The organism is Marinomonas algarum, from assembly GCF_020532605.1.
In the GTDB taxonomy this organism is placed as follows: domain Bacteria; phylum Pseudomonadota; class Gammaproteobacteria; order Pseudomonadales; family Marinomonadaceae; genus Marinomonas; species Marinomonas algarum.
This window is the reverse complement of sequence record NZ_JAJATW010000001.1, coordinates 230,685-288,355: the sequence shown is the minus strand read 5'-3', so window position 1 is coordinate 288,355 and position 57,671 is coordinate 230,685. Positions and strand designations below refer to the sequence as shown.

53 protein-coding genes and 1 tRNA gene (2 of these 54 cut by a window edge) are annotated in these 57,671 nt (G+C 44.0%); 39 read left to right on the top strand and 15 right to left on the bottom strand.

Annotation, left to right across the window (positions count from 1 at the left end; genetic code table 11):
- From zapE to LG368_RS01390, 5 genes are all read left to right on the top strand, one after another.
- Positions 1 to 950, top strand: the 3' portion of a protein-coding gene (gene zapE / locus LG368_RS01410; RefSeq protein ID WP_226752930.1) for a cell division protein ZapE. 151 nt of this gene lie to the left of the window's left edge; only the last 950 of its 1,101 coding nucleotides appear in the window; its start codon lies off the left edge, out of view; it ends in the stop codon at positions 948 to 950.
- A gap of 151 nt (positions 951 to 1,101) precedes the next feature.
- Complete coding sequence (gene rplM / locus LG368_RS01405; protein ID WP_226752929.1) at positions 1,102 to 1,530, top strand: 50S ribosomal protein L13; 429 nt, start codon at positions 1,102 to 1,104, stop codon at positions 1,528 to 1,530.
- 14 nt (positions 1,531 to 1,544) lie between these two features.
- Positions 1,545 to 1,937, top strand: a complete 393-nt coding sequence (rpsI, locus tag LG368_RS01400; protein WP_226752928.1) for a 30S ribosomal protein S9 — start codon at positions 1,545 to 1,547, stop codon at positions 1,935 to 1,937.
- A gap of 292 nt (positions 1,938 to 2,229) precedes the next feature.
- Positions 2,230 to 2,862, top strand: a complete 633-nt coding sequence (locus LG368_RS01395; protein ID WP_226752927.1) for a glutathione S-transferase N-terminal domain-containing protein — start codon at positions 2,230 to 2,232, stop codon at positions 2,860 to 2,862.
- A 92-nt stretch (positions 2,863 to 2,954) separates the two neighbouring features.
- Entirely contained in the window at positions 2,955 to 3,329 is a 375-nt protein-coding gene (locus LG368_RS01390; RefSeq protein WP_226752926.1) for a ClpXP protease specificity-enhancing factor, read from the top strand.
- An 88-nt stretch (positions 3,330 to 3,417) separates the two neighbouring features.
- On the opposite strand, the gene LG368_RS01385 is transcribed toward LG368_RS01390, so the two are convergent.
- From LG368_RS01385 to LG368_RS01375, 3 genes are read right to left on the bottom strand one after another with little or no spacing between them, the layout of a single operon-like run.
- Positions 3,418 to 4,011, bottom strand: coding sequence for an SIS domain-containing protein (locus LG368_RS01385; protein WP_226752925.1), 594 nt, complete (start codon positions 4,009 to 4,011; stop codon positions 3,418 to 3,420).
- Positions 4,012 to 4,016: 5 nt separating this feature from the next.
- Entirely contained in the window at positions 4,017 to 4,400 is a 384-nt protein-coding gene (locus tag LG368_RS01380) for a YraN family protein (RefSeq protein WP_226752924.1), read from the bottom strand.
- Complete coding sequence (locus LG368_RS01375; protein WP_226752923.1) at positions 4,351 to 6,210, bottom strand: penicillin-binding protein activator; 1,860 nt, start codon at positions 6,208 to 6,210, stop codon at positions 4,351 to 4,353. Before LG368_RS01375 ends, LG368_RS01380 begins: the two co-directional genes overlap by 50 nt.
- Before the next feature lie 32 nt (positions 6,211 to 6,242).
- Here LG368_RS01375 and rsmI point away from each other — a divergent pair, with 32 nt between their 5' ends.
- Complete coding sequence (gene rsmI, locus LG368_RS01370) at positions 6,243 to 7,103, top strand: 16S rRNA (cytidine(1402)-2'-O)-methyltransferase (protein ID WP_226752922.1); 861 nt, start codon at positions 6,243 to 6,245, stop codon at positions 7,101 to 7,103.
- 104 nt (positions 7,104 to 7,207) lie between these two features.
- Here rsmI and aroA read toward each other — a convergent pair whose 3' ends face one another.
- Complete coding sequence (gene aroA / locus LG368_RS01365; protein ID WP_226752921.1) at positions 7,208 to 8,485, bottom strand: 3-phosphoshikimate 1-carboxyvinyltransferase; 1,278 nt, start codon at positions 8,483 to 8,485, stop codon at positions 7,208 to 7,210.
- A 381-nt stretch (positions 8,486 to 8,866) separates the two neighbouring features.
- Between aroA and LG368_RS01360 the strand changes: the two genes are divergently transcribed.
- From LG368_RS01360 to LG368_RS01350, 3 genes are read left to right on the top strand one after another with little or no spacing between them, the layout of a single operon-like run.
- A complete protein-coding gene (locus LG368_RS01360; RefSeq protein ID WP_226752920.1) occupies positions 8,867 to 9,376 on the top strand; it encodes a putative pterin-binding protein in 510 nt (169 codons plus the stop codon).
- 19 nt (positions 9,377 to 9,395) lie between these two features.
- Entirely contained in the window at positions 9,396 to 11,807 is a 2,412-nt protein-coding gene (locus LG368_RS01355; RefSeq protein ID WP_226752919.1) for an ATP-binding protein, read from the top strand.
- A 6-nt stretch (positions 11,808 to 11,813) separates the two neighbouring features.
- On the top strand, positions 11,814 to 12,863 hold the full coding sequence (locus tag LG368_RS01350) for an HD domain-containing phosphohydrolase (RefSeq protein WP_226752918.1): 1,050 nt from the start codon (positions 11,814 to 11,816) through the stop codon (positions 12,861 to 12,863).
- 93 nt (positions 12,864 to 12,956) lie between these two features.
- Here LG368_RS01350 and LG368_RS01345 read toward each other — a convergent pair whose 3' ends face one another.
- A complete protein-coding gene (locus tag LG368_RS01345; protein WP_226752917.1) occupies positions 12,957 to 13,472 on the bottom strand; it encodes a YchJ family protein in 516 nt (171 codons plus the stop codon).
- Positions 13,473 to 13,611: 139 nt separating this feature from the next.
- Here LG368_RS01345 and sbcB point away from each other — a divergent pair, with 139 nt between their 5' ends.
- From sbcB to pyrC, 4 genes are all read left to right on the top strand, one after another.
- Complete coding sequence (gene sbcB / locus LG368_RS01340) at positions 13,612 to 15,066, top strand: exodeoxyribonuclease I (protein ID WP_226752916.1); 1,455 nt, start codon at positions 13,612 to 13,614, stop codon at positions 15,064 to 15,066.
- Between the two features lie 11 nt (positions 15,067 to 15,077).
- Positions 15,078 to 16,118, top strand: a complete 1,041-nt coding sequence (locus tag LG368_RS01335; protein ID WP_226752915.1) for an AI-2E family transporter — start codon at positions 15,078 to 15,080, stop codon at positions 16,116 to 16,118.
- Positions 16,119 to 16,300: 182 nt separating this feature from the next.
- A complete protein-coding gene (locus LG368_RS01330) occupies positions 16,301 to 18,157 on the top strand; it encodes a DEAD/DEAH box helicase (RefSeq protein ID WP_226752914.1) in 1,857 nt (618 codons plus the stop codon).
- 157 nt (positions 18,158 to 18,314) lie between these two features.
- Positions 18,315 to 19,346: a dihydroorotase gene (pyrC, locus tag LG368_RS01325; protein ID WP_226752913.1), complete on the top strand. Its 1,032-nt coding sequence runs from the start codon at positions 18,315 to 18,317 to the stop codon at positions 19,344 to 19,346.
- A 153-nt stretch (positions 19,347 to 19,499) separates the two neighbouring features.
- On the opposite strand, the gene LG368_RS01320 is transcribed toward pyrC, so the two are convergent.
- Positions 19,500 to 19,584: transfer RNA gene (locus tag LG368_RS01320), tRNA-Leu, on the bottom strand.
- A gap of 182 nt (positions 19,585 to 19,766) precedes the next feature.
- Here LG368_RS01320 and LG368_RS01315 point away from each other — a divergent pair.
- The 4 genes from LG368_RS01315 (at position 19,767) to LG368_RS01300 (ending at position 24,302) form a co-directional block, all read left to right on the top strand.
- Entirely contained in the window at positions 19,767 to 20,498 is a 732-nt protein-coding gene (locus LG368_RS01315) for a DUF599 domain-containing protein (protein ID WP_226752912.1), read from the top strand.
- Positions 20,488 to 21,192, top strand: coding sequence for an O-methyltransferase (locus tag LG368_RS01310; protein WP_226752911.1), 705 nt, complete (start codon positions 20,488 to 20,490; stop codon positions 21,190 to 21,192). Before LG368_RS01315 ends, LG368_RS01310 begins: the two co-directional genes overlap by 11 nt.
- 160 nt (positions 21,193 to 21,352) lie before the next feature.
- Positions 21,353 to 23,281 (top strand): molecular chaperone HtpG, encoded by a 1,929-nt coding sequence (gene htpG, locus LG368_RS01305; protein WP_226752910.1) that lies wholly within the window; start codon positions 21,353 to 21,355, stop codon positions 23,279 to 23,281.
- Between the two features lie 169 nt (positions 23,282 to 23,450).
- Positions 23,451 to 24,302: a DNA ligase gene (locus LG368_RS01300; protein WP_226752909.1), complete on the top strand. Its 852-nt coding sequence runs from the start codon at positions 23,451 to 23,453 to the stop codon at positions 24,300 to 24,302.
- A gap of 150 nt (positions 24,303 to 24,452) precedes the next feature.
- On the opposite strand, the gene LG368_RS01295 is transcribed toward LG368_RS01300, so the two are convergent.
- Positions 24,453 to 24,767, bottom strand: coding sequence for an ArsR/SmtB family transcription factor (locus tag LG368_RS01295; protein WP_226752908.1), 315 nt, complete (start codon positions 24,765 to 24,767; stop codon positions 24,453 to 24,455).
- Between the two features lie 176 nt (positions 24,768 to 24,943).
- Entirely contained in the window at positions 24,944 to 25,759 is an 816-nt protein-coding gene (gene xthA, locus LG368_RS01290) for an exodeoxyribonuclease III (RefSeq protein WP_226752907.1), read from the bottom strand.
- Positions 25,760 to 25,967: 208 nt separating this feature from the next.
- Between xthA and gorA the strand changes: the two genes are divergently transcribed.
- The 11 genes from gorA (at position 25,968) to LG368_RS01235 (ending at position 41,304) form a co-directional block, all read left to right on the top strand.
- Positions 25,968 to 27,344 carry a glutathione-disulfide reductase gene (gene gorA / locus LG368_RS01285; RefSeq protein WP_226752906.1) on the top strand — a complete coding sequence of 459 codons (1,377 nt, stop codon included), beginning with the start codon at positions 25,968 to 25,970 and terminating at the stop codon, positions 27,342 to 27,344.
- A gap of 80 nt (positions 27,345 to 27,424) precedes the next feature.
- Positions 27,425 to 28,897, top strand: a complete 1,473-nt coding sequence (locus LG368_RS01280) for an aminoacyl-histidine dipeptidase (RefSeq protein WP_226752905.1) — start codon at positions 27,425 to 27,427, stop codon at positions 28,895 to 28,897.
- Between the two features lie 545 nt (positions 28,898 to 29,442).
- The gene (locus tag LG368_RS15565; protein WP_226752904.1) at positions 29,443 to 30,393 is read left to right on the top strand and encodes a DUF5655 domain-containing protein; all 951 of its coding nucleotides are present in this window, start codon (positions 29,443 to 29,445) and stop codon (positions 30,391 to 30,393) included.
- Positions 30,394 to 30,857: 464 nt separating this feature from the next.
- A complete protein-coding gene (locus tag LG368_RS01270; protein WP_226752903.1) occupies positions 30,858 to 31,700 on the top strand; it encodes a 2Fe-2S iron-sulfur cluster-binding protein in 843 nt (280 codons plus the stop codon).
- A 40-nt stretch (positions 31,701 to 31,740) separates the two neighbouring features.
- Entirely contained in the window at positions 31,741 to 33,015 is a 1,275-nt protein-coding gene (sbcD, locus tag LG368_RS01265; RefSeq protein ID WP_226752902.1) for an exonuclease subunit SbcD, read from the top strand.
- A complete protein-coding gene (locus tag LG368_RS01260) occupies positions 33,012 to 36,743 on the top strand; it encodes an AAA family ATPase (RefSeq protein ID WP_226752901.1) in 3,732 nt (1,243 codons plus the stop codon). The genes sbcD and LG368_RS01260 overlap by 4 nt, the downstream gene beginning before the upstream one ends.
- Before the next feature lie 232 nt (positions 36,744 to 36,975).
- Entirely contained in the window at positions 36,976 to 37,701 is a 726-nt protein-coding gene (gene minC / locus LG368_RS01255) for a septum site-determining protein MinC (protein ID WP_226752900.1), read from the top strand.
- A 58-nt stretch (positions 37,702 to 37,759) separates the two neighbouring features.
- Positions 37,760 to 38,569, top strand: a complete 810-nt coding sequence (gene minD, locus LG368_RS01250) for a septum site-determining protein MinD (RefSeq protein WP_226752899.1) — start codon at positions 37,760 to 37,762, stop codon at positions 38,567 to 38,569.
- Between the two features lies 1 nt (position 38,570).
- Positions 38,571 to 38,828 carry a cell division topological specificity factor MinE gene (minE, locus tag LG368_RS01245; RefSeq protein ID WP_226752898.1) on the top strand — a complete coding sequence of 86 codons (258 nt, stop codon included), beginning with the start codon at positions 38,571 to 38,573 and terminating at the stop codon, positions 38,826 to 38,828.
- A gap of 160 nt (positions 38,829 to 38,988) precedes the next feature.
- On the top strand, positions 38,989 to 40,176 hold the full coding sequence (locus tag LG368_RS01240) for a cytochrome-c peroxidase (RefSeq protein ID WP_226752897.1): 1,188 nt from the start codon (positions 38,989 to 38,991) through the stop codon (positions 40,174 to 40,176).
- A gap of 75 nt (positions 40,177 to 40,251) precedes the next feature.
- Positions 40,252 to 41,304 carry an aldo/keto reductase gene (locus tag LG368_RS01235; RefSeq protein WP_226752896.1) on the top strand — a complete coding sequence of 351 codons (1,053 nt, stop codon included), beginning with the start codon at positions 40,252 to 40,254 and terminating at the stop codon, positions 41,302 to 41,304.
- 127 nt (positions 41,305 to 41,431) lie between these two features.
- Here the strand turns inward: LG368_RS01235 and fusA are convergent, their stop codons facing one another.
- From fusA to LG368_RS01215, 4 genes are all read right to left on the bottom strand, one after another.
- A complete protein-coding gene (fusA, locus tag LG368_RS01230) occupies positions 41,432 to 43,522 on the bottom strand; it encodes an elongation factor G (protein ID WP_226752895.1) in 2,091 nt (696 codons plus the stop codon).
- 360 nt (positions 43,523 to 43,882) lie between these two features.
- Positions 43,883 to 44,551 carry a TIGR04211 family SH3 domain-containing protein gene (locus LG368_RS01225; RefSeq protein ID WP_226752894.1) on the bottom strand — a complete coding sequence of 223 codons (669 nt, stop codon included), beginning with the start codon at positions 44,549 to 44,551 and terminating at the stop codon, positions 43,883 to 43,885.
- A gap of 120 nt (positions 44,552 to 44,671) precedes the next feature.
- A complete protein-coding gene (locus LG368_RS01220) occupies positions 44,672 to 45,148 on the bottom strand; it encodes a DUF934 domain-containing protein (RefSeq protein WP_226752893.1) in 477 nt (158 codons plus the stop codon).
- Positions 45,132 to 46,793, bottom strand: a complete 1,662-nt coding sequence (locus LG368_RS01215; RefSeq protein WP_226752892.1) for a nitrite/sulfite reductase — start codon at positions 46,791 to 46,793, stop codon at positions 45,132 to 45,134. The genes LG368_RS01220 and LG368_RS01215 overlap by 17 nt, the downstream gene beginning before the upstream one ends.
- Positions 46,794 to 47,050: 257 nt before the next feature.
- On the opposite strand from LG368_RS01215, the gene nfuA reads away from it, so the two are divergent.
- Positions 47,051 to 47,632, top strand: coding sequence for a Fe-S biogenesis protein NfuA (gene nfuA, locus LG368_RS01210; protein ID WP_226752891.1), 582 nt, complete (start codon positions 47,051 to 47,053; stop codon positions 47,630 to 47,632).
- Between the two features lie 100 nt (positions 47,633 to 47,732).
- On the opposite strand, the gene LG368_RS01205 is transcribed toward nfuA, so the two are convergent.
- Positions 47,733 to 48,530, bottom strand: a complete 798-nt coding sequence (locus LG368_RS01205) for a response regulator (protein WP_226752890.1) — start codon at positions 48,528 to 48,530, stop codon at positions 47,733 to 47,735.
- Between the two features lie 142 nt (positions 48,531 to 48,672).
- On the opposite strand from LG368_RS01205, the gene LG368_RS01200 reads away from it, so the two are divergent.
- The 4 genes from LG368_RS01200 (at position 48,673) to LG368_RS01185 (ending at position 51,524) form a co-directional block, all read left to right on the top strand.
- Entirely contained in the window at positions 48,673 to 48,951 is a 279-nt protein-coding gene (locus LG368_RS01200; protein WP_226752889.1) for a peptidylprolyl isomerase, read from the top strand.
- Between the two features lie 20 nt (positions 48,952 to 48,971).
- Entirely contained in the window at positions 48,972 to 49,397 is a 426-nt protein-coding gene (locus LG368_RS01195) for a protein tyrosine phosphatase family protein (protein ID WP_226752888.1), read from the top strand.
- Positions 49,398 to 49,523: 126 nt separating this feature from the next.
- Positions 49,524 to 50,135: a helix-turn-helix domain-containing protein gene (locus LG368_RS01190; protein ID WP_226752887.1), complete on the top strand. Its 612-nt coding sequence runs from the start codon at positions 49,524 to 49,526 to the stop codon at positions 50,133 to 50,135.
- A 42-nt stretch (positions 50,136 to 50,177) separates the two neighbouring features.
- Positions 50,178 to 51,524 (top strand): class II 3-deoxy-7-phosphoheptulonate synthase, encoded by a 1,347-nt coding sequence (locus LG368_RS01185; protein ID WP_226752886.1) that lies wholly within the window; start codon positions 50,178 to 50,180, stop codon positions 51,522 to 51,524.
- 159 nt (positions 51,525 to 51,683) lie between these two features.
- Here LG368_RS01185 and LG368_RS01180 read toward each other — a convergent pair whose 3' ends face one another.
- Together LG368_RS01180 and LG368_RS01175 are read right to left on the bottom strand one after the other, a co-directional pair.
- The gene (locus LG368_RS01180) at positions 51,684 to 52,385 is read right to left on the bottom strand and encodes a GIY-YIG nuclease family protein (protein WP_226752885.1); all 702 of its coding nucleotides are present in this window, start codon (positions 52,383 to 52,385) and stop codon (positions 51,684 to 51,686) included.
- A 93-nt stretch (positions 52,386 to 52,478) separates the two neighbouring features.
- On the bottom strand, positions 52,479 to 53,105 hold the full coding sequence (locus tag LG368_RS01175; protein ID WP_226752884.1) for an O-methyltransferase: 627 nt from the start codon (positions 53,103 to 53,105) through the stop codon (positions 52,479 to 52,481).
- Between the two features lie 232 nt (positions 53,106 to 53,337).
- Here LG368_RS01175 and thrS point away from each other — a divergent pair, with 232 nt between their 5' ends.
- From thrS to pheT, 6 genes are all read left to right on the top strand, one after another.
- Complete coding sequence (thrS, locus tag LG368_RS01170; RefSeq protein ID WP_226752883.1) at positions 53,338 to 55,275, top strand: threonine--tRNA ligase; 1,938 nt, start codon at positions 53,338 to 53,340, stop codon at positions 55,273 to 55,275.
- Between the two features lie 8 nt (positions 55,276 to 55,283).
- Entirely contained in the window at positions 55,284 to 55,817 is a 534-nt protein-coding gene (gene infC, locus LG368_RS01165; protein WP_226752882.1) for a translation initiation factor IF-3, read from the top strand.
- 48 nt (positions 55,818 to 55,865) lie between these two features.
- A complete protein-coding gene (gene rpmI, locus LG368_RS01160; protein WP_226752881.1) occupies positions 55,866 to 56,060 on the top strand; it encodes a 50S ribosomal protein L35 in 195 nt (64 codons plus the stop codon).
- A gap of 46 nt (positions 56,061 to 56,106) precedes the next feature.
- A complete protein-coding gene (rplT, locus tag LG368_RS01155) occupies positions 56,107 to 56,463 on the top strand; it encodes a 50S ribosomal protein L20 (RefSeq protein ID WP_226752880.1) in 357 nt (118 codons plus the stop codon).
- A gap of 131 nt (positions 56,464 to 56,594) precedes the next feature.
- Entirely contained in the window at positions 56,595 to 57,590 is a 996-nt protein-coding gene (pheS, locus tag LG368_RS01150) for a phenylalanine--tRNA ligase subunit alpha (RefSeq protein WP_226752879.1), read from the top strand.
- A gap of 22 nt (positions 57,591 to 57,612) precedes the next feature.
- Positions 57,613 to 57,671 carry the start of a phenylalanine--tRNA ligase subunit beta gene (pheT, locus tag LG368_RS01145; RefSeq protein WP_226752878.1) on the top strand. The gene runs 2,326 nt beyond the window's last position, so 59 of the gene's 2,385 nt are visible here — the first part of the coding sequence; the start codon lies at positions 57,613 to 57,615; its stop codon lies off the right edge, out of view.

Below are 57,671 nucleotides of genomic sequence, written 5' to 3'. Positions count from 1 at the left end.
GTTTCGCTAAAAAGAAAGCCCCAGTGGTTGAACGGGGTTTGTATTTTTGGGGTGGGGTAGGTCGTGGAAAGACCTATCTTATGGATACTTTTTTCGATTGTTTGCCGACAGAGCGAAAAATGCGCTTGCACTTTCACCGCTTTATGCAAATGGTGCATCAGGAAATGCGTAAGCTTGAGCATGTAAAAAATCCATTAGAAGTAGTCGGTAAGCAGATCTCAGACAAAGCGCAGGTGCTGTGTTTTGATGAGTTTTTTGTTACTGATATTACCGATGCGATGATCCTTGCGGGGCTGTTGGAGGTTTTGTTTGAAAACGGTACGACTCTCGTTGCAACATCAAACATTGAGCCAGATGGATTGTATAAGAATGGTTTGCAGCGTGCGCGCTTTTTGCCAGCGATTGATTTGGTTAATAAGCATACCAAAGTGATGAACGTCGATGGTGGCGTAGATTATCGTTTACGTACATTGAAGCAGGCCAAGCTCTATCACTTTCCATTAAATGCCGAAGCGGATCAAGCGCTTGAAGAGCGTTTTAGAAGTTTGATTACGGATGCCTCTGCTGTTGTCGAAGGGGGCGTTGCTGAGATCGAAGGGCGTGGTATTCCGCTTATTCGCAGTTGTGATGGCTTGGCATGGTTTGATATTAAAGCGTTGTGTGATGGGCCTCGAAGCCAGGTTGATTACATTGAACTGGCTCGATTGTACACGACAGTTATCATTTCAAATTTACCACAAATGGACGCTTCAACAGACGACCTGGCGAGACGTTTCATTAATTTAGTGGATGAATTCTATGATCGTCACGTCAAGGTGATATTTTCTGCAGAGGTGGCGATTCCAGAGATTTATAAAGGAACGCGGTTGGCGTTTGAATACGATCGTACTGTTAGTCGTCTGCTTGAAATGCAGTCGGAAGAATATTTATCGTTAGAGCATCGCCCATAAGCACTTTCATCTTTTCTATTGAGCTTTGTTAATGTATACTTCGCTCGCCTTTTTAAAGGTAAGTGCACGTTGTTTTTCGTGAAAGCGTTTAAACAACCAATAATAATAGGTATAGCGTGTCATTGAGCACGCGTATTGAAAGGGTTTTTTGATGAAAACTTTTACAGCTAAACCTGCTGAAGTTCGCCGCGACTGGTTCGTGGTTGATGCTGAAGGCAAAACATTAGGCCGCTTGGCTACTGAAATTGCTCGCCGTCTACGTGGCAAGCATAAAGCGGAATACACTCCACACGTTGATACTGGCGATTACATCGTTGTTGTTAATGCGGAGAAAGTTCACGTTACCGGTAACAAAGCCGCAGCGAAACAATACTACCGTCACACTGGTTACCCAGGTGGATTGCGTTCTATGAATTTCGAGAAGCTGATTGATCACGCTCCAGAGCGCGTTCTTGAAATCGCCGTTAAAGGTATGTTGCCAAAAGGTCCTTTGGGCCGTGCAATGCACAAGAAAATGAAAGTGTACGCTGGTACTGAGCATCCACATGCTGCTCAACAGCCTCAAGAACTTAACATTTAATACGGAAGATCATTATGTCAGCTACTCAATACTACGGTACAGGTCGTCGTAAAACGTCTACCGCTCGTGTGTTCCTTAAAGCCGGTACTGGTAACCTAGTTATCAATAACCGTACTCTTTCTCAGTACTTCGGTCGCGAAACAGCGCAAATGGTTGTTCGTCAGCCACTTGAACTTGTTGATTCAACTGAAAAATTTGACGTTTACATCACTGTTAAAGGTGGTGGTATCTCTGGTCAAGCTGGTGCGATCCGTCACGGTATCACACGTGCATTGATGCAATATGACGAGACTCTACGTCGTACTCTACGTTCTGCAGGTTACGTAACTCGTGACTCTCGTGAAGTAGAGCGTAAGAAAGTGGGTCTACGCAAAGCACGTCGTCGTCCTCAGTTCTCTAAGCGTTAATTTTCGCTTTGGAATGCTTAAAACGCTTGGTGAGTTCGCCAAGCGTTTTTTTTGCTTCAGACAAAGCTTAATTTTGTGCCTGATGTGCAAATAACATTGTGTGTAACAAAATAGCTTTTCTGCGAAAAAACAGACAGAAATAATGCTAGAATAGATTTTTAACGAAAGTCAGCGTGTATTTTTGTTTTTTCGTTTTTGGCGCGGCATCTTGTCCTTTTTTGCTTCGTCACTGTTTTATAATATATTCCCGTAGAAAATGGGAATCTTGAAGTTTTCAATAAAGGGGTTAGACATGGGTGTTATTGCTAAGCGCTCCTCAATGACGTTCTTTTCTGATGGGGAAGATCATTATAGCCATCGAGTTCGTATTGTATTGGCTGAGAAAGCCGTCACAGTTGATATCATAGATGTAGACCCGTTTAATAAACCAGACGAGTTGGCCGACGTAAATCCATACAATGAATTGCCTGCATTGGTAGATCGTGATTTGGTCTTATATGAGCCTAATGTCATGATGGAATATCTGGATGAGCGTTTTCCGCATCCACCGCTGTTGCCTGTTTATCCAGTTGCTCGCGCTGAAAGTCGCTTGTTTATGTATCGTATTCAACGTGATTGGGCGAAATTAGTCGACTTGATTTTATCGACAAAAGACAAAGAAGTGATTGCTCAAGCGCAAAAAGAGTTGCGTGAAGGTTTGCTGAATGTTGCGCCTATCTTTGAAGAAAAGCCTTATTTCATGAGCGATGAGTTCACTATTGTGGATTGTTGTTTAGCGCCAATTCTATGGCGTTTACCGGCTTTGGGTGTTGACCTTCCTAAAGATCAGGCGAAAGCTTTATACAAGTATATGGATCTTGTTTTCGCGCGTGAGTCATTTCAAGAGAGTCTTTCAGAAGCAGAACAAGAGATGCGTCTCGACTAAGTAAGCGAGACTAACACTGTTAAATAGCAAAAGGAGCTCTGTGCTCCTTTTTTTATTATGTTTTAAGAATATTGGTTTTGTTAGGAGGCGATATGCTGCCAAAAAGATCCTATTTACTGAATGCCGCTTACTCATGGGTTGCGGATAATGATATGACACCGTATTTATTGGTGAATGCGGAAGAGAAAGACGTTGTTGTTCCTACAGAATTTGTTAAAGACGGTCAGATCGTTCTTAACGTTAGCATGTCAGCTGTGCGTCATTTGATAATGGACAAAGAGGCAGTGTCGTTTGAGGCTCGGTTTAGTGGTAAGCCTATGCAGGTTTATGTTCCGATTCGTGCGGCATTGGCTCTGTACGCAAAAGAAAATGGCGACGGTTTTGTGTTTCCAGATGAAGAGTTTGATATGGAGCCGACACCACCGCCAGAGCCTAAAAAGGGCTTTCAATTAAAAGTGGTCAAATAAATCTGCTTTATTGAAGCTTCTATGATGAAAGTGCGGTGTCACTATAAAAAGAGCCAACATTGTTTGGCTCTTTTTTTGTCTTATTGATCTAATCTTCGCAACCAAACAGTTGGCGTTCTAGTAGGTCAATTAAAATGTGTATGACACTGAGTTGACACTCGTGTACACGTGCTGTGCCTAATAAGTTAATTTTGATTTCTGTATCGTCTTGCGACGTTAGAGAAGAGACATTTTTTGCCTCTGGGCTAGTAAGTGCCACGATACTCATTTTGCGTTCATGAGCCGCTTGAATGGCTTGAATAATCGGGGACGTGTTGCCGCGGTTGGCGACAACAAAGAGGATATCACCTGGGTTACCCAGCGCGGTAATTTGCTTTGAAAACACATCGTGATAGCTATCGTTATGGGTGATTGCAAGAATAGCAGACCCATCACCGCTTAAGTTGATGGCGGGAAGTCCTGGGCGTTCTCTGTCCATTCTATCCAACATGAGTGTGCTGAAGTACTGTGACAGATGAGATCCTGTACTGTTGCCGATGCAAACAATTTTGCCGCCTGAAGCAATGCTGTTAAAAATGACTTTTGCGGCGTGTTCAATATAGGGCGGTAAGCTTTCGAGTGCCTGCTGTTGTGCTTCGAAACTTTGTGCAAACTGGGTATAAATTGCTTCTTGAAAATCCATAGTGATTAAAATACTGCTTTAAGCCATGTTAAATGTTGTAGGTCTACTTTTTCGTCAAAGAGTATCGCATCAAAGCGACACGCACAGTGTTCTTGCCGGTTCTTCTGTAGCCAAAGTGAGGCACTTTTTCGAACTTTTCTGAGTTTCGAGGCGCTCAAGCTTTCTGCGGCAGAGCCATGTATCTTATTGGCACGGTAGCGTACCTCAATAAACACATAAGTGTCTTGATCTAAAAAAATCAGATCAATTTCACCCATCCGACAAAAGAAATTTCGTTCAATAAAGCAAAGGCCTTTTTCGAGTAAGAAATCTTCGGCCATTTGTTCTGCTTTTATACCATCACTCTTTGATTTCTTGTTTTGACTCAAAGAATTTTTCGCTGTCTGCATACACCAAAGTTCCTTTTTGGTAGGTCATTATTTCAGGGCGTTTATGAAATATCCCTTGATCATCCAAGGTGATGATCCCTGTGTTTGCTGCTATTTTTGTGTTTGGCAATAACGTAAAAAGAGTATGTTTGTTTGCCAGTAAAAACGCATCCGCGCCGAGCGCTTGCAGTCTACGAAGAATATTAGAATTACTGTTCCTCGGCAGATCTTTAAGTGTGGTGTTGTCTTGCAATAAGGCGGGCACTTCAGTGAATAAAATACGCTCTATATCGCCTGATTTGGTTGATGACTCAGGTTCGCTGTCGTTCAGAGTGCTGCTTGCCAGCATAGGTATTTTATCTGCAAAGTAAAAATCAAGTAGGGGTCTTATTTGCTTTGCATCATTGAGTTTTCCGATGTAATACACGTAGTCTAGGTCTTTGCGAGAGCGTGCCGTACTGTCAACATTTGAGCCTATCCAGCGCTCGATAGATCGTTTTCGAGCGTAACTTTCGTCAACCAGTAACAGTGACTGTATTGCTTGTTGTCTGCCTCTTGGGGTGTTGGCATAAGACTGACTGAATACAATAGAAAGGTTTTCTGCGGCCGCTGCGGTGTTAAATTCATCACTCTGTTTCAGCGCCCATGTATCTTGCGTACTTAACACCGCTGCAGTTGTTGCGCCTTCTTGTTTTGCAAAAGTAATGAGTTCATGTATTTCATCTTCTGCTGACAATGAGAAGTGGTAAAGGTTTGGGTTTTGTTTATTGAAATCCAGTTGGTTTAACGCAATAACAGGGTGAGGCAATATCATCTGACTAACACGCGCAACATTACTTTTCTGTAGTGGGCCAACAATGACGTCTGGATTGATGGCATTAGCGGCAGACAGCGCATCCGTGATATTTGCATACTCTTCTGTATTCACAACAGTCACTTTGGGTCTTACATCGGATTTGTTGTAATAAGACACTAAAAAGCCATCTACAATGGCTTGTGAAGCACGCTCTAGTGGTCCGCTCATTGGTAACAACAAGACAATGTTTTCAGGTGGTTTCTCTTGCACCGTTGCCATAATGACAAAGTCTTGGGGAGGGGTGACAGCAGCGGGATGGTCGGGATGGTTTGCTTGCCAGGTGTGAAACAGAGTCAGTTGCTGTTCGATCGAAAGCGACTGGTCTCGTAGGATGGTGCTGATGTCTAACCAACCCTTTAAGGTTGAATCCTGCTGTTGATATAACACCTTCATTTCATTTTGAGTAAGGTTTTGGATAGCAAGCCAGAGTCTTGTTTGGTTTTCAGCGCCCTCATTGAGAGGGAGTTGATCGGCTAACGCCATGCGTAAATGAACGGCTGTCAGCCAATCATTGACGTGCTCAAGTACCGCAGCTTGAGTGGCCTTAAGGCGATTCTGATTGTCTGGATGGCGAGCAGTAGGCAGTGTTTCTGCTTGCTGTAGATAATCTAATGCTTCGGTTAATTTATTTTGTCTGGACTCGGCAAGGGCGGCTAAGAGGTAACCATCAAACTGCCTCGTTGAAGCGGTAGGTAAAATGGATGCTTCTAATAACGCGATCGCTTGTTGAAATTCATTAGTGTCATACAAATCAAGGGCGTTTTGGTATGCCTGGTTAACTTTTTTATTGGCCTCAGTGGTCTTAATAGGGTGATAGACACTAGGTGGTAAAGTACGCTCAGAGATGTTCTCTTCCGCGTTTGTTGTTTGTCCGTTAGTGCCCGTTGCTTCTCTGTTTAAATTGACAGAATTACAAGCACTGAGCAGAAAAGAGCAGAGCGTTAATGATATGATGCGGTAATAAATTCGGCTCATAAACGTATAAAATGGTAAATAAAAGAGGCAACATGGTACCACATAGTTCTGATGATGTGAGAGGGGCGTTGTACATAGTTGCAACCCCAATAGGTAATCTTGATGACTTTAGTAAGAGAGCGGAACAAACCCTACGAGATGTGGATTACATCGCAGCAGAAGATACGCGTCATACTCGCCGATTATTGAATCACTTTGGGATTGAAGCGAAGCTGTTTTCATTGCATGACCATAATGAAAAAGATAAGGCAGATTACGTTGCTAGCCTACTTGACGAAGGAAAAAGTGTGGCCCTAGTATCCGATGCTGGAACGCCATTGATTTCAGATCCAGGTTATCATGTGGTGCATGCTTTGCGACAAAAGGGTCATAACGTGATGCCGGTGCCAGGGGCTTGTGCACTTATCTCCGCTTTGTGTGCCTCTGGGTTGCCTACGGATCAATTCTTTTTCGCGGGTTTTGTGCCGGCTAAGTCAAAAGGGCGATGCGATCTGTTTGAGTCCTGGAAAAAACAAGCGGGTACGGTGGTATTTTATGAATCCACCCATCGTGTTTATGATTCGATTGCGGATGTGCAGAAAGTCTATGGTGATGACGCTCAGCTGGTGTTGGCCCGAGAAGTGACCAAAACATTTGAAACCTTTCTTTCAGGAACCGCGTCCGAAATACTCTCGATGTTTGATAAAGACGCGAATCAAATGCGAGGGGAATTTGTTGTTATGTTGAGTTTCACTGAAGAAAGTGGCGATGAGTCAGAGCAAGAAGCCAAGCGTATTTTGAGCATATTGTTAGAAGATTTGCCTGTTAAGCAAGCGGCGGCGATGGCGTCAAAATTGACGGGTGAGAAGAAAAACAGTCTTTATAAAATGGCCTTGGCGATGCAGGCTCAATAAGCCAGCAAGGACTGGGTTTTAGAGATTTCGTTCAGTGAGTGATAAAAAGCTTCGATTTCAATCAAGAAATCGAAGCTTTTTTGTTTTAGGCGAAGTAGCTTGATTTAACGGACAACGCTGTTAAACAAGTCGAAATACGTTGGGAACGTCTTAGAGGTGCAACCAGGGTCATTAATAGTGACGGCCGTATTAGAAAACGCGACCAGCGAAAAGCACATGGCGATACGATGGTCGTTGTAGGTGTCTATAGCGGCATGTTGCAGTGTGGTCGCTGGTGTGACCTTGATAAAGTCTTCGCCTTCAATAACGTCAACTCCTAGCTTTTTAAGCTCAGTTGCCATGGCATACAAGCGATCTGTTTCTTTCACGCGCCAGTTGTAGATATTTCGAATTGTGGTCGGTCCTTGCGCAAAGAGTGCAGTGGTCGCAATGGTCATGGCAGCGTCTGGAATGTGGTTCATATCTAAATCTACGCCATTGAGTTGACCACGTTCCGCTTCTATCCAGGTTGGGCCATAAGTAATTTTTGCTCCCATTTGCGCTAATACGTCCGCAAATTTCACATCGCCTTGAACGCTATCAGAACCCACACCGTGCACCTTGATTTTTCCACCTGCAATGGCGGCAGCGGCTAAAAAGTACGATGCGGATGAGGCGTCACCTTCGACCATGATTTCGCCGGGACTCTGGTAAGTCTGTTGGCCTTTTACCACGAAGGCTTGATAGTCCTGGTTGTCTACCTCAACGCCGAACTGCTTCATTGTATGCAGGGTAATATCGATGTAGGGTTTTGAAACCAGTTCACCTTCTACTTTAATGGTCAAATCGCCTTGCGCCATGGGGGCGCTCATCAAAATAGCGGTGAGAAACTGACTTGAAATATTGCCTTTGATGGAGACTTCACCACCTGATAAACCATTAGACTTAATGCGAAGGGGCGGGTAGTTGGTTTCGCCCTCATAACAAATATTAACGCCTAATGAGCTCAACGCATCGACCAGATCGCCAATGGGGCGTTCGTGCATGCGTGGCTCACCATGCAAATAGTACTCTCCTTGGCCAAGGCAAAGTGCGGCAGTAAGAGGGCGCATGGCTGTGCCTGCATTGCCTAAAAAGAGATCGCCATGATCTGCTTGAATTGGGCCGCCTAAACCTTCTATGACACAGGTCGTACCCTGATCTTCTAGCTGATAATTCACGCCCAGTTTGGTTAAGCTTTCAAGCATGCGCTTAATGTCATCGCTGTCTAAAAGATTTGTGATTTTTGTGGTGCCTTTGGCAAGCGTAGCCAGCAGTAAAATGCGGTTGGACAGGCTTTTTGAGCCAGGAATCTGAATGTCGCCGTTGGCCTTCGTAAATGGCCCAATCGTTAATGAATGCATGGTTGTTTCCGTCACAGTTTATTGTGTTTGTTCTTAAAAAGCAGAGTGCTGTAAGTCATTGATGAGAGTTTAATTATGTAAAAAAATCAATAGGCGTCTATGAACCTGTGTGTGAGTGGTCGCCTTGCTCTTAAGTATTTTCAGTGAAAGAGGTTGGTCTTGAATAGACACAGTATACCGACGATGGTGAAGTATGTCAGTGAGGAAGTGGTTGATATTGCGAGGGGAGTCGATGTGTCTTTATGTAACAGGTTTTGTCACTTTAAAATGAAATGTAGTGTTTCGTAAGAGATGTGTTGTTTCGTAATAGAGTGACGAACAAGTGGAATATTTTGATTATAATCCGTTGCCAACAAAAAATGTCAAAACAAGGTCGATTAGATGAAAAAAAGTTATGTCTTAGGATGGTTAGTGTCAGGGATGTTAGCAACGTGTCAGGTTCAAGCTGAAACGCTCGCAAAGCCTGAAGGTAGAGTCATTCTTACCGTAACGGGAAATATTGAGCACACCAATACTGCTGAAAAAACCGCGCAGTTTGATCGAGCTATGTTAATGAAATTGGACGTTGTTGATCTAAAAACACCAACGCCTTGGAGTGAAGGGATCGATGAATATCGTGGGCCATTACTGCGCTCTTTGTTGGAAGCGGTAGGGGCAAGCTCTAATACTTTGTCAGTGACAGCCTTAAACGATTACAGTGCCGTTGTGCCCGTAGAAGACAGTAAAAAATACAACGTGATGTTGGCTATGGATGTGAACGGTAAGCCAATGACCGTCAGAAAAAAAGGCCCTCTGTTTTTATTATATCCTTTTAGTGAGGATGCAAGCTTAAACAATGAAGTGATTCATAATCGATCTGTCTGGCAGATAAAATCCATTCGAGTCGAATGATTAATACATAGGATTATTCTTGAACGTTTTTTTACAACGCTTTAGCGACAGAAAAAACTCGGCTTTCATTGCCTTAGTCGTTGCCGCCTGTATTTTTATGGGCGCTTCAGCGCTTATTTTTGCTCAAGTTGTTGAGCATCAAAAAAGTATGATGTCTGCAGCAGAAGAGGACGCCCTATGGGCGTCTTATCAACTTGATAGAGAAGCGCTGAAATTAAAAAATGCGTTGCAGTTACTCCAAGACGGTTTTACATCGCAGCGGCTCGATGAGGCGATGGTGCGATTTGATATTTTGTACAGTCGGATTCACATCATCGAAACGGGCCAGCTTAGAGATTTGTTCGATAAGATGCCTCAATTTGAAGGAGCACTGATTACTCTACAAAACACCATGTCGAATATGGATGAAGATCTGTTTTCTGAAAAGGGTGTAAAAAACATCCCCACTCTTATCGCAGGCAGTGCGCTTGTGCAAAAGCAAACAGAACTGTTGGTATTGGAAAGTCTTGCTTCGCGCTCTGCAGAAAAGGTATCGGACAGGGAAGACTCTCTAGGGTTATTTTTGTACCTAGGTTTTTTGATTGCCTGTTTGACCTTTACCATGGTGTTCATTATTGCCATGTTGTTTCGTCAGTTAGGTATGGCAAAAGCGTCCTATAAGCAGTCACAGAAATTAGCGGGCGAGCTTGAAGATGCGGTGCAATCGGCGGAGCAAGCGTTAAAAGTAAAATCGGAATTTTTGGCCACCATGAGCCATGAAATCCGTACGCCAATGAATGCGGTTGTTGGTTTCAGCTACCTGTTATTGGATGGCGAGCTTGAGCCAAAAGTGCGCGAAAAAGTGCAGCGAATTCAACGTTCTGCAGACAATCTATTATCTATTATTAACAGCATACTCGATTTTTCAAAACTTGAATCGGGTAATATGGAGTTAGACAGCCAGCCTTTTAGCCTAGACGAGTTGCTGGAGTATCTTTATCAAAGTAACGAAGTGGCGGCTCACAAAAAGGGCTTAGAGCTGATTGTCTGCCGTGATTTTTCTCTGTCAGATAATTGTGTCGGAGATGCGGCTAAGTTAAAGCAGGTGTTGACGAACCTGTTGAGCAATGCCATCAAGTTTACCCCTCAAGGGCGTGTCCAAGTTACGGTGTCACTTTCAGACCCATCTTGTTTGGTGTTTGAGGTGGAAGACACGGGCATCGGTATTGCGGAAGGGGTTGATGTGTTTGATATGTTTAAGCAAGCAGACAGCAGCACAACCCGTTTATACGGTGGGACAGGGTTAGGGTTGAGCATCAGCCGAAAATTGGTCGAACTAATGGGGGGGAGCATTTCTTTCGCCAGCCATGACAAGCAAGGTTGCCTCTTTACGGTGCAGCTACCTTATTGCACGGAAGGCGAGCAGAATAAGCCATTGTTGCCTGTTTTTGCGGTTTTAGATCAAGACAGACAAGGTCAATATCAGCTGAAAAGGCTAAATGTAAAGGCTGAGCAAAAGGGGCAAGCAGACTTGCTAGAAACAACGCTTCCTGTTTTGGTCAGTAAGGACTGGGTAGAAAGTGAGAAAGCGCTATTACAGCAGCACAATCATTACCTTGCTTCTCGTGTCGTTTTTCTAAGCAGTCAGGCGCCATTAGAGTTGAGCCAGTTTCCTGCAATGGGTCTACTCACGCCGAGTGCGTTGCATGACAAGATGGCTGACATGAAATTGATGGAGCAAGACCGCGCTCCATCTGATACGACGGATTGTGTGCATTCACCCTGTGTGTTCAAGGATATGACCATTCTGTTAGCAGAAGACAATAAGATTAACGCCAGCATTGCAACGGCCATTATGCAAAAAATGGGCGCAACCGTAGTGTGGGTTGAAAATGGTTTAAAAGCCTACGAAGAGGCCCGTTACAACAAGTATGACCTGATTGTAATGGACATAAGAATGCCTGCTATGGATGGCTATCAAGCGAGCCAAAAGATCATGGCGGCACTTGACGAAGAAAAACCGCCGATTATTGTCTTAACAGCGGATGTTTTTAATATCCAAAAAGAAGATTTCTCCCAGTTCGGTATTGATGATTACTTGTTAAAACCAGTGGACCCACATCTGTTAATGGACAAAGTCGAAACCTTGATCATCAATGATAGGCTGATCAAGTCGACAAATCGTCAATCTGAATATCAAGGGAAGCTTGAACGACGTAGCTTGGTGGCGGTGTTGCAGCAGCTATCGATATTGGAAGATCATTTGCATCAAGGCGCAATCGAATCAGAAAGCGTGCTTCGCTCTATTATTGATCAATGTGGTGCATGCAGTGGTGTAGAAACACTCAAAACAGCAATCGATGATGTCGTTTCTTACGACTACCAAGATGCAATCTTAAAGGTGCAAGGTTTTAAACGATGCCTGTACCGCGACACTATTGGAGTAGGTTAGGTGATTATGATGACAGAGCGAATGAGCGCACCGGCGGTTAAAAGCAAGCGTGTATTAATTGTAGATGACGTGCCTGCAAATATTGATATATTGAAAGATATTCTTTCGGCTAAATACCAAGTGCAGATTGCGAAAAGCGGGAAGCTGGCATTAAATATTATTAATCGATCGCTGCCGGATATTATTCTGCTTGATATTATGATGCCTGATATGAATGGTTTTGAAGTATGCGAACAGCTAAAAGCCAATCCAGTCACTGCCGACATTCCTGTTATCTTCTTGACTGCAATGACAGACGTGCACAGCGAACAGCGAGGTTTTGAGCTAGGGGGTGTTGACTTTATCACCAAGCCAATTACACCTTTGACGACCCTTGCCAGAGTGGCAACACATTTAAAGTTGGCAGAAGAAAGCTTGCGAAAAAAACGTGTGATTGAGCAAACAACACGAGAACTAGACAATTCACTTGAATCTGCAATTGGTATGCTCGGTGAGATAAGCCAAATCCATGATACAGACACAGGTGTCCATATGTGGCGAATGGCGGATTATTGTGCGGCTTTGGCGCGATCTATCGGTTGGAGCGAGGATAACGTAGAGTTGCTTAAGCTTGCGGCGCCACTGCATGATGCAGGTAAAATTGGGATTCCTCATTCAATCCTGAAATCGCCTAATAAGTTAACGGATGAAGAATGGGAGCTGATGCGCCAGCATACGGTGATAGGGCATCAAATTTTGATTAAAAGTGATGCGCCTTTGTTTAAACTCGCTGCTGAAGTCGCGTTAGGGCATCATGAAAAATGGGATGGTTCAGGTTATCCGTATGGCTTATCCGGTGAGGATATTCCTCAATCTGCGCGCATTGTGAGTTTGGCGGATGTATTCGACGCATTAACGATGGAAAGGTCCTACAAAAGAAGTTGGACAATCGACGAATCGTTAAAGCACATACAACAATCAGCGGGGCAGCATTTTGATCCTGAGCTCGTCGCTAGTTTTTTAAGCATTGCTGATGAACTGCGAGAAATAGAGGCGAAATGGCGTGCGGTGAGTTAATAGATTTGTGCTAAGTCTAAAAAAAACAGACACCTCTATGAGTAAAGGTGTCCTTTGTATGTGTTAGGGCATGTTTAAAGTGCTTCAATACGCCTACTTTGTTGCGCAGCATTTTTTATATTTCTTGCCTGATCCGCAAGGGCAAGGGTCGTTACGACCGACTTTATCAACGGCAGTATGTGAAGGTGTTGTTTTGTGACTGACCTCATGTTCGCCTGACACGTAGAACCATTGGCCGTCTTTTTTTTCAAACAGTGACATTTCTTTCAGGCTGCCGGTGTAATGGCCTTCTTTAAAGTGTGCGGCGAAGCGGACTTTCCCCGTGTTATCTTGTTCTAATCCCTTCTCTGTATAAAGAATATCCAATCCTGTCCAAAGAGTAGGTGGGTTTGTTTCAGCGTCTTCTTCTTGGCTGTCAGATGGGGGGGGCGCGGTATCAATCTCTTGAGTCGCCTCAATATAATCAAAATACCCCAGTGCGAACGCGCTGTATCGTGATCGCATCAGGGCTTCTGCTGTAGGGGCCGTTCCAGGTTGTTGGTGAAAAACACCACAACAATCGTCGTATGGCTGGTGTTTTCCGCATGGACAAGATTTTGAGGGTGTCACAGTTTACTCCTAGCGTCCGCTAATCAATTTAAAGCTAAAAAGGCGATGTTCACTGCTATTTAGGGTGAATGCATTTTAACAAATCCCGTCTAAGGTGCGTATAATACTCATCAAATTTATTGGCTAATAGGAATTATTTGTGAGTTCAGCAGGCACAACGTCGTTTTTTTGGTTTGATTTTGAGACAACGGGTGTGGATCCCGCTCGGGATCGTCCTATGCAATTTGCAGGTATCCGAACCGATCTTGATTTTAACCGCATCGGCGAGCCTGTGATGTTCTACTGCCGTCTGGCGGAAGATGTCTTGCCGCATCCTGAAGCCTGTTTGTTGACAGGAATAAGTCCGCAAGATGCCAACCGCGAAGGGCTTTGCGAAGCGGAGTTTATGCAAGCGATTGAAGCGGAATTGGCTGTACCGGGAACCTGTGCATTGGGGTATAACTCCATACGCTTCGATGACGAAGTGGTGCGTTATGGCTTTTATCGAAACTTCATTGACCCTTATGCACGCGAATGGCAAAACAACTGTTCTCGGTGGGATATTATCGATTTAGTGCGCATGACTTATGCGATTCGCCCCGAAGGCATTATTTGGCCTGAAGGTGAAGATGGTAAGGTGTCGATGAAGCTAGAGGCACTGACAAAGGCGAATAATATTGCTCATGAGCAAGCGCACGATGCCTTGTCGGATGTGTATGGCACTATTGAGATTGCCAAGTTAATCCGAGAAAAACAGCCAAAACTTTTCGATTATTATTTTAAAATGCGACAAAAACATGAGTTGCAACAGTTTATCGATCTTGCTCGTACGAAGCCCTTTTTGCATATTTCTGGCATGTTCGGACAGGCGAAAAAATACGCGGCGTTTGTTGCACCTCTTGCGCCTCACCCGATCAACAAAAATGGTGTGGTGGTGTTTGATTTAATGTCAGACGCACAGCCATTGGTGGATCTAGGTGTTGAAGAGATTCGTCGTCGTGTGTTTTCTCGTCAAGAAGCACTCGGTGAGATTGAACGACTTCCTTTAAAAGTGATTCATTATAATAAGTCGCCTGCAGTAGCGCCGGGTACCTTTTTAAAAGATAAAGAGGTGGTAAAGCGTTTAGAGTTGGACGGTGAGGTCTGTCGTAGAAATTTAGCCATATTAAAACAATGCGCAGGTTTAGTGGCTAAAATCACTGACGTATTTGCACAAGAAGAAAGGCCCATTGATAAAGACCCTGATGTGATGTTGTATTCAGGTGGATTTTTCTCTCGTGATGATAAAGCGCGAATGGAAACGATCAGATCAACGGCTCCGGAGCAGTTGTCCGAATTGGCCTTATCTTTTGATGACAGACGCATGCCTGAAATGTTGATGCGGTATATTGGGCGTAATTACCCTGATCAATTGAGCGAGCAGCAGGGTGAAGAGTGGGAAGAATACCGTCAATTGCGTTTGCTTGATAAAGAGGGCGGTGGCTCTATTCATATGGAGGCGTATTTTGAGCGTCTTAATCGTCTCGCTCAAACACCTGATTTGCCGCACCATAAAATGGTTATGTTACAAGATTTATCGGATTATGCTCAAAGCATTTACCCAGTTGCCTTATAAGGAATTAGTCAGTGAGTGAACATAACAAAGGTACCTACTGGTTGGTCGGATTTGCGGCTTTCATTGTGATTATTGCAGGGTTAAAAGCCGCGTCACAAATTGTTATTCCTTTTATGTTATCGGTTTTTATTGCCATTATTTGCGCGCCGGCGATGTCGAGTTTACGCAGTAGAGGGGTGCCAACTTGGTTGTCTATTTTGCTGGTGGTCATGGTCATCATTACCGGTATTGGCTCTTTAGCGGTGTTGGTGGGGGCGTCACTGGATAATTTTTCCAGTCAGCTTCCGAGTTACCGTGTTCGGTTTGCCGAAGAAATGTCAGGATTGGTGACGACCTTAAATGGTTTTGGTCTGCACATATCGTATGAACAGATAAGAGGCTATGTTGACCCGTCTGCCCTGATGCAAATGGTTGCCAATGCTCTGCGTGGTTTAGGCAGTGCGCTGACAAATCTTGTTTTGGTGGTGATGATTGTGATTTTTATTTTGTTTGAGACCGTTGAGTTGCCTAAGAAACTTTCCTTGGCCTTAACGGATGCCTCAAAATCTATGGACAAAATGGAATCCTTTATCGAATCCGTCAACCGCTATCTGGTGATCAAAACCTTGGTCAGTATTTTGACCGGTGTGTCTATTACGTTGGCTATGTGGTTGTTAGGTGTGGACTTCCCTTTGCTTTGGGGCGTATGTGCTTTTCTATTAAATTTTGTGCCTAATATCGGTTCCATCATCGCCGCTGTGCCTGCCGTATTATTGGCGTTTGTTCAGCTCGGTGGTTTATCAGCAGGGCTCACAGCTGGGGCTTTTTTGATGGTCAACTTGGTCGTAGGGAATGTGATTGAGCCGCGTTATATGGGCAAAGGCTTAGGGTTATCCACTTTAGTGGTTTTCTTGTCCTTATTGTTATGGGGATGGGTGTTTGGTCCTGTCGGTATGTTGTTGTCGATACCATTGACTATTATTATGAAACTGGCGTTTGAAGCGAACCCTAAGATGCATTGGTTGGCGATTATTATCGATTCAAACTCAAAGGACGGCGGTAAAGAATCCTAAAAATTTGCGGCTACGTCGATACTAACCATTTGGTTTAATCTATTTAGCCTTGCTACTAGCTTAATTTTCTTTTTTTGTATATACTTCGCCATCAGTTTTCCTCAAAGAATTTCTAGAGAATTTTATTAAGGCATGTAAATGATTACAGGCCTTATCCTCACCAAAAAAAGGTACTAATTTACATGTCTGACGCTGATACTCAGCCTACATTTGATTCGTTGGGCCTAATCGCCCCTGTTCTTAAAGCGGTTGCTGACCTCGGTTACGAGCAACCATCTGCTATCCAAGCGCAAAGTATTCCATATTTATTAGAAGGTCGTGACCTTTTGGGGCAAGCGCAGACGGGTACTGGTAAGACAGCGGCGTTTGCGCTTCCGTTGTTGTCTCGCATTGATGTTACAGATAAAACGACACAATTACTTGTGCTGGCTCCAACCCGAGAACTTGCTATTCAAGTTTCAGAAGCTTTCCAAAGTTATGCTCGCAACATTCCTGATTTCCATGTATTGCCTATTTATGGCGGTATGTCTTACGACACTCAGCTTCGTCAACTAAGACGCGGTGTTCAAGTTGTTGTGGGTACGCCAGGCCGTGTGATGGACCATATTCGCCGTAAAACATTGAAGCTTGATACTCTAAAAGCCTTAGTGCTTGATGAAGCGGATGAAATGTTGCGTATGGGGTTCATCGACGATGTGGAGTGGATTCTTGAACAAACACCACCTACTCGTCAAATCGCTCTGTTTTCTGCGACCATGCCTGGGGTAATTCGTCAAGTGGCTAACCGTCATTTGAATAACCCAAAAGAAGTGAAAATTGTTACAAAAACTTCGACAGCAATGACAATCACTCAAAAATACTGGCCAGTCAGTGGTTTGCATAAGCTTGATGCATTGACACGTATTCTTGAGATGAACGAGCATGATGGCATGATCATCTTCGTGCGTACAAAAGCGGCAACAGTGGAATTGGCTGAAAAGCTAACAGCTCGTGGCCACGCTTGTGAAGCATTGAATGGTGATATTAGCCAAAACTTACGTGAACGTACGGTAGAGCGTATCAAGAAAGGTCAAATTGACATTCTTGTTGCAACCGATGTTGTTGCTCGTGGTTTGGACGTTGAGCGTGTTAGTCACGTTGTCAACTATGATATTCCATATGATACAGAGTCTTACGTTCACCGTATCGGTCGTACTGGCCGTGCTGGTCGTACGGGTACCGCTATTTTGTTTGTTGCGCATCGTGAACGCCGTATGCTGCAAGCCATTGAGCGTGCGACGCGTCAACCAATCGAGAGTATGACGTTACCAACGGCATCCGATATCAATGCTCATCGTGTTGAGCGTTTTAAACAACGTATTACCGATGCGATGGACAATGAGAACCTTGATTTCTTCCTAGAGCTTGTTCAAAGCTACCAGAAAGACAATGAAGTGGACCCATTGAAAATGGCCGCGGCTTTAGCGCACATGGCACAAGGGAAAACGCCATTGTTATTGTCTGAAATGGAAGTGCGTCAAGAGCGTAGAGAACGTCGCGATGACCGTGATGGTTCACGTGGCGAGCGCGGTGATCGTGCACCTCGTGAACGTAAAGTTCGCCCTGTTACCGCAGACGCAATGCCTTTGAAAGATGATCCAGACACAGCAATGACGCGTTACGTTGTGCAAGTGGGTTACAGCGATGGTGTTAAACCAGGTAACATTGTAGGCGCTATCGCCAATGAAGCGGATATTGAAAGCCGTTACATTGGTCACATCGAAATTTACGAAGATTTTGCTACCGTGGACCTGCCTTCTAACTTGAGTGGTGGTGCGCTGGGTAAACTGAGTAAAACACGTATTTGTGGTCAGCGTACAGACATTGCTAAACTGGAAAATGCCGACGAGTTGAACAAGCGTGCTGCAGCACCGTCAACACGCAAACGTGCAGGTGGCGATCGTCGCCCATCAAATTTTGGTGATCGCAAGCGTTCTTCTGGTAATCGCGATAATAATCGTGGTGACCGCCGTCCAAGAACGCCTCGTAAAGACGGTTAATTCCGTTGCACTAACGTAATGATGAAAAGCCGATTCTAGTAGAATCGGCTTTTTTGTTAAAAAACGAACACGTTGATTGTTCTCTGTGCCTGTTAGGGTCGGATTCTGTTATTATTTTCTTTCCCCTTGTCGCACTATTCAATTCAAAAGGACAGTAATGAACGAAATTACGATAACTAAGCCAGACGATTGGCATTTACACTTCCGTGATGAAGAAATGTTACTTGAGACGGTTCCTGCAACAGCGCGTTGTTTTGAGCGCGCTATAGTGATGCCAAATTTAGTTCCACCTGTAACGACGGCTGAGTTAGCAGTCAGTTACCGTGAGCGTATTTTAGCAGCGCGTCCGATCGGCAGTACCTTTACGCCATTGATGACGCTGTATTTGACAGATAAAACCTCAGTACAAGACATTAAAGAAGCAAAAGCGGTAGGGGTGCGCGCGGCAAAAATGTACCCTGCTGGTGCGACGACCAACTCAGACTCTGGCGTCAACTCATTGGAAACTTTGTACCCCGTTTTTGAAGCGTTGGCTGACAACGATATGTTGTTGTTGATTCATGGTGAAGTGACCCAGAAGCACATTGATATATTTGATCGTGAGAAAGAATTTATTGATCAGCACATGGTAAAAATCGTTGAACGCGTGCCTAACTTGAAAGTCGTGTTTGAACACATTACGACTAAGGATGCGGCTGACTTTGTTATGTCGGCAAGAGAAGGTGTGGCGGCAACGATTACACCACAGCATTTGATGCTCAACCGCAATGACATGCTGGATGGCGGTATTCGTCCACACAATTATTGTTTGCCTGTATTAAAGCGCAGTACACACCAAGAAGCCTTGCGCGCTGTGGTGAAGTCCGGTTCATCTAAATTTTTCCTCGGTACAGATTCTGCACCTCATGCGAAACATCGCAAAGAGTCAGATTGTGGTTGTGCCGGTTGCTACAGTGCTTGGTCAGCGCTTGAGTTGTATACTCAGGTGTTTGACGAACTGGGTGCGTTGGATAAGCTTGAAGGTTTTGCGAGTTTCTATGGCGCTGACTTTTATGGTTTGCCACGTAACACGGACACTGTGACGCTGGTGCGTGAAGACTGGGAAGTGCCTACTAGTATTTTGTTGCCAAACGGGGAACCGATTGTGCCTTTCTTTGCCGGTAAGACGGTATCTTGGAAATTAAAGTGATTTTTAATTGAATAAGAAGTCGGACTCAGAAATGGGTTCGGCTTTATTTTTGTCTATGTGTTTATGGTATTAAAAAAAACCTAATGCCGGCAATTTATACTAAAATAAACGATGTTTGGGGAATTTTGAATACAGAAGGAAGGTGTAACTAAATGGTGCGGATGGAGAGACTCGAACTCTCACGCCGTGAAGCACTGGAACCTAAATCCAGCGTGTCTACCAATTCCACCACATCCGCATGTCGTGTTGATTGCGACGCATAATACCGTTATTTTTGCCCGATGCAAGCACTTTTTTATTCAATGTGATGGTTTTTCAGAGTGGTTAAATAGATGATTTTTCCATTTAGAACCAGGGACATAGAAAAAGAAAAGTGCTCTAATATCAGCTTCACACACCTTGTTTTGGTAACGTCAAATTATGGAAAGTCGCTCTTTTTCCACCCTTTTAAATACTGAAGACCTGATAACCCTGTTTGTCTTTTTCCTCTGTTGGTGGGGGTATGCCTTTTACGCATTGTATAGCTCAAACCGTCGTCCTTGTTTGGTCAGTGTTTTGCACCAATTCCGATTGGCTTGGATGTCTCGACTACTAAGGCGAGATAATCGCATCGCGGATGCGTCTGTCATGGCCAACTTAGAACGAAGTAGCTTATTTTTTGCCTCTAGCAGTTTGCTTATTATTGCAGGGTTATTTACGGCGTTTAACTACTCTGAAAAGGCACTAGGCATTTTATCAGATTTTTATTTTTTAGCGCCGATGAGCCAGCAAGAATGGGAGCTTAAAATCATCGTTTTGGTGGTGATTTTCTCTTACGCCTTTTTTACTTTTACTTGGTCGGTGCGTCAGTACAACTTCTGCTCAGTATTGGTAGGCAGCGCTCCCTTAGCAACAGAGCGAGGTGTCGAAGACAGTGAGCGAGAGCTGTATGCTATGCACATGGCGAAGATCTGCAGTCTAGCAGCCAATCAATTCAATTATGGTCTGCGTGCTTACTATTTTGCTATGGCGTTTTGCGGTTGGTTTCTGGGGCCGTATTTTTGCATGGCGGCAAGTATTATTGTCGTGGGCGTTTTGTATCGCCGTGAATTTCGTTCAAAAACTTTCCGAACACTCAGTCGAGGTCTGGTAATAAAATCTCATGCTTCCTAATTTTCCTAAATTTGTACCGGAAGACAATAAACCGGTAAACCGTACCGTAAACGTTGATGACCAGCTTTATCAATACCTTGTTGATGTCTCTGTGCGCGAGGACGATCTTTTAAACGCTTTGCGACGCGAAACGGCGCAATACCATATGGCACGCATGCAGCTTTCTCCTGAAGTGGGGCAGTTATTGGCGTTGTTGGTTAAAATGCAAGCGCCGAAAAAGCTGTTAGAGATTGGTGTATTTACTGGTTACAGCACACTGTCAATGGCCATGGCGATGCCTGAAAATGCACGCCTAATTGCCATTGAGAAAAAGCAAATGTGGCTGGACATAGCGACACGCTATTTGGAACAAGCCAAGGTGATGGATCGAGTGACCACCTATTGCGACAAAGCCCTGCCAGTGATGACGTCGTTCCTAGAAGAGCAAAAAGGAACGTTTGATTTTATTTTTATCGACGCCGATAAGCAGAATTTGCTGGCTTATTATGATCTGGCAAAACAATTGTTGCGCCCCGGTGGCTGTTTATTAATAGACAATACCTTATGGTGGGGCAATGTGGCGGATGAGGCGTTTACGGATAAAGACACGCAAATAGTCCGTCAATTGAATACCTATATCCATCAAGATGACGAGGTGGATTTGTCTCTTATTCCCATTGGCGACGGCCTTACCCTCGTTCGAAAGCACGCCTAACTTGCTCATTCCCCTAATTTTTTTGTGTCTTTGTGTGTATTTTCGATTAAACGCCTCTTGAAATTCATTGAAGAGGCTTTACTTATGTAGCACCAGTGAAAAGAAATATGCCTTTGGTGGTTTTATCCAAAGGTTCATTCAAATAGGAGCACGCTACAACATGGCAACCGATACTCAAAAAGAAACGTTAGGGTTTCAAACCGAAGTCAAACAACTACTTCATTTGATGATCCATTCTTTGTACTCCAACAAGGAAATCTTTCTAAGAGAGCTCATCTCAAACGCATCCGATGCGGTCGATAAGCTTCGCTTTGAGTCTGTCGCTAACGCAGACCTTCTTGCCGAAGACCCTAATCTGCGCGTTCGCATTGAGTTTGATAAAGACACCAATACCGTTGTTATTGATGATAACGGTGTGGGCATGTCACGAGAAGAGGCGATTACAAACCTAGGTACCATCGCAAAATCTGGCACCTCTTCTTTCCTTGAGCAATTAAGCGGCGATCAGAAAAAAGACAGCCAGTTGATTGGTCAATTTGGTGTGGGTTTTTACTCTGCTTTTATTGTGGCTGACAAGGTAACCGTAGAAACACGTCGTGCCGGTGCGGCTGAGGCGGAAGCGGTTCGCTGGGTGTCTGATGGTTCAGGTGAATTCACCATTGAAAACATTGACAAAGCTACTCGCGGTACACGCATTATTCTGCATCTAAAAGCGGATGAAAAAGACTTTGCTGACAATCATCGCCTACGTTCTTTGGTAACAAAATATTCAGATCATATTTCTATCCCTGTGGAGATGGAAAAAGTGGTTTATCCAGAAATGGACGAAGAAGGCAATCCTAAGCCTGTTGATGAAAATCAGCCAGTCGAATTCGAAGCGGTGAACTCGGCGAAAGCCCTATGGACTCGTCCTCGTAACGAAGTCACAGACGAAGAATATCAAGAATTTTATAAACACATTTCTCACGATTACCAAGAGCCGTTAAAGTGGTCTCATAATAAGGTAGAAGGTAAGCTTGAATACTCAAGCCTTTTGTACATTCCTTCTAAAGCGCCTTACGACCTTTGGAATCGCGACATGCAACGCGGTCTGAAATTGTATGTACAGCGTGTTTTCATCATGGACGAAGCCGAGGCCTTCTTGCCGCCTTACATGCGTTTTGTGAAAGGGGTAGTGGATTCAAACGATTTGTCGTTGAACGTGTCTCGTGAAATTCTGCAAAACGACCATGCGGTTGACTCTATGCGTGCGGCTTTGACCAAACGTGTACTGGACATGTTGACGAAAATAGCGAAAAACGAGCCAGAAGATTACCAAAAATTCTGGGACGAATTCGGTAACGTCATTAAAGAAGGCCCTGCAGATGATATGGGCAACAAAGACAAGATTGCGGGTCTATTGCGTTTCAGTTCATCCCATGATGACAAGCCGGAGCAAACGGTGTCCTTGGCTCAATACATCGAACGTATGAGCGAAGGTCAAGATAAGATCTACTACATCTACGCAGAAAACCACAACACCGCGAAGAACAGTCCTCATCTTGAGATTCTTCGCAAAAAAGGCTTTGAAGTCTTGTTGTTGAGTGATCGTATTGATGAATGGATGATGTCTTCTTTACAAGAGTTTGATGGCAAGTCTTTCCAAGATGTTACCAAAGGAAAGCTGGATCTAGCCGACTCTGAAAACGAAGAAGAGAAGAAAGAAAAAGAAGAGAAGGCCGAGCAAATTAAACCATTGCTTGATCGCATGAAAACCGTGCTAGATGAAAAAGTCGCGGGCGTAAACTCAACAGACCGTTTGACCAACTCACCGGCGTGTTTAGTCGTCGGCGAATACGACATGGGTCTGCAAATGCGTCGTTTGCTTGAGCAGGCGGGTCAGCAATTACCTGAGTCTAAGCCAACATTAGAAGTGAATCCTGACCACCCAATCGTCGTTAAGATGAATGAAGAGTCAGATGAAGATCGCTTTGCTGACATGGCGTGGTTGTTGTTAGAGCAAGCAACCCTATCTGAAGGCGGTCAGCTTGATGACCCAGCCACTTTTGTTAGTCGTATGAATAAGTTGATTGTTCAACTTAGCAAATAGCACTTAGCAATACGTTAATGCATGATTGTGTATTAATGGCATAACGATAAAGCCTCTCTTTGCCAGCCAAAGAGAGGCTTTTTGCTGTTTAGGGTTTGCGTCGGCTAAGGTAATCGTTTAGTTTGAATGTTCACCAAGGAAAGGTGTGTTTAATTCAAAGGAGTGAATCATGTGTGTTAAATCTTTTCTCATGGCATTTTTATGTCTCTTTTCTGTCGCGGTATTGTCGCAATCTCCTCAAAAACTGGACGTTCAACTGGCGACCCTTTATTCTGATGATATCGATGTGACCGACTATCTTATTAGTGAAAAATACGATGGTGTGAGGGCAATTTGGACAGGGCAGCGTCTACTGACTCGCCAGGGGAATCCAATCCATGCCCCTGATTGGTTTACAGATCCATTACCGAATGTTTGGTTAGACGGTGAGCTGTGGTCGAGACGAAAAGATTTTGAGTTTATTGTGTCAACGGTAAGAAAGCACGATCCCATTGATAAAGAGTGGCGGCAGATTCGTTATATGATCTTTGATGCCCCTGATCAGACGCATTTAATGACCTTTGAGCAAAGAGTTCAGCGTTATTCTCAGCTTGTTAAGCAGGCCAACCTTTCTCACCTTGTGTCAATCGAGCAGGTTTCGGTCACGAATAATCAACAACTGTCTTCTTTGTTAGAGGATTATATTGCAAAGGGGGCAGAGGGCTTAATGCTGCATCGCAAAGAGGCCAAATTTGAGAGTGGTCGAACCGATAATCTTTTGAAACTAAAACCTCACATGGACGCTGAGGCCACAGTGATTAAGGTATTCAATGGCTCTGGTAAATATGACGGCATGATGGGGTCTGTGTTGGTTGAAATGCCTTCGGGGTTGCGTTTTAAAATTGGCAGTGGCTTTACCGATTTACAAAGACAGAACCCACCTGAAAAAGGTCAGGTGCTAACATACAAATACCATGGCTTTACTGCTCGTGGCGTGCCTCGGTTTGCTAGCTTTATGAGATACCGTGATGAAAAATGGTAGGCTGTATTGTGGTTAGAGAGGAAACAGTACGTTCGGTGTTCCTTGTAGAGTACTGTGTATTCAGGGCAATGTTTATGGTTATCAAATGATAAGAGATAACGTCATTATGAACTTCTAAAAGATCCTCTTTGCTTAAGAAGTTCTAACCGTCTAAAGCGCAGGGCAGAACAGCTGATGCAGTGTTTGAATCAGGTCTTTGACGCGATTATCGCCAATGCTGTAGTAAATCGTCTGTGACTCTCTGCGTGTGCTAACAAGGTTGTCTTTTCTTAGTACAGCAAGATGCTGAGAAAGGGCAGACTGGCTCAATGGCAGCTTTTCATTTAATGCCGTCACGGAAAGTTCCTGATCCAATAAATGACAAAGAACCATCAATCGATTTTCATTACTTAGGGCTTTCAGGAAGGTTGCGGCCTGTGAAGACTGGCGCAACATATCGTCCATTGTCAGTGTGTCGTTGCTCATTATATTTCTCGTTTTGACTGTTGTTAATGAAAATTCTGTGCTTTTTCAAGACCTTGTTTATCCACATTCTCTGTGGATAAACAAGGTAATAATAGCACGAATGTGGCCCCACCGTGGCAGAGGGCGGCCATTATATTGCTCTGATTGATATTTGTACAACAAAAGCGAATAGACCTTTATTCACCTAACTTAAAGCTTGTCCAAATCGGTGCGTGGTCTGAAGGTTTCTCCATCCCGCGTAAATCGTAGTCCACTTCCGCGTCCTCAAGGTAGGGAGTGAGACCTTGAGAAGACATGATGACATCGATGCGCAAACCACGTTTTGGTGTGTCGTCAAAGCCTTTAGAGCGATAGTCAAACCAACTAAAACGGTCGTTTTTTTCTGGATTGAGGTGACGATAAGTGTCAGTCAACCCCCAATCGCTTAGCGTCTTAAACCATTTTCTCTCTTCTGGTAAGAAACTGCATTTACCGGTTCTGAGCCAGCGTTTGGCATTGGGTGCGCCGATACCTATGTCTAAATCGGTAGGGGAAATATTAATATCCCCCATAACGATGATCTTTTCATCGGGAGAATGAGACGCTAAGTAGTCCATTAAATCAGCGTAGAATTTGCGTTTGGCGGGGAACTTGGTTTCATGATCACGGCTTTCTCCTTGTGGAAAGTAGCCATTAATGACTTTCACAGGCCCTTTTGGTGTGTCGAAAGTGGCAATGATCATACGACGCTGAGCGTCTTCATCGTCACCCGGAAAACCGTATTCGACACGAGTCGCTTCTTGCTTACTAAAAATAGCCACACCGTAATGAGATTTTTGTCCGTAATAATAAGCATGATAGCCCACCGATTGTGGAATCTCATGGGGAAAGGCGTCGTCGTGTACCTTGATTTCTTGTAGGCCAATGACGTCAGGGGCGTGCTTTTCAACAAGCGCCGTTATTTGGTGCGGTCGTGCACGCAAGCCATTGATATTAAAAGAGACAAACTTCATAGGAAGACTTCCGTAAAATATTTCCACAATAATACCGAGTTGTTTTCATTCCTAAAAGAGGTGCGCTAGTGGAAGCACGCTTTTTCCATGATTCTTCTTCATAGTATTGTTCTTCATCATGTTAATAGCCGTAATCTTTTTAACTTCTAGCGGTAGCCCTGTTACACTCAGGGTATTATTTGTTGTATTCCTATTTAAAGAGGTAAGCATGGCGTATCAATACGATTTGTTTGTAATCGGTGCAGGGTCTGGTGGTGTAAGAGCGAGCCGTGTTGCCGCATCTAAAGGTTATAAAGTTGCGGTTGCAGAAGGCAGCGCGCTGGGCGGAACCTGCGTTAACATTGGTTGTGTCCCGAAAAAATTGTTTGTTTATGCGTCTGAGTACGGACATGGCTTTGATGAAGCGGCAGGGTTTGGTTGGTCCAATAAAGGCGCGGAGTTTAATTGGTCTGTTTTAAGAGACAACAAAACAAAAGAAATTGAACGATTAAACGGTATCTACGGCAACATGCTAGGCAACGCCGGTGTGGAAGTGATCTCTGGCTTTGCCAGTTTTGTTGATGCGCATACGGTATCTGTTGATGGTAAAACCTACACGGCGGAACGTATTCTGATCGCTGTGGGGGCTAAGCCTTTTATTCCTCAATTTGACGGTAGTGAGTTTGTCGTTAGTTCCAACGAGATGTTCTACCTTGATGCTTTACCTAAAAAAGCGCTTGTTGTGGGTGGCGGTTATATCGCCGTTGAGTTTGCCGGTATTTTGAACGGTTTAGGTGTGGAAACGACTCTGGCGTACCGCGGCGATCAACTATTACGTGGCTTTGATCAAGATGTGCGTGATTTTGCCAGTGAAGAATATCGTAAATCGGGTATAGATTTACGCTTAAATACCGATGTTGCACGCATTGAGTTGGCCGACGCAAATGATCAAAACGGTGCTCGTATCGTGCATTTCAAAGATGGTCATTCAGAAGAGTTTGGTCTTATCTTGTATGCAACAGGTCGTGTGCCCAATGTCGATGCATTAGCCCTTGAAAATGCTGGCATTGAAACAGGCAAAAATGGCGCGGTAAAGGTCGATAATAATTTTACCACCACGGCTGGTAGTGTTTTTGCTTTGGGTGATGTTACCGACAAGATTCAATTGACTCCGGTTGCGATCAAAGAAGCCATGGCGTTGATTGATTATTGGTTTGACGGCAAAGAAGTGGATTTTGATTACGACAACATTCCAACCGCTGTGTTTAGTCAGCCAGCCATTGGTACGGTAGGTCTATCGGAACAAGAAGCGGAATCGCGTGGATTAGACTTCCGTGTGTATCAAACGGATTTTCGTGCGATGAAACATACTTTAAGTGGCGGTACGGCTCGCTCCTTGATGAAATTATTGGTGAATAACGCGGACGAAAAAGTCATTGGTGCGCACATGGTAGGCGACTACTCGGGTGAAATTATCCAGGGTTTGGGCATTGCCATTAAGGCGGGCGCAACGAAGGCAGACTTTGATGCGACCGTGGGTGTTCACCCAACCAGTGCAGAAGAGTTTGTTACCTTCTCCGCCAATGCTCTAAAAGAACGTAAATAAGCGTTATTTTAAATGTATTAATACCTGAACTGAAAAGACGCTGCAGAGCGTCTTTTTTGTTTTTAACGAAAGAGAGTGCTATGAACGACGTACTAAATGACTTACAACCTTCCGCCATTTGGCGACACTTTCAAACACTGTGCAACACACCGCGCCCTTCTTGTCATGAGGCAGAGCTTAGAGGTCTGTTGATTGAGTGGGCCACGACATTGAATCTCACAACCTATGTCGACCCAGTGGGAAATCTATTGATTCGTAAGCCGGCGACTCAAGGCATGGAAGATCGTGAAACGGTGGTGCTGCAAGGTCATCTGGATATGGTGGCGCAAAAGAATGCAGACATTGAACACGACTTTACTAAAGACCCGATCGTAACCCAAGTGATCGATGGTTGGGTGCATGCTACAGGAACGACCCTTGGGGCAGACAACGGTATTGGTGTCGCGGCGGCCTTGGCTGTATTGGAGTCTACCGATTTGGCTCATGGCCCTATTGAAGCCTTGTTTACGATTGAAGAAGAGACCAGTTTAAAAGGCGCTTTGCAGTTAGAAGAAGGCATTCTGCAAGGTAAAATACTATTAAACCTTGATTCGGAAGACCGCGGCGATGTGTATATTGGCTGTGCGGGTGGTACGGACATCAGTATCGAAAAACACTATGTTTGTGTACCGATGAAGGATGAGCAGGTTGCGGTTCAGGTCTGTGTTTCGGGTTTAAGAGGCGGGCATTCTGGATTGGATATTTCAAAAGGCCGCGCCAGTGCCAATGTGCTCCTCGCTCGCTGTTTGGTGTTGTTGCAAGAAACCTGTGAGTTTGGTTTGTGTTCTTTTTCGGGTGGCACATTACGCAATGCGATTGCCCGAGACGCTGAGGCGGTCATTGCTATTGCCCCTGAACATTATAAGAAAGTGCAAGATTTCTTAGAGGCCTTTGAAGCGACAACTAAGGTTGAGTTTGCTGCAACGGAGCCGGACTTGGTGATTTCTCTTGCCGACGCGACGACAGACACGCAACTGGAAGAAAAAGATAAGCAAGCTTTACTGAATGCTTTGTATTGCGCGCCCCATGGCGTGCATCGCATGAGTGCAGAATTAGAGGGTGTAACGGAAACTTCCTGCAATCTAGGGGTGATTCATTTGAGTAATGCATCGGATGGCACCAAAGGATTTAGTGCACGCTTGCTTGTACGCTCGCTGGTGGATTCTGCCATCGTGCATCATGCTGCCATGGCCAACGCGGCGTTTTCCTTGATTCAGGCAAAAGTGACGGTGGAAAATGGTTATCCCGGCTGGCGCCCTGATCCTAAAGCCAGTTTGCTTAAGCATTTTCTTCAGGTTCATAGGGATATTACGGGTCACGAAGCCAATGTGAAGGTGATTCATGCTGGGCTAGAATGCGGTATTATTGGCGCAAAATACCCAGGAATGGAAATGGTTTCCTTTGGGCCAAATATTCGCGGTGCTCATTCTCCTGCGGAACGAATGGAAATTGACTCGGTGAACGACTTTTGGAATCTACTGGTGGCTTTACTGGCATCGACACCCAAGAAGTAAAAAACAGCACAGTGGTCAAACTATTCATTCCCTCTCATTTAAAGTGGCCAAAGCAAACCTATTCACTCGACACGATCGTTTGACCCCGCCCATCGGGTTTGCTTTGCCTTAAATCGTTAAAGAGTCAGAGTGAGTTGTGTTTGGTTCTTGGGGTAAACCTCTCGTTTAAGGTGGTCAAATCAAACCCCATTCACTCGACACTATCGTTTGACCTCGCTCATTGGGTTTGCTTTGATCCACTGTGGTGAGCTTATTGCTCATTTTTTCTAGAAAATAATTATTCTTTTGCGCGTTTGCACTGGTAGGAAATGAAAAATCATCCTAAGATCAATGATTAAGAATTCTTCGTATTAAGATAGCGCGTAAAGAATAAAAAGGGATAACGCGCACGCTCGTTTAGCTAATTTTTAATATCATGAGTAATTTTATAAAATACTTTAAATTCAGTTGGTTATAGAGATATTTAAACAAATTTCGAAATGTATAAACGCGCATACGCACTATTAAAATGTTAGAAGTCAAAGAGACAATGGAGTAATCATCAAGTGCCGATTTTCGATATTTCAGGGGATAAATTATCTTCCGTCGAGCAAAAAAACTTTGCTCTTGAGAAGGATTTGCAGTCCTTGATAGAGAAAAATCTGGAAACAGTTTTTAATTGCCGATTCATTGCCAGTGAGTTTTCAACTGGAGCTCAGCACGCAGGTAGAATTGATAGTCTTGCGTTATCAGAAGAAGATAATCCGGTAATAATCGAATATAAGAAAGTTGAATCTTCGGAGCTTATTAATCAAAGCCTTTTTTACTTGCACTGGATTCAGGATCACAAAGGTGATTTTGAAATCGCAGTACAAAAAAAATTGGGAAATGGTGTAAAGGTTGATTGGTCTGATGTTAGGGTTATTTGTATCGCTCCAAACTATAAGAAGTATGATTTGCATGCAGTGCAGGTCATGGGCGCGAATATTGAGCTATGGAAATACCGCTTATTTTCAAACAACTCACTTTATCTCGAAGAGGTTTTTCATACTGCAAAATCCTCAACAGTAACAACGTCTTCGGCTACCAGTGATACGGGATACAAAAACCCCGTTATGGTTGAAGCTGGCAAAAAAGCCGCGTTAACCCGCGCCACGGCAATTTATACCTTTGATGAAAGGCTTGAAGGGAAAAGTGATGAAATCCGAGAGTTAACAGCAATCATGCGAGAGTTCATCATTGGCTTAGATGAATCAATTGAAGAAGTGCCAAAAAAATTCTACGTTGCTTATAAAATCTCACAGAACATCGCCTGTATGGAAGTTAAAGGTAGGAATATCAAGCTGTTTTTAAAGCTTAAGCCGTTAGATATTCCAGAGGGCACAAAAAACTATCGAGATGTAACATCAATAGGCCATTACGGGACTGGCGATGTAGAATTTACCGTATCAACGGAAGCTGAGTTTGAACCAGTTAAAGAATTTATAGTGATGGCATACAACAAGGTTGGTGGTTAATGGTTTTTAACAAGTTGCTGCACGAGGAAAAATTACTCGCTGCGCTCGCATTTTTCCGGTTAGCAAGGTGTTGAGGCTGTAGAGTTTCTCCAAAAAAGAACATTTTTATGTTCCAGACTGCTGATAAAGTCCTCTCCATTCGGCGGGGGTTTTTCTATAATAATAGCATGCTTAAAGAACGCCCCCAAATCCAGTCTACTTTAGAGTTTGCTTCCATCGACTTTTCGTTTCTGCATGATCTCGTTAAGAATTTTTATTGCGCCATGTTGTCTCTCCTGAATACCAAAATATACCTTGTTTTGGTATGGGTCTCATAGCAAGTCAAAACACAAGGGCTATTTTTCCGCCCCGTCTTTTAAAGTTTTGCACAATGATTCATGTTTCTTGTTCTCTTTCCTAATACCGCATTTTCACGCTTCCAAATATGCCATAATACTTGAATCACTAATGAGTTAGGTTCGGGTATGAGTTTGCAGTCATTGACTATCAATTTAGACGGTACGGTTATCGAAGCGCAAGCAGGCGATAACTTGCTGTCGTCTTTGTTGGAACATAATGTGGATGTTCGATACGGTTGTCGTGCGGGGGCCTGTGGTGCGTGTCGTTTGTATCAATGTGACAGTGGCGATTCTCTGCTTTCTTGCCAAACCTCAGTGACGTCAGATTTATTGTTAACGACGAAAACCTTGTCTAAATCGGTTACTTTTTCCCTTCTCTCTAAAAAAATACTTGACGATTTTACTGTTGAGCTGACGTTGCTTGGGCCAAGTGATGATTCATTCGGCGATCGCGTGTCTTTGTGTTTTGCCATGGGGAATGAAGAGTTTCAATACGAATGTATGGCGATTAATCCGGTTGGTGAGTCCCTGACTTTATTAATGCAGAAATCATCGCTACCAGCCGTTGTTTGGCAATGTATTGTGAATTTGTCTTCAAACGACCCCGTGCAAGTAATTTGTGAGAGAGGAAGACGCAAAGGCCGTTTATTGTATGAGTTGGGATTAGACGATTGCTTTGCCGTCGTGATTTCATCGGTTGAAAACGCAGGTTACACGCCTTATTGGGAAGAAGCATTAGCGAGTTTTTCGACGCAATTATTAGGTATTTATGCTTTGCCTGAGCGTGCTAATAGCGCTTCTTTACTAGAAGATGCCCATTGCACTTCTTTTATTGCAGATGCCTTGTCAAAAGTGGGCAGTGCCCCTTTGCATATTATTTATCACGGTCAAAAATTATCTGAAAAGGACTGGGGGCAAGTGCTTCGCCCTTTGAGAATAAGAAGCAACCAATTACACTTTGTCCGCTAGCTGATAGTCAGATTTACCGATTTAATTTATAAGGTTACATATGAAAATTCTACACACCTCCGATTGGCATCTTGGTCAACACTTTATGGGTAAATCTCGTCAAGCAGAGCATAAAGCCTTTATTGAATGGTTGTTGGCATTAATTGATGCAGAAGCGATTGATGCCGTTATCATCGCGGGGGATATTTTTGATACAGGTTCCCCACCGAGTTATGCCAGAGAAATGTATCATCAATTGGTGTTGGATATGACAGCAAGGCATTGCCAGCTTATCGTTGTGGCGGGGAATCATGATTCGGTCAGTATGTTAAACGAATCAAAAAGTTTACTGACTTATTTAGAGGCCCATGTATCGAGTCAGGCGAACATTGATGAGATAGCGTCCCATGTTGTGGCCTTAAGAAACAAGCAGGGCGAGCAGGCCGCTTGGTTATGTGCTGTGCCTTACCTACGACCGAAAGATGTTGTGACCAGTGTGGCGGGTCAGTCAGAGCAGGACAAAAAGCAGAGCCTGCTCCAGCAAATACAGGGGTTTTATAATGGGGTTTTCCAAGCGGCGCGTGAAAAAAACCGACACCTAGACAGACCTTTACCCATTTTGGGAACAGGGCATTTGACGGCAGTGGGTAGTCAATCTAGTGAGTCGGTGCGAGATCTGTATGTAGGCACATTAGAAGCATTGCCGGCCAATGTTTTTCCAATGTTCGACTATTTGGCGTTGGGGCATATTCATCGTGCGCAAGCCATCAGTAAAGAGGGGCGATACCGATACAGTGGATCTCCTATCCCTCTAAGCTTTGATGAGTTGAATCGTGAGAAAACGGTCACCATCATAGATACTGTCTTACTGGCAAAATTCACCTTCGCCGAAGACTTATTTGCTAAGCCAGAAAAACCTTTGCGTTTTGTGTCTATTCCTCGTTTTCAAGCCATGCAAAGCCTAACAGGCTCTTTAGGTGAACTGACGACACAAATAGATCAGCTTGACGTGCCAGACAATCAAACTCTGTGGCTAGAAGTGACGGTGGTGGCTAATGACTATTTAAGTGACGTGCATAAACGTTTGCTAGAGACGATTGAGGGTAAGCCCATTGAATTATTGCGCGTGATGCGTAAATCCAGTCAAGAGAAAAAACAAGCGGCGTTCGCTGAGCGACAAACTTTAGCTGAATTAACGGTAAATGACGTGTTTGAGCAAAGCCTTGCGACACAAGCCGACATCAACGAAAACGATAAATCGATCCTGACCGCGTTGTTCAATCAATGTGTCTTCGAGCTTGATGAGGCCAACCATGCTCAGGAGTCGAACCAATGAAAATATGCAAACTGCGTCTCAAAAACCTTAATTCCCTCAAAGGGGAATGGGAAATTGATTTCACCAAGGCGCCCTTTGATGAGGCGGGTGTGTTTGCCATTGTTGGACCCACGGGGGCGGGAAAATCGACTCTGCTGGATGCTATTTGTTTGGCGCTTTACCATGAAACCCCCCGTTTAAAAGTGTCTCCAAGTCAAAACGAGGTGATGACACGTCACACAGCCGAATGTCTGGCTGAAGTCGAGTTTGAAGTGAAGGGGAAAGGTTATCGTGCGTTTTGGGGGCAACGCCGAGCGCATGGTAAGAGTGAGGGTAAATTGCAACCGATGACCTGTGAGTTGTCCGAGCGCGATGGCGCCATTTTGACCACCAAGATCAACGATAAAATCGATAAGGTGGCTGAGCTGACCGGGCTGGATTTTTCACGCTTTACTAAGTCCATGTTGCTCGCGCAAGGCGGTTTTTCTGCTTTTTTAAATGCCTCCGTGAACGATCGAGCAGAATTGTTAGAAGAGCTAACCGGTACGGAAATTTATGGTCAACTGTCTAAATGGGTATTTGAAAAACACAAGACGGAAAAGCAGGCTATTGCTTCATTATCAGCGATGCAAGAGCAGATTGCCTTGTTATCAGAGGACGATTTCTCGGCGTTACAGGCGTCTGAAATGGCCTTTGGTGCCAAGGATAAAGACAGTGCTCACACGTTAAAAATTCATCAGGCGTATCTCACTTGGCGTCAGCAAGAACAAAAGTTGACGCAACAGCAGCATCAACAACAGCAAGCGCTTCATAAAGCGAAATCAGCACTGAGTGCTTTTGAGCCAGAACAGAAGCGACTTGAGCAAGCGACCATTGCTCAGAAACTGCGTCCTGACTTTGAAAAGCAACAAGCCATCAAGCAGCGGTTAGAGCAAAGTCAAAAAGACATCAAGGAATACGACGCACAGTTATCGTCCTTGACTGAGCAAGAAGAATGTATCGACAAGAAACGGCAAGAAGCGACGGAACAGCACAAAAAATCGCATGAAGCGCTTGTGGCATTTAACCGCCAGGTTGAGCAAGACATACAACCTCTTCTCTCTCAAGAAGCCACACTGGGCGTGCAGCACAAAGAAGCATCACAACGTCTTGAAAGTGCACGGGAAAAGCGACAAGCAAGAGAAGGGCAACATCGGGCACTACTTGATCAAAAGCATGGTGTTGATCAGGCTTGTGAAAAAAGTAACGCTATCCTAAGTCAATGGCAAGCCCCTGAAAAGATTGAGAACGCCTTATCTAATTGGCAACATCAGGTGCAGAGCTTGGTGCAGGATCAGCAAAAAGTAGAAAGTCTTAAGCAAACTATTGAGACATCGAAGCAGAGCCACAACGACGCCCATGCTGCTGTTACTCATCTTCAGACACAACACCAGCAGAACCAAGAAAGTACGAGTAATCACGAGAGTATTGCCACTCAAGCTCGTGACGCTTTCATGGCCTTGTCTGGCCAGCGAGATATGGCGCAATGGCAACAAACGCTTCACCAAGCGGAAGGCGCTTATCGGGATGCACAATCTTTGTGGAAGCAATTTGTTCGTTATCAAGAGCAAATCGCGCAATTGACGGCTTTGGATGCGCATTTGTTGACGTTATCACAACGCATTGTGGATCAGCAGAATGAATTACAAAGACAACGTGACGCTTTTAGAGATCAGCGGCAGCATCAAAGCGCTCTGAACAAGCTGGTGGAAGCCGAACGACACATTCTTGCTTTGACAAGTTTGCGAAATAATTTACAGGACGATGTTCCTTGCCCGCTGTGTGGTTCGTCACAACATGATTTACCCCATGCTACCTATGAAACAGACTCTGGACTGTCATCTGAACTTGAGCAATTGAATCAATCCCTTGATGCGTTAAAACGACAAGGTATTCAGTTATCAGAAGAAGAAAAGATGACGCAACGTGAACACGCGACGGTCACAGAGCAGCGCGTTCAATTTGAACAGGCCGTGCGAACTGCAGAGGTCGAGCTACAAGAGTGGTTGGCTGTTGTAGCGCCGGATCAAACATTTGATGTTATCGATGAGCAACGCATTCGTCCTTTGGTCCAAGCCGCCAAGGAAGCGTGGCAGGCTCTCAATGACGTGTCTGTTGAAATTAAAGAGCGTCATCAGGCCTGTCTGCAGGCTGAAGCGAATTTGCAAGAAAAGCAAACTGAGGGTGTGCTTTTACAACAGCAGCTCGCTAAAGAAGAAAGTCAGTATCAGCTATTAACTCAGTCCCTTGAAACGCATACCAACACCTTACAAGAGGTCGAGAAGGGCATTGATCAGACGCAGGTGTCGTTGTTTGCTGAGATGCAGAGTCTTGATGTGCCTGAGCGTTATTTGGTGGTTGCCCGTGATCAGGGTTTAATGGATGGCTTATCGCTACTTGGCGAAGACATTGCACAATGGCGTCACAGTAAACGAGGTCATGATGCATTACTAAAAGAGCAGGATCAGTTACAACATGCAGTACAAAATGCCCATCAGTCTTTGCAGGAGAGCATTGACCATCACAAGGACATCGAGACAAGCGTAGCGGCATTGAACGCGGAGTTGGAGAAAGTCTCTGAGCAGGTGTCAGAAATGTTAAAAGGGAAAAGTGTCGCTCAATGGCGAGAAGAGGCAGAATCAAGCCTAGCGGCCAGTCAAACGTATCGCGATCAATGCGATACTGAAAAGCAACGCCTTGTACAAAGCATGACATCTGTTCGAGCAACGCTCTCTACACTTGGTAAAACAGTTGATGCTACACAATCTGAGTACAATGAGGCGGTGTTGCATTGGCAGGCACAGCTAAAGGCTCAGAATTTTGCGAGTGAAGCCACTTGGCTGGACGCGATACTGACGGAAGAAGAGTATGCTCAAAGTGAGACGATATCAAAGCAACTCACTGACGCCGTGTCCCAGGCGGACGTTTTATGCCAACAAATAACAAAAGCATTAGAGCAGCTGTCTGAGTCCAAGCCTGCGGCAGATGTTATGGCTTGTTTAGATCAAGATGCACTCGCTGATATCGACTCGCTAGAGGCGAAGTGTCGTCAGTTGGAGTCGCAAAGAGAAGACCTTCATCGTCAATGGGGAGTGGTATCTCAACAGCTGCGGGAAGAGCATCGCCGCCGAGATCAGCTGAAAGCATCGGCGCAACAATTAACGGAACGGCGAGAGGCGTTTGTGCATCTTGAGCGGCTTAATTATGTTATTGGTTCCGCTGATGGGGCAAAATTTAGGCGCTTTGCTCAAAGCCTAACGCTTGATCATTTGGTGTATCTGGCTAACCAGCATTTGACTATTCTTCATAAACGCTATCAATTAGTAAGACAAGAAGACGCTTTGTCTTTGGCCGTTGTTGACGTCTGGCAAGCCAATGCCACTCGCGATACTAAAACCTTATCGGGCGGTGAGTCATTTTTGGTGAGTTTAGCGCTTGCTTTAGCGTTATCGGATTTGGTGTCTCACAAAACCAGTATTGATTCACTGTTTTTAGACGAAGGGTTTGGCACCCTAGACACAGAAACGCTGGAGTCGGCTTTGGATGCGTTAGATAACCTTCACGCCTCTGGTAAAACCATTGGCATTATCAGTCATATTTCTGCGTTAAAAGAGAGAATTCCTGTTCAGATCAAACTGACAAAACAGAGTGGTTTAGGTACCAGTCGGTTATCCCCAGAATTTGCTGTGTCAGAAGCATGCAAAAGGTGAGACAAATCAAATGGTTAACCATTTTTCTTTTATTGTAGGAAAACCGTCTCTCTAATTTGGTTATAATGACGATAATTATACTGGCAAATGTAAATGTGGTGTTTAGATGGCTTCTTTTAATCGATTAGCTTGGTAGAATAAAACGCATGTCTACGCTATGAGTGTTTCAGTGCGCTTAACGCAATAAATTAAGACGTTGACCGCCATTTTAATATCAAAAAGGACAGTGTTCATGACAGACTCAGGCTTCCAATTAAAAGGAAGCGTTGTTACTACCATTTTGTTGGATATTCATACTTTTTCTTTAGATGATATTGTGTATCATTTAAGGCAAAAGATTGAGCAAGTACCGAATTTTTTTACACAAGCGCCTATTATCATTGATATTTCAAAAATGAAGCGTGGCATTGTGCTTGCCGATTTTGAAGCGCTTATACAGTCGTTGAGACAATTGGAGCTGGGTGTTATCGGGTGGCGTTGCGACCCTGAAAATCACCCGGCGTGGCGGTCGTCTGTGACGATTCCCTTATTGCCTGCTAGCAAAGCAAGAGCGATTGCACCTGTGGCGCCGATAAGGGAAACCACGAGTCCAGATGTGGTTGTCAAAACGGTTGTTGAGGAGCGTCTAGTTCCACAGTCTACAAAAGTGATTAATAAACCAGTTCGCTCAGGCCAGCAAGTTTATTCTGAAGGCGATTTGATTGTACTGGCGCCTGTTAGCGCGGGTGCTGAAGTTTTGGCGGATGGTAATATTCATGTCTATGGTGCCTTGCGTGGTCGAGCATTGGCGGGTGTAAAAGGGAACACTGAGGCGCGTATTTTTTGTAAGAGTTTAGAGGCCGAATTGGTTTCCATCGCTGGGAATTTCATGCTCACTGATGCATTACAAAATATTGTCTGGAAGGACAGTGCTCAAGTGTTCCTAGTTGACGACCATTTAGAAATCACACCGTTGTAACATTTATTTATTTTATTAGTTAGATAAGTCGCCATTAGGCTTATCGGGGGATATCGCATTGGCAAAAATTATAGTAGTCACCTCAGGTAAAGGGGGGGTTGGCAAAACAACATCGAGTGCTGCTATCGGGACTGGTCTTGCTCTAAAAGGGCACAAAACAGTCATTATTGACTTTGATGTGGGTTTGCGAAACCTCGATCTTATTATGGGGTGTGAAAGAAGAGTTGTTTACGATTTTGTTAATGTGATCAACAAAGAAGCCACCTTGTCGCAGGCTTTAATTAAAGACAAGCGCACAAAAGATTTGTTCATCTTACCCGCTTCTCAGACTCGAGATAAAGATGCCTTAACCATTGAAGGTGTCCAAGAAGTGCTAGAAGAATTATCTAAAGAGTTTGATTACATTCTTTGTGATTCACCGGCCGGTATTGAAAAAGGCGCTCAAATGGCGTTGTATTTTGCTGATGCGGCCATTGTGGTGACGAACCCAGAAGTGTCTTCTGTGCGAGATTCTGACCGTATTTTGGGGATCTTACAGAGTAAGTCGAAACGTGCGGAAGAAAACAAAGAGCCTATCGAAGAGTACCTACTTCTGACTCGCTATCATCCTGGGCGTGTGGCCTTAGGTGAAATGTTAAGCGTTTCTGATGTTGAAGATATTTTGGCCATTCCTCTTTTGGGTGTGATTCCTGAATCAGAGGCTGTGCTAAAAGCGTCTAACCAAGGCACGCCGGTAATATTGGATACTGCTTCTGAAGCTGGTATTGCATACAGTGATGCGGTTGATCGTCTGATGGGTGAGGAGCGTCCATTGCGCTTTTTAGACGTTCAGAAAAAAGGCTTTATCAAACGTTTGCTGGGGGGCTAAAGTGGGGATTTTTGATTACTTTAAAAGTAAAAGTGCGCCAACATCGGCTTCTGTAGCAAAAGATCGTTTGCAAATTATTGTGGCTCATGAGCGTACAAAACGGTGTCAGCCGGATTACTTGCCTAAAATGCAGCAAGAAATTATTGACGTTATTCGTAAGTATGTTGATGTGGGCAGTGAAGATGTGCAAATTCAACTAGAGAATACGGACGATTGCTCTGTACTTGAGTTAAACGTGACGTTACCAGAGCATAACTAGGTTGCGATAAACAAAACACCGGACAAGTAGATTGATAAGTTTCGTGTACCCACTGTCTGGTGTTTTCAAAAATAGTGAAAGTGATTATCATTGCTGTACTGAGTTTTTTTGACGGTGTATGATTTAGACTTCTCTTATTAACCATTCAGAGTATGACATTATGCTAAGAATGACAGTAGTCAGTGCGGTTGCTGCTTTTCTTTTAACGGCATGCAGTGAGCCGAAAGAGGTTGTTGTTCAACCTAAAACCAAATCACCTGGTCAATCTAATGAGTTGCCGGTTCCATCTTCTGATCCAAAAGCGCTACTTGGCGCGCAACTTTTCTTCGATGAAAGCCTTTCAAAAGAAGGGAATCAATCATGTGCTACCTGTCATGATATTGCACATGGTCTTGCCGATAGCCGTGAAGAGACCCTTTATGGTGCTGTTTCTTTAGGAAGTGATCTTCACTCCATCGGTACGCGCAACACGCCTACCGCATCTTATGCCGCGTTTTCACCGGCGTTCCATAAAATGTCAAATGGCGAGTATCGGGGTGGTCAATTTCATGATGGTAGGGCGTCTAGTTTGGCTGAGCAGGCAGAGGGCCCATTTGTTAACCCAGTAGAAATGGCATTGCCAAATAGTGATAACGTTGTCGCGCGTGTCAAAAAAAATACACGTTATAAAGATTTATTTGATGAACTTTATGGTGATGGCATATTAAATGATCCGATAAAAGGGTATGCAGCCATTACAGACTCCATTGCGACGTTTGAGAAAACGGCGATGTTTATGCCTTTTGATTCTAAATACGATCGTGCTTTACGTGGAGAAGTTAAATTAACGCCAGAGGAAGAGTTGGGTAAAGTTCTATTTTTCTCTCAGCAATTTACGAACTGTAATGCCTGTCATCAATTAAACACTTCCCCCTTCCATCCCCAAGAAACATTTACCAACTTTGAGTATCGTAATATTGGTGTGCCTGCTAATCCCATATTGGCGGCGCAGGAAGGCTACAAAGCGGACTTGGGGTTGCTGGAAAATCCAGAGGTCAGTGATCCGAAACAAGCGGGTAAGTTTAAAGTGCCGACCTTGCGTAATGTCGCGGTAACGGGTCCTTATATGCACAATGGTGTTTTCCAGGATCTGCGCACCGTCGTATTGTTTTATGACAAGTACAATAACCCTCAGCGTACGATCAACCCAGAAACAGGAGAGGAATGGGGCGAACCTGAGGTTGCAGAAAATATTGATTTTGAAAACTTAAACATGGGGCCTGCTTTAAAAGAAGAAAGGGTTGATGCGATTGTCGCATTTTTGAAAACGCTGACAGATCAAAGGTATGAGCATTTGTTAGAAGACTAGTTGGGCTATTGGCACGGATAGTTTATTATTTTCATCACTTTAGTCTGATTACTTTGATTTTTAAGGATTGTGATAATGAAATATGTGCCACTCGGTCGAACGGGCTTAAATGTCTCTCGTGTTTGCTTGGGGACGATGACATGGGGAACGCAAAACACCCAAGCTGACGCGGATGCTCAAATTGAGTATGCTCTTGCTCATGGTGTGAACTTCATGGATACCGCTGAGATGTATTCTGTACCACCGACAGCGGAATCTTATGGTAAGACAGAGACTATTATTGGTGATTGGTTATCTCGCCACCCTGAGCGTCGTAAAGAATTTATCTTGGCAACGAAAATTGTTGGTCCAGGTTTAAGTTATATCCGTGATGGCAGCAATATTTCAGGGAAAACCGTTATTGAGGCCGTTGATGCTTCGTTAGCGCGTTTGCAGACGGATTATATTGATTTATACCAACTTCATTGGCCTAACCGAACGACGCCTCATTTCGCCAAGCACTTCCCCGGTAAAATTACTTTCACTGATGTTGATCGTGATGAGCAGTCTGCTCAAATTTTGGACATCCTTCAGGGGCTTGATGCTTGTATGAAGGCGGGTAAAATTCGCCACTTTGGTTTGTCTGATGATACAACTTGGGGAATTGCAGAGTTCCTACGTTTGAGCGATAAGCACAATCTCCCCAGAGTTGCTTCCATTCAAAATGAGTTCAGTTTGCTGCATGCTAAAGACTGGCCTTATCTGATAGAGCATTGTGTGCATGAAGATATTGCTTATTTGCCTTGGTCGGCATTGGCAGCAGGTGCTTTGACGGGCAAGTATTTAGGAGGGGCTCGACCTGAAGGGAGTCGTTGGACTTACGTTCAGAGGAATGGGATTTTCCGTGATACACCTTTGGTTGAAAAGGCCGTCACGGCTTACGTGAGTATTGCGAAAAAGTATGGCATGACACCGGCTCAGCTTGCTTTAGCGTGGTGTGATCAAGTGGATGGTGTGAGTTCGACCATCATCGGTGCTACGACTGTAGATCAGCTGAAAGAAGATATGGCCGCCTTTGATATGACTTTGTCTGATGAGGCTTTACAGGAAATATCTGCTGTCTTTAAAGAATATCCGTTACCTTTCTAATGGTTTTGTTATTTCTGAATAATATAAAAAGCGCTTCGGCGCTTTTTTTTTGTGATTATTACCGAGCATTGGTCATAAAAAAACCCGACATGAGGTCGGGTTTTTTGAATACAGAGAAGAGGTTAACTTAGCTCTTTTCTTTTTCTTTCTTTTCTTTCACTGCAGCGATAACGGTTTCTGCAACGTTAGAAGGGCATGGTAGGTAGTGAGAGAACTCCATAGAGAACTGACCACGACCTGAAGTCATTGTACGTAATGTACTGATGTAACCAAACATTTCAGAAAGAGGAACGTCAGCTTTGATGCGAACGCCAGTCAAGCCTTTCTCTTGGTCTTTGATCATACCACGACGACGGTTAAGGTCACCGATAACATCACCAACGTGATCATCAGGCGTGAACACATCTACTTTCATGATAGGTTCGATCAACTGAGCGCCAGCTTTTGGAATAGACTGACGGAAAGCGCCTTTGGCAGCGATCTCAAAGGCAATAGCAGAGGAGTCAACGGCGTGGAAACCACCATCAAACAATTCAACTTCAACGTCTAGTACTGGGAAGCCAGCTAGAACACCTTCGTCCATCATGGACTTGAAGCCTTTTTCTACAGCAGGGAAGAACTCTTTTGGTACGTTACCACCTACTACAGAAGAAGAGAATGTGAAACCAGAGCCTGGCTCACCTGGTTTGATGCGGTAATCGATCTTACCGAACTGACCAGAACCACCAGATTGTTTCTTGTGCGTGTAAGTATCTTCAACTGGCTTAGTGATGGTTTCACGGTAAGCAACCTGTGGTTGGCCAACGATCAAATCAACACCGTAAGTACGTTTCAAGATATCCACTTTGATATCTAGGTGAAGCTCACCCATACCTTTAAGGATAGTTTCGCCAGAATCTTGGTCTGTTTCAACACGGAATGTTGGATCTTCTGCAACCATTTTACCGATAGCAATACCCATTTTCTCATTACCGCCTTTGTCTTTTGGCGTAACAGAAATAGAGATTACTGGCTCAGGGAAGACCATGGCTTCAAGCGTACAAGGATGTTTAGGATCACAAAGCGTGTGACCTGTTTGTACGTTTTTCATACCAACAATCGCTAAGATATCACCGGCTTGCGCTGAGCTGATTTCTTTACGATCGTCTGCATGCATTTCTACCATGCGACCTACGCGTTCTGTTTTGCCGGTGAAGCTGTTTAGAATCGTGTCGCCTTTATTCAATACACCAGAATATACACGAACAAAAGTCAGGGCACCAAAACGGTCATCCATGATTTTGAATGCAAGTGCTTTAAACGGTTCGTCAGCGGAAACGATGGCTTTTTCGCCGTTTGGGTTACCTTCTTCATCCGTAAGATCTTGCGGAATAACATCTGTTGGGCTTGGTAGGTAATCAACAACAGCATCAAGAAGAAGCTGCATGCCTTTGTTTTTGAACGCTGAACCGCAGTAGGTTGGGAAGAACGCAAGGTCACGGGTACCGGTGCGGATACAACGTTTGATGTCATCGATAGAAGGCTCTTCACCATCCATGTATGCCATCATAAGATCGTCGTCTTGCTCAACGGCTGTTTCGATTAGTTTCTCACGGTATTCTTCAACCTGATCAACCATGTCAGCAGGAACATCTTCGATTTTGTAGTTTTCTGGCAGACCAGACTCATCCCAGATGTAAGCTTTACGACTAAGAAGATCAACAACACCGCAGAACTCGTCTTCTGTACCAATTGGTAGCACCATGATAAGTGGTGTTGCACCCAGTACTTTTTGAACTTGTTCAGTTACACGGTAAAAGCTAGCGCCCAAACGGTCTAGTTTGTTGACAAAGATCAAACGTGCAACTTCTGATTCGTTAGCATAGCGCCAGTTAGTTTCTGATTGTGGTTCAACACCACCAGAACCACAGAATACACCAACACCACCATCAAGAACTTTCAAAGAACGGTAAACTTCTACTGTGAAGTCAACGTGTCCAGGTGTGTCGATAACGTTAAAACGGTGATCTTTCCAGAAACAACTTACAGCCGCAGACTGGATAGTAATACCGCGCTCAGCTTCCTGTTCCATAAAGTCGGTAGTAGATTCACCTTCGTGAGTTTCACCAATTTTGTGAATTCTACCGGTAAGTTTAAGGATACGTTCTGTGGTGGTTGTTTTACCCGCGTCAACGTGAGCAAAAATACCGATGTTTCTGTATTTTGATAAGTCAGCCATTACATTACTCTAAATAAGTGAGGACGAAATTTGCGCATTAGTATACAAGACTTTGTTACTTGATAGTCAGGTATTTCGCGCTATTCTATTATATTTTGTATGCTCAAAGAAAGGGGGGGAAGAAAAGCATTTCATAATTGTGCTATCGCTTTGATATGGTTGAATAAAATGTTTCAAAATGATGTGTTCTCATGCATTTTCAAAGACTTTATTCAATAAAATAATGTCAGAAGTATTTCTTTAAGCGACAACAAGGTTAAGAAGAAATCCAAACAACCTCTGCTATTTCAATAGGAAACCCTAAAGTAATAGCAGGTGTTTAGTGTGGCTGTGAGAAAGAATATGCTTTACATTCTTGTGTTACGACCAAGATCCTGTGTTGTTTTTCTTACGGCGCATTAGGGGCAGCGCTACGCCAAGAAATACGCCACCGAGTAAGGTAGCAACGCCGATCAGGTACCATTTTTGTTCAGTTGAATTTTGCAGTTTCTCAGACTGTGCAACGGCAGTGGCCGCTTGTTGTTTAAGGCTTTCTATTTGATAACTGACATCTCTATTTTGCGCAACAATACGCTCCGCTTTTCTTGCTAATTCTGCCGTGTCAGCGAGTCTTTGTTTAAGCTGACTGTTTTCATTTCCAATGGTTATGTTAGTGTCGTTAAGCTTTTGAATCTGTTGTTGAGCGTCCGTTAGTGCATTAGCAATATTCGTTTTGTCGTTCGTGCTTTGCTCAAGTTGGTTCTGAAGTCTCTCGAGTTGATCGCGACTCACTCTGTCTTCGCTTAAAAAGTAGTCGGCTACCCAGCCTTCGTTACCGCTAGGGGTTCGAACCTTGGTGTATCCATTATTTTGGTCCAACATTTCAAGCGGTGTACCGCTTTTAAGGCCGCGTTCTACTGCCCGCGTGTTGTTATCTTGGCCTTCACGAATCGCAACAAACTGGATGTCGGACACGTATACAGTGGCAGAATGCACAGTAGCAGAGAGAAGGGTGCCAACAATGAGGCCGATAATGCGTTTCTTAGACACGTTAAGTTCCTTAGTAATCAATCGTATTTGCTTTTCATACGATAATCATGGGGGCAGCAATACGCAATAAAAAAGGCCACACAAATGGCCCTTTTATGGAGATTTACAATAAAGTGAGAGTTAACGACGTAAAAACAGAGGTTTAGGCTGAGATGTATCGCCTTGATAAGCAGCTGAAAATGGCTTGTAAAGCTCGAGTGCTTTGTCTAAGTCGATGTCATCATTAAACTGAAAGCTGTTAAACCCTACTCTGATGAGGTAACCAAGCTGATCCGGAATGAAGTTGCCTAATGCTCTGATGTCACCCTGATAATGTAGGCGTTCTTTTAAAAGGCGAGCATAGCTAAACCCTCTGCCATCGGTAAAAGCGGGAAAATATACGCCGATGACATCAAATTGCGTAAGGTCAACGCCCTGAAGTATTTCAATACCGTCTCCAGCGTCTAGCCAGATACCTGCAACCTCACCAATCGTTTCTTGCTCGGCCAGCCAGGTTTGGGCGGCGACAAGACTGTTAGAAGTGACTGCTTGGTCGCTGTTTTCTAACCAGGTGTGAGGGTTGTCGATGATGTCACCGTTTTTAATGAGCTTTGGCATAAGCGGCCTCTTTAAATGGAGTGATGCCGATACGGCGGTATGTGTCAATGAATCTCTCTTCTTCAAAGCGGTGCTCAACGTAAACATTCATCAACTTCTGAATGATGTCGCTGATTTGTTCTTGGCCAAAAGAGGGGCCGAGAATTTTGCCGATGCTGGCATCATGACCTGATGCGCCGCCAATGGAAATTTGATAAAACTCTTCGCCTTTTTTGTCGACGCCCAGAATACCAATATTACCAACATGGTGATGCCCACAGGCGTTCATGCAGCCTGAAATATTGAGATCGATGTCGCCCAAATCGTATAAGTAATCCAGGTCATTAAAGGTATCTTGAATTTGATCGGCAATGGGGATGGATTTGGCGTTGGCCAAGTTACAAAAGTCTCCCCCTGGACAACAAATCATGTCGGTTAATAAGCCAAGTGTTGGGGTGGCAAAGCCTTGTTGTTTTGCGGCTTCCCATACTTCGATCAACGCATCTTGACGAACATCAGCAAGCACCAGGTTTTGCTCATGACTGACACGCAATTCTCCAAAACTGTATTGATCCGCTAGATCCGCGGCTTTTGTCATTTGTTCCGCTGTTGCGTCGCCAGGTGCTTGGCCAGGCTTTTTGAGTGTCAAGGTGACAATACGATAACCAGGCTTTTTGTGTTCAAAGGTGTTGCGCTGATACCAGCGAGCAAAACCTGCACTGTCGGCTAACTTGCTCGTTAGGTTAGAGGGCTGGTTCTCCAGTGTTTCATAGTTCGGTTCCGTGAAAAAACGGTTTAATCGATCAAACTCACTCAAAGGAACGGTGCTTTCTTTGCCTTTAAGATGCTGCCACTCAGCGTCTACGCGGCGACGAAATTCATCAATACCAAGTGCTTTGACTAATATTTTAATACGTGCCTTGTATTTATTGTCACGACGCCCTTGCTGATTGTAGACACGTAAAATCGCGTCTAAATAGGTGAGCAGGTGCTCGCGGGGCATAAATTCTTTAATGGTAACCCCAACCATAGGCGTGCGCCCTAAGCCGCCCCCTACAATAATTTTAAAACCGATTTCATCTTGTTCATTTTTTCGGATATGCAAGCCGATATCATGAACTTGAGTGGCAGCGCGATCAGCAGACTCGGTAGCATTAACGGCGATCTTGAATTTGCGTGGTAAAAAAGCAAACTCTGGGTGAAAAGTAGACCATTGGCGGATTAACTCGCAATAGGGGCGAGGATCAACCACTTCGTCTTTGATTACACCAGCATATTGATCTGTCGTAGTGTTGCGTATGCAATTGCCACTGGTTTGTACAGCGTGCATTTGTACTTGAGCGAGTTCAGCCAAAATATCAGGCACTTCTTCTAATTTAGGCCAATTCAGTTGAAGGTTCTGGCGAGTGGTAAAATGCCCGTAGCCACGATCATAGCGCTGACTGATATCCACTAAAGTGCGCAGCTGTGTGCTTGAGAGCATGCCATAAGGAATGGCAATGCGCAGCATGGGGGCGTGACGCTGTACATAGAGACCGTTTTGTAAGCGTAAAGGCAAAAAAGACTCTTCGCTTAACTCTTTATTTAAATAGCGGCGTGTTTGATCGCGATACTGCGCTACGCGCTCTTCAACAAGTTGTTGGTCAATGTCGTCATACTGATACATAGTGGAATGAACCGTGTTAGATAAATGTTAGTCATTGAATACTAGCAAACATTGCTTATTCTAAAAATGAATATTTATCTATATGTTTAGTTGTTTTGGTAATAAAGGATTATTCGTATTTTTAACATGGAAGGCTTCGAATGTGAGTGGTAGAACAAGGAAAAATACCTTACTTTTTTGCTGGGTCTTTCGCTTTGTTGGTGATCTACGGTAATATGCAAAGCATTGATCGTTTTACTGATTTGGAAAGGTTTATTATGAATATTACAATTACAGACGGTGCCCAAGAATATCTTTCATCTTTATTGGAGAAGCAGGGCGTAGAGGGTATTGCGGTGCGTATTTTTATCCAGCAGCCTGGTACGCCTCACGCTGAAACGTGTCTTGCTTATTGTCGTCCTGATGAAGTAAATGAAACCGATGAGATTCTGAATCTACCTAAATTAAAAGTGTATATTGAGAAAAACTCAGTCAATTTCCTTGATGAGGCGTTTGTTGATTATGCGACAGAAAAAATGGGTGGTCAGCTGACGATTAAAGCGCCTAACGCTAAGATGCCAAAGGTGACTGAAGACAGTCCGATTGAAGATCAAGTAAACTACGTCCTTTACTCTGATATTAACCCAGGTTTGGCGGCTCACGGCGGTGAAGTGAGTTTAATTGAGATCTTAGATGGCAATACTGCGGTGCTTAAATTTGGTGGCGGTTGTCAAGGTTGCAGTGCAGTGGATCTGACATTAAAAGAAGGCGTTGAAAAAACGCTGATCGAAAAAGTGCCCGGCATCACCGCGGTGAAAGATTCTACTGATCATACCGTAACCGATAACGCCTTTATGTAGTCTCATCATTTTTTGTGTTGTGTTGAATAAAACGTAAAAGAGAAATTTACCTGCGTAGATTTCTCTTTTTTATCTTATTGGTATATTTCGTGATAAGCGTTTAATTAAGAATTTTCGCCAGTAAATCTCGCACTACGCTGGGCTCGAAAGGTTTCCCGCAAACAGCATCGACACCTTCTTGGGTGATGTTAGCAAGCTGACTATCTTCAGCATTTGAGCTGACCATCAAAATGGGAATGTGTGCCAAGTCTGGATTCATTCTTACTGCATCCGTTAACTCCTTACCATCCATTTCAGGCATATTGTAGTCGGTTACAATAAGGTCAAATTCGTTTGCCTCAAGCGTTTCTATGGCTTCTTTGCCGTCTTTGGCGAAGGCGATGTCTTCTATACCCATGGTGTTGAGTGTTTTGCTGATGTGTTTGCGAGCTAGTGGACTATCATCGGCAACTAAGACGCGCAGTGTTCTTGGATCAAAAAGCTCTAGATCCAGGTCTTCTTCCATGACGAAATCCAACGTAGCGTGAACAGCTCTTTTTAAGTCTTTTTGATTAAATGGTTTAGGTAAAATGGCCAGTACGCCCGACTGTTTTAAGTGCTCCAGATGCGCTTTATTTCTCTCGCTTGAAATAAGCATAAAGCACTGTGATTCCGTGTCTGGATTGGTGCGAATCTGATCAATCAGATCATCTGCTGTGCCATCGGGTAAGTACATGGCGGAAATAACCAGATCAGGAGGGAAAGAGGCTAGGGTTTGGAGTGTTTCTTCAATGGTTGAGCAGAATTCAATTTGTTGTATGCCGGCATCATGGAGGGCTAACGTAATAATTTTCCGTTGTGTTTCCGAAGGTTCAACAAGAAGAAACGACAGGTCGCTTATTAATGCATAAGAGGTCATGGTAGTATTCCGTTTTAATAAATTGATATAAGTTCTATTTCTTATTAAGACTGACAGAAGATTAGTGATTGTCATTAGATCCTTCTATTATACTTAGCAAGATAGCACGTTTTATGAGTTCTTTGATAATGATGAGGGTTAGATGTCTATCGCAAGCGCATGTCATATTTTAGTGAAAACAAAAGCAGAAGCGGATTCACTGAAATTGAAACTTGATAAAAAAGCGGATTTTCATAAATTGGCTAAGCAATACTCCATTTGTCCTTCGGGAAAAAAGGGAGGAGACCTTGGTGAGTTTCGAAAAGGCGATATGGTTCCGGCCTTTGATAAGGCGGTTTTTAATGGGCCGCTATACAAGGTGCAGGGGCCAATAAAGACACAATTTGGCTTTCACCTCATAAAAGTGTTGTATCGTTCTTAAATTTTTTAAAGGAAGAAGTTATGAATACCTTAGCTGAACTAGACGCTTATTACTTTGCGACACCACAACTTGTGGCGGAAGATCTTGCTTCGCTGAAAGAGCAAGGCTTTGAGCGTGTTATTAATAACCGACCTGAAGGTGAGGCGGATGATCAGCCAGTGGGTGACGAGCTTCGCGCAGCTGCAGAGGCGCTTGGTCTTGAGTATATTGCCAACCCAATTGATCTTCCTAAGCTGTCTCAAGTTCAAATTGATCAGCAAGGTAATGCAATTGCCGAGCAGAAAAAGACGGTTGCTTTTTGTCGCACCGGAACACGTTCTACTGTTCTATGGGTATTGCTAGAAAACGCGAAAGGCGGAAATATTGATACCTTATCTGCTTATGCTGCTGCAAAAGGGTTTGATTTAACCCGTTGTGAGCCAGCCATGGCACCTTGGTTAAAATAATCCTTCTTTAGTGCTTGCCAAGCCAAAGGCTTTTTGTGCTTGGCAGCATTTAGGATTGTTTTCTGCTCTGGGTTGCTTTATAAATTATCTTATAAATCAACCCTTCGAGTCGCATATTAGTAATTTATGGTCAGTCGTCCCTCATTAGAAACCGCAACATCCTCAGATCCAGATCGTTTTGTTGAGCCGCTAGAGTTAGGAAAGCGAGTAAAAGAAATTCGTCTTGCCAAAGGTTGGACGCTTGAAGAGGTTGGGAGAAGAACGGGAATTGCACGTTCTACCCTCTCAAAAATAGAAAACGATCAAGTCTCCCCCAGTTTCACTATCGTGCAAAAGCTTATTAAAGGTCTTGAGATGGATTTGCCGCAACTGTTTGTTGAGGCAACAGAGTATTCCATTGCAGGACGACGAGACATTACCCGTAAAGGTAAGGGTGAGCCTCATCCTACCACGACCTATGAGCATGAACTGTTAAACTATTCTATTAGTCGAAAGAAAATGGTGCCCTTTAAAACGCGGGTGCGTGCCAGGTCTTTTGCGGAGTTTAAAGAGTGGGTTCGCCACGATGGTGAAGAATTCCTCCTGGTGCTAGAAGGTAAAATTAATTTTTTCTCTGAACTCTATGAGCCGATTGAATTAAAAGAAGGGGATAGCGTGTATTATGATGCCACTATGGGACACGCCCTCGTTTCTTTGTCTGCAGAAGATGCTGAAATTTTATGGGTGGTTGCTCGTTAATCACGATTGAATATTATTTGTAGAAAAAGGTTGTAAGGTATTATGAAAGAGTGGGGACTAACAAGTTGGAGAGATAAAACGGCATTACAGCAGCCGGTTTATCCAAGTGCTGAGCATTTGGCTCAGGTAGAAAGTACGTTAGGTAAAATGCCTCCTCTTGTGTTTGCGGGTGAAGCGCGTCAATTGAAAAAAGCGCTGGCTCAAGTGGCAAATGGACAGTCATTTTTATTACAAGGTGGTGACTGCGCAGAAAGTTTTGCAGAATTTCACGCCAACAATATTCGTGACACTTTTAAAGTGATGCTGCAAATGGCGGTTGTATTGACTTACGCCGGTAAATGCCCTGTTGTCAAAGTTGGGCGTATGGCGGGTCAGTTTGCTAAGCCAAGATCATCGGGCATGGAGACGGCAAACGGTATTGAGTTGCCAAGTTATCGTGGCGATATTATCAACGGTATCGAGTTTTCCGAATCGGCGCGCATTCCTGATCCTGAGCGTTTGGTTCAGGTCTATAATCAAAGCGCCGCGACCATGAACTTATTGCGTGCTTTTGCTCAAGGTGGCTTTGCCGATTTGCATCAGGTGCACCAGTGGAACCTAGACTTTTTAAACGCCAGTCCCGCAGGCAGTCGTTTTCAAGGTGTGGCGAGTAAAATTGATGATGCATTACAATTTATGCAAGCGTGTGGTGTCGGCTCAGACATTGGCCAGTTTAAAGAAACCGATTTTTACACCTCCCATGAGGCGCTTCTTTTGCCATATGAGCAAGCGTTGACGCGTAAAGACAGTTTGACGGGAGAGTGGTACGACTGTTCAGCGCATATGTTATGGATTGGCGACCGCACACGTCAACTGGATGGTGCTCATGTTGAGTTTTTACGCGGCGTACAAAATCCAATTGGTGTAAAAGCGGGGCCGACAATGGACCCTGAAGACCTGTTGAAATTGTGTGATGTGCTGAACCCTAACAACGAAGCGGGTCGCTTAAATATCATTGTTCGCATGGGTGCAGATAAAGTAGAAGAGGGCATGCCTAAGCTGATTCAGGCGATTCAGCGAGAAGGTAAAAACGTCGTGTGGAGCAGTGATCCTATGCATGGAAACACCGTCAAGGCATCAACGGGCTACAAAACGCGTCGTGTTGATGATGTATTAAAAGAAGTTCAGCAATTCTTTCAAGTGCATAATGCAGAAGGTAGCTATGCGGGTGGCGTACATTTCGAAATGACCGGCCAAAATGTCACCGAATGTGTCGGTGGTGCGTTTGAAGTGACGGAAGCAGATTTAGCCGATCGTTACCATACTCACTGTGATCCTCGCCTTAATGCGGATCAATCCCTAGAGTTGGCCTTCATGATTTCTGAGACACTAAAGAAAGCAAGAGGCTAGTGGTTGGTGTCTTTGTATTGATATATTGGTAATAGTGTTGGTAGTAGGTATTGACGATCAGTACTGGGATCAAAGCTAGAATCAAAAAAAGCTCAGGCGACATAATCGCCTGAGCTTTTTTGTACTAAACCGTCTTGTGTTGTCTAGTTGCTTTGTGCGTTAGCCTTTGCGACGACGAAAAGCTGACGTGGCAGATTTTGATGTGACATCAATCTTTGCCATGATCAGAGCCATTTCATCAGCTTCAGCTTGCTGTTGTGACTTTAGTGTTTCTTCACGTTCTTTTTTGGCGGCTCTTTCAGCCTCATTTAGCATTTTTTGTATGCTGGCTTTGCTTTTTGCGCGAGGGGCCGCTTTTTTCTTTTTTTCTTCCGTTGCAACGGCTGGCGTATCTAAACGATCTTCGCCAATCAATTCACCAAAAAATGACTTCGCGGTTGGTGCAGGCTCAACGATTTTTTTTGGCAGCTCAACGGCTTTCTTGGTCGCCGTCTTGCGTGTTTTTTTAGGTTGCTCTGCGGTCGACACACCGTTTGCATCAAACATGGCTTTTTTGCCAAAGCTCAGGCCCGCAGTTTTTTCGGCGGTTTGAGCAATTTTGTAACCGCGTAGACTCTCGCCGTTGTAAATAGTGATGTAGTCTGTTTCAAGTTCGTAAAGTTCTTGCTTGTCCGTTGTTTCGTAAAGCTCTTCAACGGTAAAGGCGTCTACACCGTTTTCTCTGATGTCATTGTACAGAGGGAAATCAAGGCCTTCTGCAGTGGCCTCAACATACTGCTCAAAGCGCTGAAAGCCGCTATTAAACGATGTGCCAATATAGTGTTTTCCAGAAATGTTATTCGTGATTTTAAAAACGACCAAAATCGTTGCCTCTTAATTAATGTCTTAATAGAACGCATAGCACCCAATCACTCAAGGATAGGCTCAAGTGACTGGGTGTTATAAAGAATGGGGTTAGTGTTTTACGACGATATTTAATCCGTCACGTACATTTAAATGCACGTTTTCAACGCGTTTATCTTGTGCAATCAAACGGTTGAGTTGATTAACAGCGATGTCGCTGTTCTCTTTGGGGTCTAGAACGCGTCCATGCCATACCGAGTTATCAATAATAATTAAACCGCCCGATCGAACGATGGGCAGTACGGCTTCGTAATAGTTTAAATAATTACGCTTGTCCGCATCGATAAACACAAGGTCAAACAAACCGTCTAGATTTTCTATTGTTTCAAGAGCAGGGCCAAAGATCGCTTGGATTTTGTGCCCAAATTCGCTTCGATCAAAGAAAGACTGAGCAAATTCGATGGCTCTGGGATTGGTTTCACAGCAAATAAGCTGACCATCTTTAGACATGCCTTCAGCGATAGACAATGCTGAATAACCTGTAAACATACCTATTTCAAGGGCGCGTTTAGGCTGAGCAATCTTCGTCAGTAACTTCAATGTACGGCCAATGGTCTTGCCTGACAACTTATCCGGGTAGCCCATGTCTGAATACGTTTTTTCAACCAACTCAACCAGTAACTCAGGTTCTGATTGGGTGGTCTCGATGCAGTAGTCGTCAAGTGTTTTGAGATCCATAGTGCCTAATATCTAAAGTGTGTGAAACGACTGATGATTTTACTCTGAGTGCAGAGAATGTCCATGGCTTAAATGCACAAAAAACACTTGATTTTTATTGATATAGACAGGCTCTACCTATTGACCTGATAAAAATAGAGTCGCGTGGTGATCCTAAAAGTGATAGTTTACGTGATGAAATTTACATGTGCTCTTTGGTATGGAGCACCACTGACTCCGATAGGGGAATAAAATGCCTGTAATTACTTTGCCTGATGGCAGCCAACGTTCTTTTTCAAATCCTGTCACTGTTTTGCAAGTTGCCGAAGACATCGGTCCTGGTCTTGCTAAAGCAACCGTCGCAGGTCGTATTAATGGTCAACTTGTTGATGCCTGTGAGCTGATTTCTGACGATGCTAATGTGAGCATAGTGACAGGGAAAGACGCTGAAGGTGTTGAGATCATTCGACATTCTTTTGCTCACCTTGTTGGGCACGCTGTAAAGCAATTGTATCCCACCGCAAAAATGGCGATTGGGCCAGTTATTGATGAAGGGTTTTACTACGATATTGCTTATGAGCGTCCTTTTACGCCAGAAGATTTAGCGGCAATAGAAAAACGCATCGGTGAATTGGTGAAAACCGATTACGATGTTATCAAGAAAATGACGCCAGTCGCAGAAGCGCGTCAGTTGTTCGTTGATCGTGATGAAACATACAAGGTTGCCTTGATTGATGACATGGATGGCAGTGTTCAAGACGTGGGTCTTTACTACCACGAAGAATACTTAGATATGTGTCGTGGTCCTCATATAGCGAATACGCGTGTGTTGCGTCATTTTAAATTGATGAAACTGGCCGGTGCGTACTGGCGTGGTGATTCTAATAATGAGCAGCTACAACGTATCTACGGTACGGCTTGGAATGATAAAAAAGAGCTGAAAGCGTATTTGACACGCATCGAGGAAGCAGAAAAGCGTGACCATCGTAAGTTGGGCAAAAAGCTGGATCTTTTTCATGTTCAGGAAGAAGCACCGGGCATGGTGTTTTGGCATCCTAAAGGTTGGCGTTTATATCAAGTTGTTGAACAGTACATGCGTCAGAAACAGCTTGATAATAACTATCAAGAAGTGAAAACGCCGCAGATTGTAGACCGTGTGCTCTGGGAAAAATCTGGGCATTGGGGTAAATATCATGAAAATATGTTTACCACGCATTCTGAAAATCGTGATTATGCCGTTAAGCCAATGAACTGCCCTTGTCATATCCAAGTGTATAATCAAGGGCTAAAAAGCTACCGTGATCTACCATTCCGTATGGCTGAGTTTGGCTCTTGTCACCGTAATGAGCCGTCAGGTGCTCTGCATGGTATTATGCGTGTCCGTAATTTTGTTCAAGACGATGGGCATATCTTTGTGACAGAAGGTCAAATTCAGCAAGAAGTGTCTGAGTTTATTGATCTATTGCATGAAGTGTACGAAGACTTTGGTTTTGAGAGCATTATTTATAGGTTATCTACCCGACCTGAACAGCGTGTTGGGTCTGATGAGGTGTGGGATAAAGCAGAAAAGGCGTTGTCTGATGCGCTAGATTTGGCAGGGCTGGATTGGGAAGAGTTGCCAGGTGAGGGCGCGTTTTACGGGCCTAAAGTTGAATTCTCTTTAAAAGATGCCATCGGCCGTGTTTGGCAGTGTGGGACCATTCAGGTTGATTTCTCAATGCCGACTCGTTTGGGGGCGCAATATGTGTCAGAAGATGGTTCTCGGCAAACGCCTGTTATGCTGCACCGTGCCATCGTTGGTTCTTTAGAGCGTTTCATCGGTATTTTGATCGAGGAAACAGAGGGAGCTTTTCCGGTATGGCTTGCACCTGAACAAGTTGTTATCATGAATATAACAGATCGTCAGGCAGACTATTGCGCCGATTTGGAAAAAAGATTGAATTCAAATGGCTTTAGAGCAAAACTGGACTTGAGAAACGAGAAGATCGGGTTTAAAATCCGTGAGCATACTCTTCAAAGAGTCCCTTATATGATTGTTGTCGGTGATAAAGAAGTTGAGCAACAGCAAGTTGCTGTTCGAACTCGTACTGGCGACGACCTTGGAGTGATGAGTATTTCTGATTTTGAAGGTTTGCTTCAACAAGAAATTGCTCGCCGTAGCCGTAAACAAGAAGTGGAGATAGTACTATAAAAGGTAATATGAATCGTGGGCGTGCAGCTAGTAAGCAGCGTCCTCAAATCAACGAGAACATTCGAGCAACAGAAGTCCGTTTAATTGCGGCTGATGGTGAACAAATTGGTGTTGTTTCGATTGAGGAAGCGCTAAAGGCGGCTCAAGAAGCAACCCTTGACCTAGTGCAAATTGCTGATTCCGATCCGATTGTTTGTAAAATCATGGACTATGGTAAGCATATTTTTGAGGCAAAGAAAGCGAAAGCTGCCCAGAAGAAAAATGCGAAGCAAATCCAAGTGAAAGAAATGAAATTCCGTCCAGGGACGGAGGAAGGGGATTATCAGGTAAAACTCCGCAACCTGATACGTTTCCTTGAAGGCGGGGATAAGGCTAAGGTGTCATTACGATACCGTGGTCGTGAAATGGCCCATCAGGAGCTTGGCATGCAACTTATGAATCGAGTCGCTCAAGACTTAGAGGATTATGGTTCCGTGGAGCAAGCTGCGAAAATGGAAGGTCGTCAATTGACTATGGTGCTAGGCCCCAAAAAGAAGAAGTAATTTTTAATAAATTACACCAACATTAACGAATGCGAGAGTGGTTTTATCATGTCCAAAATTAAGTCACACAGTGGCGCATCTAAGCGCTTCAAACGTACCGCGAATGGTTTTAAGCATAAGCAGTCTCATACTAGTCACATTTTGACTAAAAAATCGACTAAGCGTAAGCGTCATCTTCGTTCTTTGAACCAAGTTGCACAGAGCGATAAAGCTTTGATCGTACGCATGTTGCCGTACATCTAAGTCTCGATTTTTAAGTTTATTAATTCATTAGTATAAGGTTTATATTATGCCTCGCGTAAAACGTGGTGTTCAGGCTCGTCGCCGTCACAAGAAGATTTTAAAGCAAGCTAAAGGTTACTATGGTGCACGTAGCCGTGTATTTCGTGTAGCAAAACAAGCTGTTATCAAAGCTGGTCAATACCAATACCGTGACCGTCGTCAACGTAAACGTCAATTCCGCGCATTGTGGATTGCACGTATTAACGCTGCTGCACGTATCAATGGTATGTCTTACAGCCGTTTCATTGCTGGCTTGAAAAAAGCGGCTATTGAAATTGACCGTAAGGTACTGGCTGACCTAGCTGTGTACGAGAAAGAAGTGTTTGCTGCTATCGTTGAAAAAGCGAAAGCAAGCTTGGCTTAATTTCTGACGTAGCCTTAGAGTGATTCATTTTTAGTAGATATTTGTCTGATGGAAATGAGTCATTCAATGCAGTCTTTGATAGGGGAAGAGCCACAGGTTCTTCCCCTATTTTATTTTTTGGAGTATGAAAAATGGAGAACCTAAAGCAGATTCTTGCTGATGCGCTGAGCGCAGTGGCTGCATCTGAAAGTGAGTCCGCACTAGATGATGTCCGCGTGCATTATTTGGGTAAAAAGGGCGCGCTAACCGCTTTGCTAAAACAGCTTGGTAACGTTTCTGCAGAGGATAGACCCAAATTTGGCCAGCTCGTTAACGAAGCAAAAGGTCAGGTTCAAGAGAGAATCACTGAGCGTAAATCATCGTTGGCCAAAGCGGCGTTGAATGCTAAATTGGCAACAGAGACCATTGATATTTCTCTATCTGGTAAGGGTCAAGAGGTGGGTGGTTTACACCCAGTGACTCGAACAATGGAGCGTATTGAAACGTTTTTCCGAGGCATTGGTTTTGACGTAGCGGCTGGTCCTGAAATTGAAGATGACTATCATAATTTTGAAGCGCTCAATATTCCTGCTCACCACCCAGCAAGAGCCATGCAGGATACCTTTTACTTTAATCCAAACACTGTACTAAGAACGCACACATCGCCAGTTCAAGTACGCACAATGGAAACAACTCAGCCACCTATTCGTATTATTTGTCCTGGCCGAGTTTACCGTTGTGATTCCGATCAGACGCATACACCGATGTTTCACCAGGTGGAAGGTTTACTGATTGATGAAAATATTTCTTTTGCGGATTTAAAAGGCATTTTGCAACAGTTTCTGAATGTTTTCTTTGAAGACGATTTAAAAGTGCGCTTTCGCCCAAGTTATTTCCCATTCACCGAGCCCTCCATTGAAGTAGACATCATGCGTACCAATGCGCAAGGTGAAGAGTCTTGGCTTGAGGTGTTAGGGTGCGGCATGGTGCACCCTAAGGTGCTGGAAATGTCGGGTATCGACTCAGAAAAATACACAGGGTTTGCTTTTGGTATGGGCGTCGAGCGCTTTGCTATGCTGCGTTATAAAGTAGACGACCTAAGAATGTTTTTTGAAAACGACTTGCGCTTTCTTAAGCAATTCAAATAACCAATTGACCTAGGGTGTATGTATGAAAATCAGTGAAAATTGGCTAAGAGAATGGGTCAATCCAGCAATCGGCAGCGATGA

Bases quoted from the DNA above. Each gene is read 5' to 3' on its own strand.
- rplM (WP_226752929.1), top strand. From the start codon at position 1,102: ATGAAAACTTTTACAGCTAAACCTGCTGAAGTTCGCCGCGACTGGTTC.
- rpsI (WP_226752928.1), top strand. From the start codon at position 1,545: ATGTCAGCTACTCAATACTACGGTACAGGTCGTCGTAAAACGTCTACC.
- LG368_RS01395 (WP_226752927.1), top strand. From the start codon at position 2,230: ATGGGTGTTATTGCTAAGCGCTCCTCAATGACGTTCTTTTCTGATGGG.
- LG368_RS01390 (WP_226752926.1), top strand. From the start codon at position 2,955: ATGCTGCCAAAAAGATCCTATTTACTGAATGCCGCTTACTCATGGGTT.
- LG368_RS01385 (WP_226752925.1), bottom strand. From the start codon at position 4,011: ATGGATTTTCAAGAAGCAATTTATACCCAGTTTGCACAAAGTTTCGAA.
- LG368_RS01380 (WP_226752924.1), bottom strand. From the start codon at position 4,400: ATGCAGACAGCGAAAAATTCTTTGAGTCAAAACAAGAAATCAAAGAGT.
- LG368_RS01375 (WP_226752923.1), bottom strand. From the start codon at position 6,210: ATGAGCCGAATTTATTACCGCATCATATCATTAACGCTCTGCTCTTTT.
- rsmI (WP_226752922.1), top strand. From the start codon at position 6,243: ATGGTACCACATAGTTCTGATGATGTGAGAGGGGCGTTGTACATAGTT.
- aroA (WP_226752921.1), bottom strand. From the start codon at position 8,485: ATGCATTCATTAACGATTGGGCCATTTACGAAGGCCAACGGCGACATT.
- LG368_RS01360 (WP_226752920.1), top strand. From the start codon at position 8,867: ATGAAAAAAAGTTATGTCTTAGGATGGTTAGTGTCAGGGATGTTAGCA.
- LG368_RS01350 (WP_226752918.1), top strand. From the start codon at position 11,814: ATGATGACAGAGCGAATGAGCGCACCGGCGGTTAAAAGCAAGCGTGTA.
- LG368_RS01330 (WP_226752914.1), top strand. From the start codon at position 16,301: ATGTCTGACGCTGATACTCAGCCTACATTTGATTCGTTGGGCCTAATC.
- pyrC (WP_226752913.1), top strand. From the start codon at position 18,315: ATGAACGAAATTACGATAACTAAGCCAGACGATTGGCATTTACACTTC.
- LG368_RS01315 (WP_226752912.1), top strand. From the start codon at position 19,767: ATGGAAAGTCGCTCTTTTTCCACCCTTTTAAATACTGAAGACCTGATA.
- LG368_RS01310 (WP_226752911.1), top strand. From the start codon at position 20,488: ATGCTTCCTAATTTTCCTAAATTTGTACCGGAAGACAATAAACCGGTA.
- htpG (WP_226752910.1), top strand. From the start codon at position 21,353: ATGGCAACCGATACTCAAAAAGAAACGTTAGGGTTTCAAACCGAAGTC.
- LG368_RS01300 (WP_226752909.1), top strand. From the start codon at position 23,451: ATGTGTGTTAAATCTTTTCTCATGGCATTTTTATGTCTCTTTTCTGTC.
- LG368_RS01295 (WP_226752908.1), bottom strand. From the start codon at position 24,767: ATGAGCAACGACACACTGACAATGGACGATATGTTGCGCCAGTCTTCA.
- xthA (WP_226752907.1), bottom strand. From the start codon at position 25,759: ATGAAGTTTGTCTCTTTTAATATCAATGGCTTGCGTGCACGACCGCAC.
- gorA (WP_226752906.1), top strand. From the start codon at position 25,968: ATGGCGTATCAATACGATTTGTTTGTAATCGGTGCAGGGTCTGGTGGT.
- LG368_RS01280 (WP_226752905.1), top strand. From the start codon at position 27,425: ATGAACGACGTACTAAATGACTTACAACCTTCCGCCATTTGGCGACAC.
- LG368_RS01270 (WP_226752903.1), top strand. From the start codon at position 30,858: ATGAGTTTGCAGTCATTGACTATCAATTTAGACGGTACGGTTATCGAA.
- sbcD (WP_226752902.1), top strand. From the start codon at position 31,741: ATGAAAATTCTACACACCTCCGATTGGCATCTTGGTCAACACTTTATG.
- LG368_RS01260 (WP_226752901.1), top strand. From the start codon at position 33,012: ATGAAAATATGCAAACTGCGTCTCAAAAACCTTAATTCCCTCAAAGGG.
- minC (WP_226752900.1), top strand. From the start codon at position 36,976: ATGACAGACTCAGGCTTCCAATTAAAAGGAAGCGTTGTTACTACCATT.
- LG368_RS01240 (WP_226752897.1), top strand. From the start codon at position 38,989: ATGCTAAGAATGACAGTAGTCAGTGCGGTTGCTGCTTTTCTTTTAACG.
- LG368_RS01235 (WP_226752896.1), top strand. From the start codon at position 40,252: ATGAAATATGTGCCACTCGGTCGAACGGGCTTAAATGTCTCTCGTGTT.
- fusA (WP_226752895.1), bottom strand. From the start codon at position 43,522: ATGGCTGACTTATCAAAATACAGAAACATCGGTATTTTTGCTCACGTT.
- LG368_RS01220 (WP_226752893.1), bottom strand. From the start codon at position 45,148: ATGCCAAAGCTCATTAAAAACGGTGACATCATCGACAACCCTCACACC.
- LG368_RS01215 (WP_226752892.1), bottom strand. From the start codon at position 46,793: ATGTATCAGTATGACGACATTGACCAACAACTTGTTGAAGAGCGCGTA.
- nfuA (WP_226752891.1), top strand. From the start codon at position 47,051: ATGAATATTACAATTACAGACGGTGCCCAAGAATATCTTTCATCTTTA.
- LG368_RS01205 (WP_226752890.1), bottom strand. From the start codon at position 48,530: ATGACCTCTTATGCATTAATAAGCGACCTGTCGTTTCTTCTTGTTGAA.
- LG368_RS01200 (WP_226752889.1), top strand. From the start codon at position 48,673: ATGTCTATCGCAAGCGCATGTCATATTTTAGTGAAAACAAAAGCAGAA.
- LG368_RS01195 (WP_226752888.1), top strand. From the start codon at position 48,972: ATGAATACCTTAGCTGAACTAGACGCTTATTACTTTGCGACACCACAA.
- LG368_RS01190 (WP_226752887.1), top strand. From the start codon at position 49,524: ATGGTCAGTCGTCCCTCATTAGAAACCGCAACATCCTCAGATCCAGAT.
- LG368_RS01185 (WP_226752886.1), top strand. From the start codon at position 50,178: ATGAAAGAGTGGGGACTAACAAGTTGGAGAGATAAAACGGCATTACAG.
- LG368_RS01175 (WP_226752884.1), bottom strand. From the start codon at position 53,105: ATGGATCTCAAAACACTTGACGACTACTGCATCGAGACCACCCAATCA.
- thrS (WP_226752883.1), top strand. From the start codon at position 53,338: ATGCCTGTAATTACTTTGCCTGATGGCAGCCAACGTTCTTTTTCAAAT.
- infC (WP_226752882.1), top strand. From the start codon at position 55,284: ATGAATCGTGGGCGTGCAGCTAGTAAGCAGCGTCCTCAAATCAACGAG.
- rpmI (WP_226752881.1), top strand. From the start codon at position 55,866: ATGTCCAAAATTAAGTCACACAGTGGCGCATCTAAGCGCTTCAAACGT.
- rplT (WP_226752880.1), top strand. From the start codon at position 56,107: ATGCCTCGCGTAAAACGTGGTGTTCAGGCTCGTCGCCGTCACAAGAAG.
- pheS (WP_226752879.1), top strand. From the start codon at position 56,595: ATGGAGAACCTAAAGCAGATTCTTGCTGATGCGCTGAGCGCAGTGGCT.